27 protein-coding genes and 1 pseudogene are annotated in these 41,063 nt (G+C 70.6%); 14 read left to right on the top strand and 14 right to left on the bottom strand.

Annotated elements, in window-relative coordinates; translation table 11 throughout:
* Window positions 1-1,059 precede the first annotated feature (1,059 nt).
* The 3 genes from ACH4DX_RS32275 to eccE all read right to left on the bottom strand — a co-directional run bounded on the left by ACH4DX_RS32275 (window position 1,060) and on the right by eccE (window position 6,714).
* Entirely contained in the window at window positions 1,060-4,329 is a 3,270-nt protein-coding gene (locus ACH4DX_RS32275; protein WP_398157694.1) for an SCO5717 family growth-regulating ATPase, read from the bottom strand.
* Window positions 4,330-4,612: 283 nt separating this feature from the next.
* Window positions 4,613-5,392 carry a hypothetical protein gene (locus tag ACH4DX_RS32270; protein WP_398157693.1) on the bottom strand — a complete coding sequence of 260 codons (780 nt, stop codon included), beginning with the start codon at window positions 5,390-5,392 and terminating at the stop codon, window positions 4,613-4,615.
* Window positions 5,392-6,714, bottom strand: coding sequence for a type VII secretion protein EccE (gene eccE, locus ACH4DX_RS32265; RefSeq protein ID WP_398157692.1), 1,323 nt, complete (start codon window positions 6,712-6,714; stop codon window positions 5,392-5,394). Before eccE ends, ACH4DX_RS32270 begins: the two co-directional genes overlap by 1 nt.
* Window positions 6,715-6,890: 176 nt before the next feature.
* Here eccE and eccB point away from each other — a divergent pair, with 176 nt between their 5' ends.
* On the top strand, window positions 6,891-8,447 hold the full coding sequence (eccB, locus tag ACH4DX_RS32260) for a type VII secretion protein EccB (RefSeq protein ID WP_398157691.1): 1,557 nt from the start codon (window positions 6,891-6,893) through the stop codon (window positions 8,445-8,447).
* 22 nt (window positions 8,448-8,469) lie between these two features.
* Complete coding sequence (mycP, locus tag ACH4DX_RS32255) at window positions 8,470-9,723, top strand: type VII secretion-associated serine protease mycosin (protein ID WP_398157690.1); 1,254 nt, start codon at window positions 8,470-8,472, stop codon at window positions 9,721-9,723.
* A 22-nt stretch (window positions 9,724-9,745) separates the two neighbouring features.
* Here the strand turns inward: mycP and ACH4DX_RS32250 are convergent, their stop codons facing one another.
* The 3 genes and pseudogenes from ACH4DX_RS32250 to ACH4DX_RS32240 all read right to left on the bottom strand — a co-directional run bounded on the left by ACH4DX_RS32250 (window position 9,746) and on the right by ACH4DX_RS32240 (window position 13,127).
* Window positions 9,746-10,183 carry a hypothetical protein gene (locus ACH4DX_RS32250; protein WP_398157689.1) on the bottom strand — a complete coding sequence of 146 codons (438 nt, stop codon included), beginning with the start codon at window positions 10,181-10,183 and terminating at the stop codon, window positions 9,746-9,748.
* Between the two features lie 187 nt (window positions 10,184-10,370).
* Window positions 10,371-12,612, bottom strand: a pseudogene (locus tag ACH4DX_RS32245) (hypothetical protein).
* Window positions 12,612-13,127 carry a hypothetical protein gene (locus ACH4DX_RS32240; protein ID WP_398157688.1) on the bottom strand — a complete coding sequence of 172 codons (516 nt, stop codon included), beginning with the start codon at window positions 13,125-13,127 and terminating at the stop codon, window positions 12,612-12,614. Before ACH4DX_RS32240 ends, ACH4DX_RS32245 begins: the two are co-directional and overlap by 1 nt.
* Before the next feature lie 421 nt (window positions 13,128-13,548).
* On the opposite strand from ACH4DX_RS32240, the gene ACH4DX_RS32235 reads away from it, so the two are divergent.
* From ACH4DX_RS32235 to ACH4DX_RS32220, 4 genes are all read left to right on the top strand, one after another.
* Window positions 13,549-14,007 carry a hypothetical protein gene (locus ACH4DX_RS32235; RefSeq protein WP_398157687.1) on the top strand — a complete coding sequence of 153 codons (459 nt, stop codon included), beginning with the start codon at window positions 13,549-13,551 and terminating at the stop codon, window positions 14,005-14,007.
* A 1,690-nt stretch (window positions 14,008-15,697) separates the two neighbouring features.
* Window positions 15,698-16,915 (top strand): S8 family serine peptidase, encoded by a 1,218-nt coding sequence (locus ACH4DX_RS32230; protein ID WP_398157686.1) that lies wholly within the window; start codon window positions 15,698-15,700, stop codon window positions 16,913-16,915.
* 71 nt (window positions 16,916-16,986) lie between these two features.
* The gene (locus ACH4DX_RS32225) at window positions 16,987-17,325 is read left to right on the top strand and encodes a WXG100 family type VII secretion target (protein ID WP_016639142.1); all 339 of its coding nucleotides are present in this window, start codon (window positions 16,987-16,989) and stop codon (window positions 17,323-17,325) included.
* Window positions 17,326-17,414: 89 nt separating this feature from the next.
* Window positions 17,415-17,717, top strand: a complete 303-nt coding sequence (locus ACH4DX_RS32220; protein ID WP_398123104.1) for a WXG100 family type VII secretion target — start codon at window positions 17,415-17,417, stop codon at window positions 17,715-17,717.
* A 124-nt stretch (window positions 17,718-17,841) separates the two neighbouring features.
* Here ACH4DX_RS32220 and ACH4DX_RS32215 read toward each other — a convergent pair whose 3' ends face one another.
* The 6 genes from ACH4DX_RS32215 to eccCa all read right to left on the bottom strand — a co-directional run bounded on the left by ACH4DX_RS32215 (window position 17,842) and on the right by eccCa (window position 28,830).
* Window positions 17,842-18,252, bottom strand: a complete 411-nt coding sequence (locus tag ACH4DX_RS32215) for a hypothetical protein (RefSeq protein WP_398157685.1) — start codon at window positions 18,250-18,252, stop codon at window positions 17,842-17,844.
* 15 nt (window positions 18,253-18,267) lie between these two features.
* Window positions 18,268-23,082, bottom strand: a complete 4,815-nt coding sequence (locus ACH4DX_RS32210) for a putative T7SS-secreted protein (RefSeq protein ID WP_398157684.1) — start codon at window positions 23,080-23,082, stop codon at window positions 18,268-18,270.
* The gene (locus tag ACH4DX_RS32205; RefSeq protein WP_398157683.1) at window positions 23,082-23,744 is read right to left on the bottom strand and encodes a hypothetical protein; all 663 of its coding nucleotides are present in this window, start codon (window positions 23,742-23,744) and stop codon (window positions 23,082-23,084) included. Before ACH4DX_RS32205 ends, ACH4DX_RS32210 begins: the two co-directional genes overlap by 1 nt.
* Complete coding sequence (locus ACH4DX_RS32200; RefSeq protein ID WP_398157682.1) at window positions 23,741-24,337, bottom strand: hypothetical protein; 597 nt, start codon at window positions 24,335-24,337, stop codon at window positions 23,741-23,743. The genes ACH4DX_RS32205 and ACH4DX_RS32200 overlap by 4 nt, the downstream gene beginning before the upstream one ends.
* 36 nt (window positions 24,338-24,373) lie before the next feature.
* Window positions 24,374-24,700, bottom strand: a complete 327-nt coding sequence (locus tag ACH4DX_RS32195) for a DUF397 domain-containing protein (RefSeq protein ID WP_398123109.1) — start codon at window positions 24,698-24,700, stop codon at window positions 24,374-24,376.
* Between the two features lie 155 nt (window positions 24,701-24,855).
* Window positions 24,856-28,830, bottom strand: coding sequence for a type VII secretion protein EccCa (gene eccCa / locus ACH4DX_RS32190; protein ID WP_398157681.1), 3,975 nt, complete (start codon window positions 28,828-28,830; stop codon window positions 24,856-24,858).
* Window positions 28,831-29,041: 211 nt separating this feature from the next.
* Here eccCa and eccD point away from each other — a divergent pair, with 211 nt between their 5' ends.
* The 6 genes from eccD to ACH4DX_RS32160 all read left to right on the top strand — a co-directional run bounded on the left by eccD (window position 29,042) and on the right by ACH4DX_RS32160 (window position 36,467).
* The gene (eccD, locus tag ACH4DX_RS32185; protein WP_398157746.1) at window positions 29,042-30,589 is read left to right on the top strand and encodes a type VII secretion integral membrane protein EccD; all 1,548 of its coding nucleotides are present in this window, start codon (window positions 29,042-29,044) and stop codon (window positions 30,587-30,589) included.
* A 286-nt stretch (window positions 30,590-30,875) separates the two neighbouring features.
* Window positions 30,876-31,163, top strand: a complete 288-nt coding sequence (gene rpsO, locus ACH4DX_RS32180; RefSeq protein WP_030567128.1) for a 30S ribosomal protein S15 — start codon at window positions 30,876-30,878, stop codon at window positions 31,161-31,163.
* Window positions 31,164-31,583: 420 nt separating this feature from the next.
* Window positions 31,584-33,824: a polyribonucleotide nucleotidyltransferase gene (locus ACH4DX_RS32175; protein ID WP_398123112.1), complete on the top strand. Its 2,241-nt coding sequence runs from the start codon at window positions 31,584-31,586 to the stop codon at window positions 33,822-33,824.
* On the top strand, window positions 33,821-35,200 hold the full coding sequence (locus ACH4DX_RS32170; RefSeq protein WP_398123113.1) for a M16 family metallopeptidase: 1,380 nt from the start codon (window positions 33,821-33,823) through the stop codon (window positions 35,198-35,200). The genes ACH4DX_RS32175 and ACH4DX_RS32170 overlap by 4 nt, the downstream gene beginning before the upstream one ends.
* A 56-nt stretch (window positions 35,201-35,256) precedes the next feature.
* The gene (gene dapB / locus ACH4DX_RS32165) at window positions 35,257-36,009 is read left to right on the top strand and encodes a 4-hydroxy-tetrahydrodipicolinate reductase (RefSeq protein ID WP_398123114.1); all 753 of its coding nucleotides are present in this window, start codon (window positions 35,257-35,259) and stop codon (window positions 36,007-36,009) included.
* A 5-nt stretch (window positions 36,010-36,014) separates the two neighbouring features.
* Complete coding sequence (locus ACH4DX_RS32160; protein WP_398157680.1) at window positions 36,015-36,467, top strand: hypothetical protein; 453 nt, start codon at window positions 36,015-36,017, stop codon at window positions 36,465-36,467.
* Between the two features lie 33 nt (window positions 36,468-36,500).
* Here the strand turns inward: ACH4DX_RS32160 and ACH4DX_RS32155 are convergent, their stop codons facing one another.
* Both ACH4DX_RS32155 and ACH4DX_RS32150 read right to left on the bottom strand, forming a co-directional pair.
* On the bottom strand, window positions 36,501-37,061 hold the full coding sequence (locus ACH4DX_RS32155; protein WP_398123116.1) for a hypothetical protein: 561 nt from the start codon (window positions 37,059-37,061) through the stop codon (window positions 36,501-36,503).
* Window positions 37,062-37,151: 90 nt separating this feature from the next.
* Window positions 37,152-37,391, bottom strand: coding sequence for a hypothetical protein (locus tag ACH4DX_RS32150; RefSeq protein WP_398123117.1), 240 nt, complete (start codon window positions 37,389-37,391; stop codon window positions 37,152-37,154).
* Window positions 37,392-37,954: 563 nt separating this feature from the next.
* Between ACH4DX_RS32150 and dapA the strand changes: the two genes are divergently transcribed.
* A complete protein-coding gene (gene dapA / locus ACH4DX_RS32145; RefSeq protein WP_398123118.1) occupies window positions 37,955-38,854 on the top strand; it encodes a 4-hydroxy-tetrahydrodipicolinate synthase in 900 nt (299 codons plus the stop codon).
* A 129-nt stretch (window positions 38,855-38,983) separates the two neighbouring features.
* Complete coding sequence (locus ACH4DX_RS32140; protein WP_398123119.1) at window positions 38,984-40,669, top strand: ribonuclease J; 1,686 nt, start codon at window positions 38,984-38,986, stop codon at window positions 40,667-40,669.
* Window positions 40,670-41,063 lie beyond the last annotated feature (394 nt).

The following is a 41,063-nucleotide window of genomic DNA, read 5'->3' as shown; positions in this document are numbered from 1 at the left end:
CCGGCCCCCCGGCCCCCCCCCCGGGGGGGGGGCGGGGGGGGGGGGGGGGCCCGGGGGGGGGGGGGGGGGGGGGGGGGGGCCGGGGGGGGGGGGGGGGGGGCGGGGCCGCGGGGGGGGGGGGGGGGTGGGGCGTGTTCGTGTTCTGCCGTGCTGATCTTGTGTATCCATGGACGGTGACCTCGCGTCATCGCTTGCACAGAGATGGCTGGTTACGGCTACTTATGGCTACTTACCGGTACTTACGGGTACGCGATTACGGGTACGCGATCAAGGAACGTCAGGGGGTTTCGGTGGTTGTTGTGTGTGTATCAGCGCCGGTCATCGCGCGTCAACGGGACGTGAACCCCGTGTGGCCTGCGGAAATAACGACTTGACCAGTAATTCACTCGCATTGGTCAAGACCACTGACGCTGTGCTGGCCAGGGGGTGGCGTGAGAATTCGGTGGCGGTTTGGGGGAGCTGGGGGGTGATAGCGCCTCTGGCGCTGTTTGGGCGTTTTCGGCTTTCGGTTGGTGGGGACGGGAGAACGGTGTGGCCGTGTGGCCGTTTTCGCCTTTCCGTTGGTGGGGGTGGCGGGGTCGTGGCGGGATGGCCGTGCTCGCGTAGTGGACACTGCCTGGTTGCACCGCGCCGTAAGTGTGTTGCTTGGCACGCTGCGCTCGGTCATCCCGCCACGACCCCTCCCGTGCGTCCAGCGTCTGCGGCTCGCTGCCACTTGCGGCCCGTGCGCCTTGCGGCTCGGTGCCTCATTCCGTGCCTCATGCGGCCCGGCTCGGTGCCTCTTGCGGCCTGTGCGGCTTCCGCCGCCCGCCGCCCCGCCCCCTCCGGCTGCGGACCAGCGGCCCCGCCCCCCCGCTGTGGGCAGCTGGTCCGCCAGGGGCGAGGGGGGTACCTCCCTGCTCGAGCGGAGCCGAGAGCTTGGGGGAGGGTGGGCACAGCCCACACTGCCGGGTGCCTGTTCTGTGGGCGGAGGGGCACAACCTCGCCCCCGCGCCGGGGAGGGCGTGGCAACGCCGAGGGCCCGCACCAGCGCGGTGCGGGCCCTCGTGGCTGCGGTACCTACTGCGGCTGCGGCGGCCGCCCAGGCACCTCCGGTACCGAGTAACCGGGACCGGGTACGGACCCGGATGCCGGGCCGGCGCCAGGGCCAGGCGGCACAGGCCCAGCCGGCCCCCCCTGCCACCCCGGCGCCCCGCCAGGAACCCCGCCGTACCCCTGCCCAGGCATGGGCGGAGCCACCCGAGGCGGCGGATTGCCGTCCGACGTCCACAACCCCTGAGCCTGCTGCGCCCGCACAAAATCCTCGGCCACCAACGCCGAAAGATTGAAGAACGCCTCCCGCACCTTCGGCCGCATCATGTCCAGATTGACCTCGGCCCCCGCAGCCAGATGCTCGTCGAACGGAACGACGACCACCCCCCGGCACCGCGTCTCGAAGTGCGACACGATGTCCTCGACTTTGATCATCTTCCCGGTCTCCCGGACCCCGGAGATGACGGTCAGCGACCGCGACACCAGATCCGCGTACCCGTGCGCGGACAGCCAGTCCAACGTCGTCGACGCGCTGCTCGCCCCGTCCACGGACGGCGTGGAGATGATGATGAGCTGATCGGCGAGATCGAGCACCCCGCGCATCGCGCTGTACAGCAGACCGGTCCCGGAGTCCGTCAGAATGATCGGGTACTGCCTGCCGAGCACGTCGATCGCCCGCCGGTAGTCCTCGTCGTTGAACGTCGTGGACACGGCCGGGTCGACATCGTTCGCGATGATCTCCAGCCCCGACGGCGCCTGCGACGTGAACCGCCGGATGTCCATGTACGAGTTGAGGTACGGAATCGCCTGGACCAGGTCGCGGATCGTCGCCCCGGTCTCCCGCCGCACCCGTCGGCCGAGCGTGCCCGCGTCCGGGTTGGCGTCGATGGCGAGGATCTTGTCCTGCCGCTCACTGGCGAGCGTCGAACCGAGCGCCGTCGTCGTGGTCGTCTTGCCGACACCGCCCTTGAGCGAGATCACCGCGATGCGGTAGCAGGACAGCACCGGCGTGCGGATCAGCTCCAGCTTGCGCTGCCGCTCCGCCTCCTCCTTCTTGCCGCCGAATTTGAACCGCGATCCGCCGACCGGCCGGTTGCTCCTCGTCTTCTGCTTCTTGTTGTTCAGAAGCCGGTCGGAGGACAGCTCGACAGCGGCCGTGTACCCCAGCGGCGCTCCCGGATTGGTTCGCTCCCGCTGATCGTGCTGCACCGGCTGCGGCCAGGCCGCCCCCGTACGGGGGTCCACCGGAGCTTGATCGCTCTGCGGAACCTGCTGCCCCTGCGGAATCTGCTGCCCTTGCGGGAACGGTTGCGCGTGCTGTTGCGCGGGCGGCATGGGCTGCGCCTGCGCCTGCGCCTGCGGATACGGCTGCTGTTGCGGGAACTGGCTCTGTTGGGCGAGCTGTTGGGGCTGCGTCGGCTGCGGCTGGTATGGCCCCGGCTGGGGCTGGTACGGGCCCGGCTGCGCCGGGAAGTGTGGCTGGGGTTGGTGCTGCGGGTGTTGCGGGTGGTGCTGGGCGGTCTGCTGCGGTACGGGGGGCTCGGCAGGCTGCATGGTCTGCGGTTGCGGCTGCGCCTGCGGCTGTGGCTGGGGGGTCTGCGGGAAGCCGTAACTCGGCTGCGGGGCGGGGGAGTCGGGGGTCGGGTAGCCGTACCCGTTCTGCGGCCCGGGTACGGGCGCCTCCGCCGCCGGTGCCGGTGGCTGCGCTGCGGGTACGTACGGGCTCGTGGGCTCGGGCGGCTGCGCCGACGGCACCGACCAGGCCTGGGGGGCGGTTTGCTGCGGTACCTGGTGCTGCGGCGCCGGGGGCTGGTGCGCGGGGGCTTCGGGCTCGGCCGACCGCTCGTTCCGGGCGGTGGGCGCGGTGGCCGCCGGGGGGTGCGTCGGCGCGGGCCACTGCGGTGCGGGCGTGGGCGCCGCGGGCTGGAACGCGGGCGGCAGCGGCGGCAGCCCGCTCTCCGGCGCGGGCGGCGGGGCCCAGGCGGCGGCCGGGACGGAGTCCTGTGCGGAGTCCTGTGCGGAGTCCTGTGCGGAGTCCTGTGTTGGGGTAGATGCGGGTGCCGGGGCGGGCACGGCACCGGTGACGGCCACGCTCTCGGGCCCCGCGCCGGTCTCGTAGGCGGCCACGCTTGCGCGTGCCGCGTCGTTCTCGGAGGCGGGCGCGCTTGCAGGTGCCGCGTTGTTCTCGGAGGCAGCCGCGCTTTCGAGTGCTTCGTTGTTCTCGGGCTCGGCCTCGTTCTCCGAGGCGGTCTCGTTCTCGGGCCCGGCGTCGTTCCCGGCGGCAGTCTTGTCCCCGGAGGCAGCCTCGTTCCCGGAGGCAGCCTCGTTCTCGGAAGCGTCTTTGTTCTCGGAGGCCGCCGAAGCCTTGTGGTCGGCGGCCAGGTCCGACGCCTGCTCGTCCCCCACAGTCGTGGCCGTCGGAGAGGCGATGGCCCCGGCCTCCGGGGCATCACCCTCGCCCTCGGCCACGTCGTCCGTGCTGTCCCCCTCAGCGGTAGCGGTACCGGCGCCAGTACCGAAGGAAAGCGCGACAGGCGCCTCCCGCTCCTCCGCCCCGGAGGCGGCATCCGCATCGCCGGTTGCCTCGGAGCGGGCGTCGGACGCCTCCCGTTCGGCCATCTCGCGGCGCAGCGCGGCGGGCGAGAAACGCATGGTGGCCCCGCTCTCCACATCGCCCCCACCCAGGCTCTCGGCAACGGGGGCGGCGCTCTCCCGCTCGTCCGTGCGGGGGGCCGTGAACGGCGGGGCGGTCGGGGCCGGGTCCGCCTCGCCCACGCCGCGTACGGGTACGGAGGAGGCGCCCCCGGCGACGGCACCGCTCCAGTCCGCCACGCCCGCGGACGCCCGAGGAGTGGACGGCGGCGGGGTCGAAGGCGGCGTCGGCGGTACGGGCGGAGCGAGCGGCTCGCCCGTGGGCGGGGCGGGCTGGAACCCGCTGCCGACGGGGAGTTTGGGCACGACGGTCGCCGGGGCGGGGGGAGGGGTGCCCGGTCCCGCGAAGGGCGGCACGGGGGCGCCCGGTTCCGCAGGCGTGGACGTGGCCGCGGTGTCGGGCGTCGAAGTGGGTTCGAAAGTGGGTGCCGGTGGGGGCGTGTTGGCGGGAGGGGCGTCGGGCGTGGGTGCGGGGCAGGCGGACGGTGTCTCCCCGGCGGTGCCGGACGCGTTCTGCGTGTACCAGGCGGGCGGGGCGTAGTCGATGGTGAACTCGCCCGTGGTCTCGGCAGCGGACTCCGCGTCGGACTGATCGTCGACGGGTGTGTCCCAGCCGTCGCGGATCTTGTCTCGATCGCTGTTCACAATGCCTCCTGGTGTGGTCGAGCACGCTCGTGCCGTGGTGGGGGGCGACCGTTCCTGTCGTCCGATCCGCCTGGCTCTCCCCGTGTGCGGGACGCGCACACCTCCCTCGCGGGTTCTGGCTCGCGCCCTGCCCCAGCCTAATCACCAAAAGCAGGGGCACGGCAGGCCAGTCCACCTGCCGGTGAGCGACCGTTACGTCACGCCTCACTCGGGAGCGGTGGTCCTGCCGTCGATGTGCCGAACAAATCGGGCAGAGGGTAATGCACCGCGTGAAGTTGTGGGTTCAGTCCATCCTGCGCGCGGTGCCGAGCAGGCCGGTCTCGGTGTCGGTGCCCCGCGTCACGACGTACTGCCGGTCGCGCTCGGCACACCACAGCGTCACTCCGTCGGCGAGCGTCGGCAGCGACTCGACCTGCGCACGCGCAAGTCCGAGAACCCGCCCCACCTGCGCGGCCTCGTCCGGTGATATCCGCTGGAGCCCGACGATCCGCGCCTGCCGGATGAGCCGGGGCGCCACCGGACTCACATACGGAAGCAGCGTGAGCACCGACTGCCAGGGTCCCGACACCACCCGCCCCCTGGGGGGCCGCATCCCGCAGTCCCGCACGACGAGCACCGGGCCTCCGGCCGACGCCCCCTGCGGCGGCACCCGCCCCACGTCATGCACGGACATCCCGCTCGGACCGACGCCGAGGGCCCGCACGAGCGGCTCCCACGCCGCCGCACGCCCGGTCTCCACCGCCACCCGGGCCCCGGTGGCGGCGGCCCGCAGGGCGATGACCTGGGCGGTCCAGAGCCCGCCGATGAGCAGCATGTCGTACGGCGTGGGCCGGTTGCAGCCGAGCACCGCGGGGTGGCCTTGTGCGTCCGTACCGACGACCACACCGTCGTCGCCCATCGGCACGGCGAGCGTGTCCACTTGCCCGGCAGACAGGGCGTGATGTCCGTGGCGTGGCCCCAGCAGTCCGAACCCTCCGCGTACGAGGGAACGGAGCCCGGAGCCGCCCGGCGGCGGGGGCGTCGGGATCGGGCCGGAGCCGGGGGCGGGCGATGTCGTGGCCATCAGCGAGTTCCCCCGAGCGGCAGAGTGGCGAGCATTCCGGGGAGCTGTTCGTGGTCGAGCCGCACGAGACCGGCACCTGCCTGTCGGGCGCCCTGCTCCAACGCGTGCCGCGCGGCGTCCAGTTCGGGTTCGCTGCGACCGGTCACCCGCACATGGCCGCGTATCGCGACCTCCCGTTGTCCGGCACGGCTCATGGTGAGGCTGAAGGTCGTCGCCAGGGTCGGGACGGCGGTGAGGAAGGTGACGAGCTGGGGCATCGCCGGTCCGCCGGCACCTCCCAGCTGCGGCCAGCGGCGCACCCAGTAGGTCGTGTGCCTGCGGTTGTCGCAGCGCCAGGAGCGCGTGGACTCCTCCGTCCTGCGCTGCGGCACGTCGTCGCGGCCCGACTGTGCCGTCACCAGCGGGTTGGCGCAGGCCGAGGTCGCGAGGGCGGCGGTGAGTTCCCCCTCGCTCAGGGCCGTCGCCCGAAAGCCCTGTCCCGCCAGCCGGCTCGCTAGCTGGTCCACGGCCCGCAGCAGGCACTTCTGCGCGCCGACGAGTCCACCGCCGCGGGCCGCCACGGCCTCGGGGCACAGCTCGGGGTCCAGCTTCAGGGCGATCCAGGTGATGCGCACCGCGGGCGCGCCCGTCTCCGCCTGCAAAGGCGCGTAGTTGCTGACGGCCACGGACTGCTGGGGGAGGTGCAGTGCGGGCGCCGGCTGGGTGTGCAGCACGATCTGCGCCGACTCCAGGCGGATCCCGTCCACTTCGAGCGTGTCCCGCACAGGACCGAGCGGCAGGGCGCGGCGGCTGTGCTCGACGCGCAGAGCGGTGCCGTCCGACTCGACCTGGAGCACGGCGGACAGGAAGGTCCCGTCGCCCACCATTCCCACCTCGCGCCGGTCCCGGCCGCGATGGGTGCACGTCCGCAGGGAGGGGTCGCACTCCAGGGCCGGGGCGAACGCGGGATCCGTCCCCGGCGGTGGCGGCGTCTCGGCCGCGCGGCGCCGCCGCGCCCGCAACGCCAGCGCGGCACCGGCGAGTTCCGGCACGGAGCGCCCGTGGCGGCGTACGAGAGCCAGCAGCAGGAGGACTGCCGCGCCGCCGGACGCGAGCGCGAGAGCCGGGCCTCCCACGATCCAGCCGGTCACCAGGAGGGCAGCGGCGACCTCCACGAGAACCAGTCGTTGCCGGCGGAACGGTCCCCCTTGCGCCGACGGCGAGCGGAGACGCAGGACGAGCGGACTCCCGGGCTGCGCGGCATCCGGCGCGGCGCCCCCGGGAGATCCTTGAACTCCGGGTCCCGACCGCCCCCGTACGCGCGTCCGTGTGACGGAAGCCATGAGCCCACCCCCCTGACGAATCTCCCGAATTGCCTCGGTGTGCAAGGCGCTTGGGGCCCGAAAACTCACCCACCTCACACGCGCGATCACACAACAGGCATAGTAGGCGCTGGGTCTGACAACTGAGGGGCGGGGGCCGCGAACCCCCGGCGCCGCCAGGGGGGAAGCAGTCACACATGGCATCACGCCGCGACGAACTCAACGCCTACACCTTCGCGAAGCGCCGCGCACTCGCGGCCTTCATCCAGCCCTCGCCCTCGGGCTCGGAGGAGAGTGCTCCGCGCCCGCTGCGCGGGGTGGTGCCCGGCCTGGTCGTCGGTGTGGTCGTCCTCGCCGTCTTCGGCGCGTGGGGGATGCTGAAGCCCGCGGCCAAGCCGGGCTGGGACAAGCCGAAGGAACACGTGATCATCGCGAGCGAGTCCACCACCCGCTACGTCGTCCTCAGGACCGACGGCAAACGGCAGTTGCACCCCGTACTCAACATGGCGTCGGCGAAGCTGCTCCTCGACGCCGACAAGGGGGACGTCATCAAGGTCGACGAGTCCGTCCTCGACGACGGCAAGCTCCCGCACGGCGCCACCATCGGCATCCCCTACGCCCCCGACCGCCTGCCCTCCCCGTCCGAGGCGGGCTCCGCCAAGCGCTGGGCGGTGTGCGAGCGGCCCGTCCAGGGCGGCCGCGCCATCCAGAAGGCGGCGTTCGTGCTCGCGGAACGGGAGCAGGACAGGACCGAGGGCCCCGGACGGCTGCGTGGCGGGGAACTGCTGTACGTGGTGGGCCCCGACAAGTCCCGCTACGTGGTCGACGCGCGCGGGCGCGCGTACCGGATCTCCGCGGAGAACGAACTGCTCCTGCGTACGGTCGTGGGCTCCGACCGCGAGCCCCAGCGGGTGTCCAGGGAGTGGCTCGCCACGCTGCACCGGGGCGACCGGATCGTCTTCCCCGAGGTGGACGGCGTCCCGGGCGCCGATGCCGGGGTGGCGGGGCTCCAGGACCGGGCCGCGAACAAGGTGGGCATGGTGCTCCGGGCGCGGGACGGGGACACCTGGCGGTACTACGTCGTCCTGCCCCGCCGCGTGGCCCCTGTCTCCGACTTCACCGCGCGTCTGCTCCTCAGCAGCGACGAGCTGAAGGACGTGGGGCAGCAGGGCACGGCCCGCGACATGAGCGCCGCCGACATCAAGCCCGCCTCCGAGGACTTCGACGCCGAGTACACCTGGCCCACCCGGCGCCCGAGGACGCCCGGCGAGAGCACCGCGCGGACCGCCACCGCGCCCGGCGGCGGCAGCACCGTCTGCAACGTCCTGCGCGACGTCGACACCGGCAAGGGCTCCACCACGCTGAGCACGTGGACGGGCCCGGACTTCCCGGCACCCCTGCCCACCGGCTCCTCCAGCGCGTACGTCACGCCAGGATCGGGCCAGCTCTACCGCCAGTTCACCGGTACGGACACCGGGTCGGGCGGTGTCTTCCTGGTCACGGACACGGGCCTGCGGTACGCGATGCAGTCCAACAGCGACAGCGCGACGGACGACGCGGGCATCGGCACCTCGAAGAAGCAGCGAGAGCAGCGCGAGCAGCAGAAGCAGCAGGACCAGGAGGCACGGCAGGCCCAGACCCGCCTCGGCTACGGGGACGCGGAGGTGGGCCGGGTGCCCGCGGCCTGGTCCAAGTTCCTGCCCACGGGACCCCGTCTGTCGACGGCCGCGGCACGGCAGCCGCAGGGTTCCTGACCACGTGAGGGGCGCCGACGCGATGCCGCACACTTCCCCGGGCCGCTGTCCCCGGACACCGACGGCCGCGACGGTGGCCGCCGCCCTGCTCGCCGCCGTGACGACGGCGACTCCCGCGGCCGCGGCGCCGTCGTCCCTGGACCAGTGCGAGTTCCCGTCCAAGAAGTACGCGGGCCGACCGTGGTCGCTGCAACGGGTGCTCCTCGACGAACTGTGGCGGCAGTCCACGGGCGGAGACGTGCGGGTGGCGGTGATCGACACCGGCGTGGACATCAAGAACCCCCAGCTCGAACGAGCGGTGGACGCGTCCAGGGGCGGCAACTTCCTGGCCAGGAACCTCAAGGACGAGAACGGCGACAAGGTGGACCGGGGCAAGCCGGACGGCACCACGGACACGGTCGGCCACGGCACGCGCGTGGCGGGCATCATCGCGGCCCGCCCCGCCAAGGGCACGGGTTTCGTGGGCCTCGCCCCGGGGGCGACGATCATCCCTGTCAAACAGAACGACGCGGAGGGCCACGGAACGACGGAGACCCTCGCGCGGGCCATCGACCACGCCGTCGCCGAGGGCGCCGACATCATCAACATCTCGCAGGACACGGCCAACGCGGTGAAGCCCGCGCCGCAGCTCCGCGAGGCGGTCGAGAAGGCCCTCGGGAAAGACCGCGTGATCGTCGCCTCAGCGGGCAACGACGGTCTCGGCGGCAACGTCAAGCCGACCTATCCCGCCTCGTACGAGGGCGTCCTCGCGGTCGCGGCGTCCGACCGCAACAACGAACGCGCCCCCTTCTCCCAGTCCGGCGACTTCGTCGACGTGGCGGCCCCCGGAGTGGACATGATCTCGACCGTCCCGGGGGGCGGCCACTGCTCCGACAACGGCACCAGCTTCGCCGCCCCGTACGTCGCCGGCCTCGCCGCCCTCATCAAGGCCAAGCACCCCTCCTGGACGTACCGCCAGATCACCGCCCAGATCCAGCAGACCGCCGAGCGCTCCATCCCGGGCCACGACCGCCTGGTCGGCTGGGGCGTCGTCGACCCCGTCCGCGCCCTGACGGAGGACGACCACCCGATCGACCGCCCCACGTCCCGCGAGGGCGTCACCCGAGGCAAGGCCCCGAGCCCCGCGAAGCTCCACCTCGGCGAAACCGCCGAGGAACGAACGGCCCGCCTCGCCACGTACGTGGCGGTGGGGGCCGTGGTTGTGGTGGTGGGGCTCGGGGGGGTGGGGGTCACTCTGCGGGACGCGAGGCGCCGGAGGCACGGCGCGGGTGGTTGACGACGGCGGGCCCGGGCCCTTTCTACGCCCTGGAGGGCTCACGCGGCTCCGGACGGCAGGCCTTCGACTGTTCGACTTGATGGGTGTAGGCCTTGATCAGTTTCCCCATGGCGCGGGAATCCGCACGGTCGCGCGTGAACGATTGAATGCTGGTGAACAAGCGCTGGTCGGGATGGTCTGGATCAGCGCAACCATTGGTCTCCCCGGCTGCTCCCGCTCCCGTGTAGAGATACTTCCTGTGGTCCGTCACTCGGTCGGGGCTCCGCCGGACGGAAGAGGGAGCCGCGAGAAGAAGGTCCTCCTTCTCTGCTAGCCACTCCTGGTCGGCGAACAGCGCTACCTTGCTTTTGTCTACGATCACAGTGCATCGCTCGGTTCCTCCGTCGGGAAACGTGCGCCGTACGGAAACGTGGTCTCCCGGCGGCAGGAACGGAGCCAGCAGTTCGGAACGCACGGCCACGCCACACAAGGAATCCGGCGCTGCGTAGCCTCCTCCCTGTTCATCCCCGTCCTTGGAACACCCCGCCAGCCCTGCTCCCAGGGAGATCGCTGCCCCCCAGATGGCAACTCGTCGGCAGTGGTTCGCAAATCCAACCCGGTCGTGACGCAGGACCACGAGGGGAGCTCCTCTTCTTCCGCGGGAGATTCTAGATATCCGTCTTGAGGTCGGAAGCCATGGCGTTCACGCTCGACTCCGACAGCAGGAAACCGCGCCTCGCCGCCCCACGTGCCCACTCTCCGGCATCGGGGAGATCACTCCTGTGATGCTCCTTGGCTGCTCGTTCCGCAGCCGTCTCGATGTACCGGTTGTTTTCCTGCATTCCTGCGCTCCAGCTCTCGCCCATGACGAGCCCGGCATCCCCTTTCGCTCTCCCTTCCGCATCCTTGAACAAATCCTGAAGAACCGCACTGGTCACCGTCTCGGCCACTCCGCCGACCACAGCCCCGCCGACCGGGCTGGCGATGTAGGAGGTGCCAACGCCGATACCCGTTCCGATGCCGCCCGAGATTCCGTCCTTCCAACGGGCCACGGATTCCTCGTAGGCCCTGTCCTTCTCCGCAGCCTCGCCGGCGACCGCCTCCGCGCGCCCTTGCGCCAGTGTTCCGGCCACCTCGCCGGAGCCATTGGCTACGTTCTCGACAACGAACTGCGGATCCTGGGCGTAGCGCTGGTCCGCCGGAAGGGCGGGGTCGAGGTGATGGGACATCAGTTGGGCCATGTACGACTTCTGTCCGACCTCCACTGCCGCGTAACCCTCAGGGTGCTGGCCCACAGTGAAGAGGAAACGGGTCACGTCCCGGTGCTGAAAGTCTGCCGGTTCGCCGACGATCGGGAAGAGACGGTCCGCGTCCCCATCCGAATCGTTGGTCAACGCCCGATTCATGTCGTGCAGGTACTCGGAAGCCATCTGCCCGAAGCTGTCAGCCATGTGCGGATGCGTGGTGAGGAGCGTGTTGTCCTCGGAGACGGAAGAGACGACGCTCTCCATGAGCCTGGCCTGCTCCCCGGTGTGCGGTGGAGTGTCAGCCGTGGGGAGTTCACCCGCCGGGTGCCCGGTCGTGCCCGCCTCGAGCGCCAGTGCCAGGTTGTTCCGCCCGGTGGTGCTGGACTCGCCATCGGCGTCCATCTCGACAGGCCAGTCCTGCTTCTCGAAGAGGTACTGAAAGTTCGAGACCTCTGTGTCCTGCCCGTTTCCCCTCGACGTGAAAGTGTCGTTGAGAAAGGACGTCGCCGCGCCGGGGCTGTTCGACAAGCCCTTCAGGAAACCTGTCACAGGGTCCCAGCCCGTGTCACTGCCGGTTCGGTTGAGGTACGGCGAATTGGGGGTGCGCCGCCACGCCCCACCCTCCCCGTTGTCGGTCAGTCGCTTCTCGGTGTCCATGAGGGCGCTGCCGTAGCTGTGCAGGAAGCTGTCGTCGTAGTCACCCCAGCGTATGAGGTTGCTCATGACCTGGAAACCGAGGGGGCCGCTGTTGGTGCGGACAGGCTGGCCACCCTGGTCCACCATCTGCCGCGTCCAGTCCACCATCCCCGCTGAATCACTCTGCGTGGCCGTCGCCAGCGTAAGGCTCAGATACTTTTGCAGGTCGTCGAAGCTTCCCTGACGCCGGTCGCTCATGTCGGGGTTGACACCGGGTTCATTGACACCGGCCCAGAACTCCAGCGTCCCCTTCGCCCCGAGTTTCGTGGCGAAGCGCTCTGCGAAGAGCGGATCGTGCGCGTACGTCTTCAGTCCTGAACGGAGCTTGTCGAACTCCCTGACCGACAGGTCCTGCGGGTCCTTCCCGGCCAATTCCGACAACTCGTCCGCCGACTCCACGGCGGCGACCGCACTGTCCCGGTCCTTGTACGTCGCCTCGGAGAAGCCGTGCGTGCTCTGATCGGCGATCGCCTTGAGGACCTTGCCTGCGGAGGTGTCGCTCTCGGTGGCGTCGTCGAGGATCCGCTGGATCTCGTCCCGCAGAGCGGTCGCATCGCCCTCGCCGTGGTCCGCTTCCCTTGTCCGCCGGGTCGGGGGGCGTGTTCATGCGTACGGTGAAACTCCCGTCGCCCGCCGGGGTGACCGTCAGCTTCTTCCTCAGGCCCCGCTCGATGGCGTCGTCGAGCCGACGGTGACAGCGCTTCAACTCGTCCCGGGTGTCCGACAGGATCCGGTGAATGGACTTGGCCTGCGTGTGGGCGTCCTGGAACTCTCCGGCGGTCTTGCCGATGAACTCCTTCGAGACGGTGGCGTTGACACCCGCCCAGTTCGCCCTGGCGGCGGCGCGCCGAAGGCCGTTGTCGGCGTCCCTCCGCAACCCGTCCAGGCTGTCCACCAGGGTCGACCAGTCATCGACGGCGTCGTCCAGCGCCGTGAAGTCGGCGGACCGTAGCGCGTCGAGGTCCATCAGCCGTCCTTCTCCGGGCTCGGCGGCGGCAGGTGTACGGGGTTCTCCCCGCCGGGCCTGCCGACCCGCTCGTCGAAGCCTGCGTCAAGGACGTCGATGCGGCTCAACTGCCGCCGGATGTAGTGCTCGTCGCCCTGGTGCAGCTTCTTCGTGACGCGCATGTGGTTCGAGATGTGAGCGCACGCGTCCGTGAGCGACTTGAGTTGCTCCTCCCAGCGCTTCGCGACGTGCTGGAGCCCTGCCCCGAGCGCGAAGCCCTGCCGCGTCAGGTCTCCCGCGGCCGTGCGGCTGCTGGGGACCGAGACACGCGCCTTGACACTCAACCGGTCGAAGAGCCCGAAGGCGTGCTCGCCGATCCTCGCCAGATCGGCCTGGGAAACCGCCAGGTCCCCGTACGCCGACGGCGTGGTTCCGGGGCCGCCCCCCATGCCGGGCTCGACCTGGTCGAGTTGCATGCGCGTGGACTGCCGCTCCGCCGCCTGCTCCTTGAGCTGCTCCCACTCTTCCCACGCCACTCTCGTATACCCCTCCCGTACGTACCGGCCGCTCCGGACGGCTGACAGCTTTGCTGCTCAACGTGACAACACGCCTGTGGTCACGCCGAGTTGTCTCAATTACGACGCTTTCACGGACGCGTTCCACTTCTCGGTCCTGGCTCGACACGGGTGTGCCATGGGAGCGTCATCATCCGATTCCGGCTGATGGCTGCTTTGCAACTGCTGTGACGCAAAGCTTGGTTGGATGTCACTCTGGGTGTGGCTAGAGTGACGAACGCGCGACACGCGGCGGTGCGCGCGGCGCGCGACGGTGCGATGGACGGTGCAATCGCGGGCGGTCACAGCCCGGGGTGGTCGCGAGTCGGGGACAGTCGAGGACAGCCGAGAGCAGTCGAGGGCAACGGGGAACGGTGGGGGCATCGTGCGTGAGGACGGGTACATGAGTTCCGCGCCGCCGTCGGCGGGCGCGGATCTCAAGCGCGGGTTGGAGGCGCTGAAGACGTTCCGGCGGCGCATCGACACCCTCCTCACCGAGTTCGAGGGATCGGACGGCGGCACGTCCAAGGTCCGCGACCAGAAGATCGCCCGCGCCTCCTTCAGCGGCGAGGCGGCCCCTTTCCCCGAGGCCGACGGCCTCTACTCCCAGTACGACCAGGTGCACGAGCGGCTCACCTCCCTGTCGAAGATGCTCGGGGACCAGATCGAAGCCATGGGCATCGCCGTGCACGGCGCGGACGTCGGCTTCGACAACCTCGAAGACGACCTGCGGCAGCGCTTCTGGGCGATCCAGACACGGATCGGCCGCGCGGAGGCCCCCGAGGGGCGGGGGCCCGGAGGGAAGACCGACGGGCGTGGCGGTCAGGGCAGCGACAAGTCCGACTCGGGGTGGAAGCTGTGAGCTTCGAAGGGCACCGGCTCAACGACATGATCGACCTGGTCGAGCAGGCGAATCCGGCCGAGCTGGAGAGCGCGGGGGCCGCGCTCCAGCGGGCGCGCGACGCGATCGCGGTGGCGGCCCGGGAGCTGGGCGACCACATCGACCGGGTGGACTGGGAGGGCGAGGCCGGGCAGGCCTTTCGCAAGTGGGGCAAGAACCTCGTCAAGGACACGCACAAACTGTCCGACTTCGCCGACGCCGCCGGCGTCCAGATCGCCTCGGCCGGCGCGGGGTTGGCCTCCGTACGGGGTTCGATGCCGCCCCGGGACACCCGCACCGACCCCAAGTCGGTGACGGACATCCCCTCTCCGAAGAGGGTGGACGGCAACGCGGACTACGAGGCCGCCGTCGAGTCGGAGAAGCACCGCCAAGAGGCGATCAACCAGATGAACCGGTTGGCGTCGTTCTACAGGGTCTCGCAGCATGCGATGGCGGGGCAGGAGGTGCCTTCGTTTTCGGTTATGCCGGATGTGGGGGTGCCGGCGCCGCACAGTGAGGTCGGCCCCAAAGTCGAGCCGAAGCGGGCAATTCCCTCCGGCACCGCTGTTGATGGGGTACCGCCGACGCCGCAGCGTCCAGACGAGTCCGTGATTCCGGTATCTCCAGGACTGGACGATGCACTGTCATCGCGTAATGAGGTACGCGAACCGGCGCCATCTCCAAGTCGACCCGCCGGTTCGAACCCTGTCGGTACGGAGATCGACAGCGTTTCCCCGCCACACCCGCAGCTCATCGGTCCGTCGCCTGCTCCGTCGGCCCCTGTTCCCGGTCCAATGGGCATCGACGCAGGACCTCCACCTCTATCCGGAGGCAGCTCTGTGCAGATGCCGCGTGGTGGCCCTGATGCACAGGCGCCCCGTCGCGGTGGTGGCGGGAGGTTGCCCATCCCCGATCAGGGGCGGGCAGGAGGTGGGCGCCCCAAAGACGCGGTTGGAATTCCTGGGCGCGGTCCATCAGGCCCAAGCCCGACAGGGCGTACCGGTCCGGTGGCACAGGGCCAGGGCAACGCTGGCCCGACGACGCCAGTGCAGCCGCCGGTGGGGCGCAGCATCACCGGCGGCACGCCACAGCCTCATGGTGTACAGGGCCCTCGTCCCGGAGTTCCGGGCATCGTCGGTACGCCGCGTGCTGACGGTGTCGTAAGCGGTCGGCCCGCTCCTTCGCCCGTGACAGCTCCGGCAGGCCCAAGGACGCCCCGGAGCCCCGCCTTCGGCGCGGGAGGGCCCGGGATCACACCACCCGGGCCTAGCGGCGTCGGGCAGCGCGGCGTTGTGGGAGCTACGCCTCAGGTCCCACCCAGTAGAGGTCAGATGGCACGCCGTCCCGTCGGAAATCCTGACGGTGTGCTTGGCACACCGAAGGAGCGTGCGTCTACCAGCGGAAGCGGCAGGAGCGGATTCACTGCCGGTGGTACTGGCTTGGTACGTGGCCCGGCTGGCACCGGGCGACGCTCTGCGCGCGAAGAAGACGGGACCGCGCAGCGGCCCGACTACTCGGTTGAGGACGAAGAGACACATCTGCCTGGCGAACGGCGGCACGTGCCGCCAGTAATCGGTTAGTGGTGAGTGAGGGCGTGCAGGGCGTGAAGTCAGGAATGGGCGGGCACGGCGGTGGAACTGCGCTGTTCGCAAGGCGCGGGAGGCGATGGATCGTGTCCACGGGCTCGGCGGTCAGCGTTCTCGCCCTGATGTCTGTGGGGCTGGCACCCAGCGCGGCTGCCGATGACGTTCAGTCGAAGCAGTGGTACCTGGACGCTATGGGTGCCGAGGAACTGTGGGACGTCAGCACCGGTGAGGGAATCAAGGTCGCGGTTGTCGACAGCGGTGTTTCGGAGACGCCTTCGCTCAAGGGCCGCGTGCTCGCTGGTCAGGACGTGACAGACCTGAAGGGGGGAGCTCTGGACGACTACCTCGGCCACGGAACCACGATGGCAGAGCTGATCGTGGGGTCCGGGCGAGGTGGTGGCCTCAAAGGCCTGGCGCCCGGCGCCGAGGTCATCTCCGTTCGCGCTACTTTGAAGGGTGCCCCGGGCAAGGACGGGAAGGACAGGGGCGACATCGCCGAAGCAATCAGGGCCGCTGCGGACAGTGATGCACAGATCATCAGCATGTCCTACGGCTCCGACATCATGTATGCGGCTGAGCAAGAGGCCGTGCAGTATGCCGCCTCAAAGGGAAAGCTCATGTTCGCTGCCGTCGGAAACGATGCGCAGAAGAAGAGCTTCATCGGCTATCCGGCGGCCTACCCCTACGTAACGGGCGTCTCCTCCGCAGACAAATCCGGCAAGGTCGCCAAGTACTCGGAATTCGGCAAGTACGTGGATCTGGCCGCACCGGGGCGGAATCTTCCGCACTGGTGTGATGCGACGTTCCGTTCGTACTGTGACGGTGAGGGCGGTACAAGCGCATCCACCGCCATCGCCTCCGCCTCCGCCGCCCTAATCTGGTCCAAGCACCCCAACTGGACCGCCAACCAGGTCCTCCGCGTCCTCATCGACACCGCAGGCCGCAGCTGGCCGAAGGACAAGCCCAGTGACTACCTCGGTTACGGCCTGGTGCGGCCGGCTCCGAATCTGCTGAAGAACAGGGGTAACCCCGGTCCGCCGGACATCGACCCCCTCACCAACAAGAAGACCCCCGGCGTGGGAGCTTCGCCCTCCGCTGCGTCGGAGGAGTCCCCGGCGCCCGCCTCGAACCCCCCGAAGAGCGCGTCCGACAACAAGCGGGCAGCAGCCGCGGCGAAGTCGAAGTCAGGTGGCGGCTCCGATGACGACAACGACCAGGTGTGGATCGGTGTCGGCACCGCAGCCGCAGCGGCGGTCATCGGCGCCGCGGCCTTCGTGCTCGTACGCAATCGGCGCAACGCCTGAGCAGAGCAGAGGCGAGCAGCACGGACGAGCCTCAATGACAGCCTGAACGTCTACGTAAGGAGAGCCCGCTCATGGCCGACGGCCGGAAACTCAATGACCAGGAAGTCGCGCTCCTCGAGAAGGAGATCGTCGACAAGTACGACTCGGTCCAGAAGCAGCTCCGGCGCTTGCAGGGGACGCTTGACACCATGGAGGCCAACTGGCGCGGTATCGGTGCGCACGCCTTCGACAAGAAGCAGACCGAGATCAACCAGCACATGCAGGCGATCGGCCGCATCCTCGTGGACTTCCTGGACGGCATCAGCGCCAACCGCAAGGACAAGGACCGGCTCGAGGACGAGGTCCGCGCGACCATGAACAGCATCGACGTGGACTACGGCGGCAAGAACTCGGCCATCAGCAGCTACTGAGCTGAACTGAGTCGAACCTGGCTGAACCGAACTGAGCTGTTCTCCGGGCCGTCGTGGTCCGGCCGATACCACCAGGGGATGGGACAAGCATGGCAAGCGGCAACTTCGACGAACTCGCGGTCAAGTACGGCGGGCTCGACGCCATCACCACCGAACTCGGCATCCAGGCGAAGCAACTTGAGTCCGACCTCGCCGACATCAAGCGGGCCGTGGCCAGGGTGGCCGAGGGCTGGGAGGGCGAGGCCCACCGGGCGTACGTCCTGAAGCAGAAGGAGTGGGACCAGCACGCGTCGGCGATCCACACGGCCCTCACGCAGATCGGCCAGAAGGTCGGTCAGGCGGGTGGTGACTACCGGGGTGGTGACCTGAAGGGGGCCAGCTACTTCCAGTGAGGGGCGGCAGGGAATGACGGGGTGGGCATACGCGGGAGGTGCCCACCCCGTTCTGGTGCCTTGGAGGGAGCGTGGCTGGGTGCTGCGTCAGCGAACCCACTGGTTCGCCAACCCGAACTCTGGGTCACGCATCCTGGACGCGTGCAAACTGGTCGATGGCTTCGCGGACTTCCTCCTGCTGGTAACCGGTTCGGAGGAAAATTTCACGAGGACTCATGGTGGAGAGTAGGTGTTGCAGCAAGTTGAGCCACACAGTTCCTGCATGGTTTGACAGTCTGATGGAGACGTCGTTGCCTGATTCACTCGTGGCGACGACTGCGGCATCGGTGCCCACGAGCTTGTCATCCACCGTGAAGTTTACCGTGGATGACTGACTGAGCAGCGGCCTAGCCGCGCTCAGTGTCTCGATGAGGCGAGACACGTCTTGGGAAGTACAGCCGAGCGCGGGTAGGTGTGTGTCTGGAAGCTCGAACGTTTGGTGCGCTGCTTGAAACAGGGCCTTGAACGCGGCGGAATTTAGAGAAGTGCTGCTCACTCTTCCCCCCTCTCCTCACTCCAGGACGTTGTCAAACCAATCCCTTCCACCTCTCGGCGTGAAAGTCGTACCGCCGTCTCCGTCCTCGATGACGACTGCTTGCTTTTCCGGGTCCCAGTACCCAACTCGTCCGTCCCTAAGGTCATATCGGATATCAATATTCGGCGTGTCACCGTTTATGACGCCATCGACGTAGTACGCCAGGGAGTCCGGGTGAACACCCCTGACGTAATGCGTCCCGTTTCCGTCCGGGCGGATTGCCTCCTCGTTAGCATGCCTCGCTATCTCACTGGCCAAGGGATCGGGCTGTGGGTACCCGGGAGCGAGGCCTAGGATATCGACCCGCGTATGAGGGTTATGAACGTAGGCCGCGGGGTTGGGTGCCGGGGCGAGTCCCAACGGGTCGAGCGTTAGGTACCGAGCTGTCTCCGGATCGTAATGCCGAAAGTAGTTGTAATGCAGCCCCGTCTCCGGGTCGAAGTACTGCCCCGGAAACCGCAGCGGCGTATACGCCGTGCTCCCCGCCGCCCAAGCCGTAGCCCCCCACAGCGTGCCCCGCGTGTGCCACGCGATCTCGCCCTGTTCGTCGACGAGTTCGCTCGGCGTGCCCACCAGGTCCGTGACGATGGCGAAGAACCGGGAGTCGATCTCGGTCCGGGAAGCCGTGGACGCGTCGGACGCGGCGGGAGCGTCAGGCGCGTTGAATGCACCGGGCGCACCGGGCGCACCGGCCGCACCGGGCGCGTCAAACGCACCGGACGCACCGGACGCCTCGGCCCAGTCGACCGCCGCGGCCGACACAACGCGTTCCCTCTGGGCGACAGGCCGCACCCCCCGGTGGTCCCACGTGAGCGTCACCGGGTTCGGCAGGTCGGCCGACGTCGTCGTCTGTTCGCACAGCGTCGCCCCGTCCCACGCGAAGTCCACCCTCTCGACGACCGTCGAACCGTCCGCGGCCATACGCATCTTGGCGGTGCGCCGCCCCAGCGCGTCGTACCGGTACCGCCACACCGTCCCGTCCGGCGTGACCGTCGACGTCAGTCGATCCTCCGCGTCCCAGGTGTACCGCCAGGTGTCCGGTTTCCGGGAGAGGCGGGGCTTCTGGCGGAGGGTGACGCGGCCGAGGGCGTCGTGTTCGTAGCGGACCGACCCGGCCCGGGTGATCCTCGTGCCGGAGTAGGCGCGGGCGCCGGTGGCCTCGTGCCCCGGGTGCGACGCGGGCCAGGACGCCTCCGTCTGGTTGCCCGCCTCGTCGTACGCGTACGTCTCCGTCCAGTTCGCCGCGCGCACGGCGGTGACACGCCCCGCCGTGTCCAGGTCGAAGCGGCGGGTGCCGCGGAGACGGTCGTCGACGCCGATGAGGTTGCCGTCCGCGCGGTAGGAGTACGTACGGTCCTGCACCGCGTGGCCGTCGGCCGCGGTGACCGACTGCGTGGTGAGGCGGCCCAGGGCGTCGAAGGTGTGCGAGAAGGTGGCGAAGTCGCCCAGGTGGCGCGTGAGTTCACGACCCGTCGCGTCGTACGTGAAGTCGATGGCCCGGCCCGACGCCCGCAGCCGGGCGTGGCGGCCGGCCGCGTCGTACGTCCACGTGCTCGTCGCCCCGGAGGGGGTGGTGCGACCCGTACGGCGCCCCGAGCCGTCGTACGCGTAGGTGACCTCGCGGCCGTCCGCCTTCTCCGACCTCAGCCTGCCGAAGCGGTCGCGGAGCAGGCTCAGCGAGGCGTCGCCCGGCCCCGCGGCCTCGGCCAACTGGTCCGTCATGTCGTACGCGAAGGTCGTGACCCGGCCGTCGACGTCCTTGCGGACGACCTGGCCGAGGGCGTTGCGCACGAAGGACACCCTCTGGCCGAGCGCGTTCGTGCGGGAGCGCAACCGCCCGGCCGCGTCGTGCTCGTACGTCAGCGTGCGGCCGTCGAAGTCCGTCTCCGACAGCGGGCGGCCCGCGGCGTCGACGGCGTAGCTCCAGGTCAGACCCTGCGGGTTCCGTACCTCGGTGAGGCGGAGTTCCGAGTCGTGCGTGAACTCGTAGCGCGCACCGTCCGGACCCGTGCGGGCCGAGAGCAGGTCGAAGTGCGTGTACTCGTACGAGGAGACCGCGCCCATCGCGTCCACGTACGTGGTGCGGTTGCCCTCGCCGTCGTACGTCCAGGACTCCGCCGTTCCGTCCGGGGCCACCCGCCGGGCGATGTGCCCCTCCACCGTCCACTCCAGACGGGTCGTGGCACCCAGGGCGTCCACGACGGCGGTGGGCCTGCCGAAGGCGTCGCGCTCGAAGCGGGTCACCGCGCCGAGCGGGTCGACGGTCTCCAGCGGGAGTCCCGCCCGGTCGCAGCGGACCGTGGTCGTGTTGCCGAGGGGGTCGGTGACGGACGACAGGCCGCCCGCCCCGTCGTACGTGAAGCGGGTGGTCGCACCCGCCGGGTCCGTCACCGATGTGCGGTTGCCGCGCTCGTCGTACGTGTGGCGCCAGACCTGCCCGTCGGGGGTCACCACGCGCGTCGGCAGCCCGAACTCGTCGTACTCCGCCCTCGCCTCCCGGCCGTCGGGGCGTACGAGACGGATCACGTTGCCCGCCTCGTCGTAGGTGTAGGACGTGGTGTGGCCCAGCGGATCCGTGCGGGACAGCAGGCGGTTGCGGTGGTCGCGCTCATGGCGCGTGACCGCGCCCAGCGGGTCGACGTCGGCGACGACCCGCCAGGCCCCGTCGACCAGGAAGCGGCGGGTGTGGCCCGCGTCCGTGGTGGTGGTCGTCGCCCGCAGGCCGGTCACCGGGTCCGGCTCCTCGTAGGTGAGGCGCAGGCTCATGTGCCCCGCGGAGCCGCCCTCCGCCACGCACCGGTCCTGGTCGTCGTAGGCGTAGGTGTAGCCGCGGTCGTTGGTGTCCGTCCACGACGTGACGCGGCCCGCTTCGTCGTAGGTGAAGCGCAGCGGCCGCCCCGAGGAGTTGGTGACCTCCGTCAGGTCTCCGTCGGTGTAGCCGTAGCGGACCAGTTCCTGGTCCGTGCCGTCGGGGGCCGCGCCCGCCAGGTGCAGGGCGGTGACACGGCCGGACCCGGTGGTGACGCGGACGTGGTAGCCGCCGCTGTGCACGACCGACAGGGGGGCGCCGTCGGCGTCGTACTCGAAGGTGATCCGGTTGCCGTTGCGGTCGTCGATCTGCTCGATGACCGCCAGGGCGTCCCCGCGGTCGGCGAAGTGCCACACCCGCGACGTGGCCGGATCGGTGATCGTGTAGCCACCGTCCACGCGGTCGAGGGGGCGGGGCGGACCGTGGGTCGGCAGGGTGGGCAGGCCCGAAGCGGGGTGCGGGTAGGGGAGCAGCAGGCCGTCCTCCGTGACGAGGACGACGCCCTCGGAGTCGATCTCCAGGTGCTGGTCGATCGTCGACGACCAGGACGGGCCGAACCAGCGCCCCAGCGCGTAGCCGGACTCGACCCGCCGCCTGAAGGCGAAGGGGAGCGTGCCGGGCAGGCTGAGGTCGGTCTGCGGGAGGTACATCCTGCCGGTGGCGAGGTCGATCGGGTCCGTGCCCCGGCTCTCCACGCCCTCCTGGCGCGACCCCCTCCCGGGGTCGTCGCCGACGGCACCGCGCGCCCCGCGCCCGCCGCCGGTCCCCGCCGTGTCACCCGCACCGCGCCGCGCGGCGGCCCTGACACCGCCGCGCGCGAGCCCCGCCCCCTTGGTCCCGATCGCCTCCGGCAACAACCTCCCCCCGAACTCGGAGGGGTCCTTCTTGAACGACTCGTACATGTCCTTCGCGGCGCGGTCCGGCTGCACCGCCGTCGAGACGAGGCCGGCCAGCGTCGTGTGCACGTTCTGGAGGTGCTCGGCGGGATGGGTGATGTTGTACGGGTCGAGCGGGTTGAGGCCGCGCGCGGTGTTGGCGAGGCCCGCGGCTCCCTTCAGGACGCCGCCCCCGACATGGGTGAGCTCCAGGCCCGTCCCCTTGAGGACGTCGACGCCGTTGGACTTCAGCCGGGCCAGCGGCGGCGGCTCCGCCGGGGCGTGCGCCAGCGCGGCCCTGACCACGGCCGCCGCGGCGCGACCCGCGTCGTCGCGCTGGCGGCGCGCCTCGGCGAGCATCTCCTGGGCGCGCTCCATGTCGGCCCTGCCCGGGTCCTCGAAGGGCTCCGGGCGCGGCCCCGGGTCCTTGTCCAGCGCGATTGCCGCGTTGTACGTGTGGACGCGCTTGTCGTAGGCCTCCACCGCCCTGTCGGAGGTCTGCTTGCCCTTCTTGTACAGGTCGACGGCGTCCTGCGCCTGCCCCTGTGCCCACCCGACCGTGTCCGCGTACGTCGACAGGGCCTGTCCCGCCTGTTCGCAGGCGTCCGCCGCGTGCAGCCACTTGGCGGGGTGCACGGCGAACTTCTCACGGAAGGCGGTGGCCGCCTCGCCCCGCCAGTGGGAGGAGTCGAGGCTGCACATGCCGCCGCCGACCTTGTCGAAGGCCTTGGCGAAGTCCTTCAGGTGCCCGGCGCTCCTGCGGATCGCCCCCGGGTTGCCGTGGACCAGCTCATCGGCCTCCTCGGTCTGCCCGAGCTGCTGCTCGGCGACGTCCGCGCCGAGACGGGAGGCGAGGCCGTCGGTGTAGTCCTCGACCGAGTCCGCGGCGCCGTGCGCTCCGACGTGGTCGAGGCCGTCCCCGAGCCGCCTCCCACCCCACTCGATGCCCTCGCCCGCGTACCTCTTCGCCGAGTCCCAGCCGTCCTCCAACTGCCCGAGCCCGGAGTCGAGGCCTTCGCCGACGGCGTCCTTCGCGTCGCCCAGACCGTCCTTCGCGACGTCGACGCCTTTGCCGAAGGCGTCTCCGATGCTGTCGCCGATGCCCATCAGTGCGTACCGCCGCCCTGCCGCCCGGTCTGTTCCGGCCGGCCCGCGGCGTCCGCGGCCCGGTCGTCGGGCGAGGGGCCAAACGTTTCGTCGAACTGGGCCGCGTACTCCTCGTCGCTCATGCCGGTCACCTGCCGCGGCACGGGCCCGAGCAGCGGTGAGGTCGCCGCGTCCCGGGACGCGTCCTTCCAGCCCTGTACGGCGTTGTCCTTGGCGTCCATGACGGAGCCCAGGCTGTAGTCCGCGCCCGAGAACGGGTACTCGGTCAGCTCGCCCCAGTTCTTCCGCGTGACGTCGTCCTCGCTCGCGTACGGGCTGCCCCCGGGATTCGCGGCGTTCATGGCGATCTTGAGCGAGCCCTCCACGTACTTCTCCGTCTCGTGGAACGTTCCTGCGGAGAGCCCCACCCCGCGCGCGAAGCCGTTCCCCTCGTTGACGAGGGAGCGCACCCCCCACTCCCAGCGCTCACAGAACGTCCTGAAGTCGGCGGTCAGACCGCCGTGCCCCAGCTGGAGTCCCGTCAGGGCGATGTCGTCGAAGCCGCGCCCGGCACCGGCCGCGCCCGCCATGCCGAGTTCCTTGAGCTCGTCGAGCACCAGATCGATGCCCTCGGCTATGCGACGCAGGCCGCCTGCCTGCAAGTCCGGTACACCCTGGCTCACTGCCGTTCCCCCTCGTCCACGTCCACCGCCACTGCATCCGGCACGATGCCGAGGACCGGCGGGAACAGCACCTCGTGCCCCTCGCTGCCCACGTCGAGCGCCACCCCGCACGGCACGCCGACCCCCGGAACCACGGCGTCCAGCAGCCGGGCGCCCAGGACGCGCCGGTAGTCCCAGGCGCGTGCCGTCTCGCCCCGCGCCCGCGCGAAACGGGCCAGGGCCGCCTCGTCCGAGAACGCGTACAACCACCGCAGACCGTCGAGGTCCGCCACGAGGGGGGACTCGTCCGCGCCGAGGGGCAACAGCACCGCCGTACGCCGGAACTCGCCGAGCAGGACGGCGAACTCACGGCGCTGCCGGGCGGTGGGGGTGTCGATGGCGGCGGGGGTGGCGGCGACGGCGGGGGCGGGTGGCCCGGGGGCTTGGGGCGCTTCCGCCGGTTCCTCCCGCACGGCCGGTTCCTCCCGCACGGCCGGTCCTTGCACCGGTCCCGCCGGTCCCTGCACCGGCCCCGGCACCGTCATGTCCGCCAGCTCCGCGAGCCGCGACCGCCGCACCGGCCGCGCGGCCACGCCCTCCTCGTCACCGCTCATGAGCTGCCCCCCGGCCCGGCGGGGCGACCGCAGGGCCTACTCCGCGGCCGTACCGCCGTTCCGCGGTGACGGCTCCAGGTCGAACTCCCCGTCCCGCGCCCCGAGTACGAAGGCCGTCCACTCCGCCTCGGTGTAGCGCAGGACGGTCTCCGGTTCGAGGGAGGACCGCATGGCGACGGCGCCGCCGGGCAGGTACGCGATCTCGACGCGCTCCTCGTGCGTCTCGGTGCCCGGCGCGCTGTGCCACTCGACGCCGGAGATGTCGAGCCCGTAGAGCTCGTTCTTCTCCCGCTCCTTGCGCGCCTTGATCTCCTGCTCCGACTCCCGGCCCTGCTCCTGCGCCTCGTTCTGTGCCTCGGCCATGGTGAAGCGGCCCCTTCCCGACGTACGGCGTACGGACGAACTGTGCGCACACCCTACTTCGCACTCTGTTACTCACGGCTGCCTCTCGCCAACTCGGGTCACCCTCCAGCCGACTTGGTGCTGCCTCCCGCCAACCGAGGGCCGACCCCGGCCACTCACGGCTGCCCCGCCACCAACCCCGTCTGCACCAAAGGCTTCCCGCGCTTGCGCGAGACGAAGACGCCCCGCCCGACCGGCATCGGCCGGGGCCGCACCCCGCCGAGGACGTCGCCCTCGCTCGGATCACCGGCCATGACGACACCCTGCGCCCCCAGTTCCAGCATGCGCTGCATGAAGGGCTCGTACGCCGCCCGGCTCGCGCCCGCGGTCGAGCGCGCGATGATGAAGCGGACCCCCACGTCACGGGCGAAGGGAAGCGCGTCGGCGAGCTTGGCGAGCGGGTTGCCGCTGGACGTCGAGACGAGGTCGTAGTCGTCCACGACCACGAACACCGTCGGCCCCGACCACCAGGAGCGCTCGCGCAGCTGCCGCGCGGTGACATCGGGGCTCGGCGTGCGGCGCCGCATCAGGTCGGCGAGGGCGTCGACGTGGTGGTCCATGGCGTTCGACATCGGGACGTACTCCGCCAGGTGCGAGGCCGGGGTGACGTCGAGGAGCGAGCGGCGGTTGTCGACGACGAAGAGTTTGCACGCGTCGCCGCTGTAGCGCTCCGTCAGGCGCTGGACGAGCAGGCGCAGCAGGTTCGACTTGCCCGCCTCGCTCTCACCGAGGACCAGGAAGAACGGGTCCTGCTCGAAGTCCACGAAGACGGGTTCGAGACGGGACTCGTCGAGGCCGAAGGCCACACCGCGGTCGGGGAACGCATTTCCCGGAGGCAGCTGCTCCGCGGGCAGTTCACGGGGGAGCAGCCGCACCTCGGGCGCCGCGGGCAGCGTCCAGTGCCGGGCGACCTCGGCGGCGAGCGCGGCGGTGGCCCCGGCGAGGTCGGCGTCCGACGTGACGCCGTCGATACGCGGGACGGCCGCCATGAAGTGCTGCTTGTGCGGTGACTGGCCGCGGCCGGGCACCCCCGCGGGCACGTTGGCGGCGACCCTGCGGTCGAACTCGGAGTCCATCGTGTCACCGAGCCGCAGCTCCAGACGGTTGACCAGGTGGTCCTTGAGGTTCGCGCGGACCTCCATCGACCGGGACGCGGCGAGGACCAGGTGGATGCCGTAGCCGAGGCCGCGGGCCGCGATGTCGAGGACGTGCTCCTCGAGGGCCTCGTACTCGGAACGGAAGTTGCCCCACCCGTCGATCACCAGAAAGACATCGCCCCACGGCTGGTCGGGGACGGCGATGTCACCGCTGGCCCGGCGGGCCCGGAAGTCGGCGATCGACGCGATGCCCGCCGTACGGAAGTACTCCTCGCGGCGCGCGAGGACGCCGTACACCTCGGCGACCGTTCGCCGCACCCGCTCCGGGTCGAGCCGGGACGCCACCCCGCCGACATGCGGCAGGCCCGCCACCGCGGAGAGACCGCCACCGCCGAAGTCGAGGCCGTAGAACTGCACCTCGTGCGGGGTGTGGGTGAGCGCGAAGGACGCGATCAGGGAGCGCAGCAGCGTCGACTTCCCGGACTGCGGGCCGCCCAGGATCTGCAAGTGGCCGGCCGCGCCCGCGAAGTCGCACCAGAGCGGGTCACGGCGCTGTTCGTACGGCTTGTCGACCAGGCCGAGCGGTACGACGAGGCGCCCCGCGCCCTCGTAACCGGGCTGTGTGAGACCGCGGCCGGGCACGGCCGTGAGACCGGGAAGCAGCGCGTCGAGCGGCGGCGGACTGTCGAGCGGCGGCAGCCACACCTGGTGCGCGGCCGGGCCGCGGGCCTCGACGCGGCCCACGATCACATCGAGCACCGTGTCGGCGAGCGCGTCATCGGGGTCGGGGCCCGTGGCGGCCCGCGGCTCCGGCACCGTGGCACGCGCATAGCGCACCGGTACCTCGGCCGCTGTGAACAGCACCGGACGCCGGTCCACCGGCAGAGGCCCGCCGAGCGCGGCGGCCCGCGCCGAACCGGACCGATACGCTCCGGAGACGTACGCGGCCTTGAAGCGCACCATCTCGTCCGTGCCGAACTTGAGGTAGCCGGAGCCGGGAACGTTCGGCAGGTGGTAGGCGTCGGCGACGCCGAGCGCCGCGCGGGACTCCGCCACGGAGAACGTGCGCAGGCCCACGCGGTAGGAGAGGTAGGTCTCCAGGCCCCGGAGGCGCCCCTCCTCCAGTCGCTGCGACGCGAGCAGCAGATGCACGCCGAGCGAGCGGCCGATGCGCCCGATCTGCACGAACATGTCGATGAAATCGGGCTTGGCGGTGAGCAGCTCGCTGAACTCGTCGATCACGAGCACCAGAGAGGGAATGGGCTGTAAGGGCGCGCCCGCCGCCCGCGCCTTCTCGTAGTCGTGGATGTTCGCGAAGTTGCCCGCGTCGCGCAGGAGTTCCTGGCGGCGGTTCAGCTCACCGCGGATGGAGTCGCCCATGCGGTCCACGAGCGCCAGGTCGTCCGCGAGGTTGGTGATCATCGCGGCGACGTGCGGCAGCTGCGCCATGCCCGCGAAGGTCGCGCCGCCCTTGAAGTCGGCGAGGACGAAGTTCAGCGTCTCCGAGGAGTGCGTGACGGCGAGGCCGAGGACGAGGGTGCGCAGCAGTTCCGACTTGCCGGAACCCGTCGCTCCCACGCACAGGCCGTGCGGCCCCATGCCCTCCTGGGCGGCCTCCTTGAGGTCGAGCATCACCGGGCGGCCGTCCTCGCCCACCCCGATCGGGACGCGCAGCCGCTCGGCGAGGGAGCGCGGCCGCCAGGTGCGGGCGGTGTCCACCGACGCGGCGTCGCCGAGGCCGAGCAGGTCGGTGAAGTCCAGGTTGGCGAGCAGCGGCTGGTCGTCGTCACCGCCCGACGCGACGCGCAGCGGGGCGAGCTGCCGCGCGAGCGCCTCGGCGGCTTCGTACGAGAGCACGTCGGGAGTGCCCTCGTACACCAGACCGTGGCCGGATTCCATACGCAGCACATCCGGCCGTACGACGACCGACAGGCCGCCGCGACCGCCCGCGGGCTCGCCCGGCACGACCTCGACGACCGTGACGCCCTGGAGTCCCTCCGCCGTCGCGAGGGGGGAGTCCGGCGAGAGCGTGACGCCGTCGAGGACGACGACGAGGTGCGGCTCGTCGGGCACGGGCGTCCCGGACGCCTGGAAGCGCGGGCGGCCGGCGAGGCGGGCGGCGAGGAGCTGTTCGAGCTCGCGCGGATCGGTGCTGATCAGACGGCGCGAGCCCGCGCCGTCGGCCGCGTCGGGCGCCTGGCAGTGCGGAAGCCACTTCGTCCACTCCCAGTGGGCCCTCGCGTCCTGCCCCGCCGCGACGGCGACGACCACGTCCTGGGGCGAGTGCAGCGAGACGAGAGAGGCCGTCAGGGCGCGTGCCGCGGCGCGGACCGACTCCGGCTCACCGCTCAGGGTCAGGTGGTAGAAGGCCCGCAGGGACACGGCCATCGGCAGGTCGGCCACGGTGGTGTGCGCGGCGATGAAGCGCTGCATCGCGCCGGCGGTCAGCGGTTCGAGGTCGTCGACCGGTGCCGTCTCCGGGGCGCGCAGCGGTGTGGCGAGCGCCTGCGGGCCGAGGCCCACGCGCACCTGCCCGAAGTCCGCGTCGCCGGGCCGCCGCTCCCACACCCGGCTGCCCTCGGCGACGAGCGCCCACAGCTGCTCGGGCGAGGGGTGGAGGTAGTACTGCGCGTCCCGCTGCGCCCGCTCCGCTGCGACGGCGGCGCGTCGTGTTTGCGCCAGATACCGAAGATAATCGCGGCGCATATCGGCCAACTGACCCTGGGTCCCGCGACGGTGCCGGACGAGCATCGCCACCGCCATGGCGACGGTCGACGCGATCATCACCATGCCCATGATCCTCATGAACGGATGCGCCGTGGGCATGAAGAAGAACACCACGGAGCCACCCATGCCCAGCATGGGCAGCAACTGCATCAGCGCGCCCTCCTGCTGGCCGCGCGGCAGCTCAGGAGGGGGTTGCAGGACGACCTCGGCCGTGGGCACCTCGGACGGCAGAGCGCGCGGCGGTCGCTTGACGACGATGTGGCTCACTGCCCACCAAATCCCTTGCCGGAGTGCGGAACCGCCCCGCACGACCCTGCGGGGGCGGATGTCGGCCGACTCGCGATCCTACTGACACGCCCCGTCGCACGGGGCGATAGGGTTTCCCCGGTTCGCGTGAGCATCTGCGAACTCAGCGAAGCAAGCGGGCCGTTCGGGGTGGTCGGCAGCGGGAGCGCCGAGGGGGGAACGACGGGTGAGCGTGACGACTTCTGCCGCCGCCGGCGCCAACGGGCCGGGACAGGCACCCGGGAGCGGCGTTCCTGCCGCCGCCGGACCGGACGCCGCGCTCCCCGGGACCGTCGCCGGACTCGGTTTCTGCCGCGTCACGATCGTCGCCCCCGACAGCCGCGTCGACGTGGCGCTGCCCGACGACGTCGCGGTCGCCGACCTCTACCCGGAGGTCCTGCGCCTGTCGCGGCAGCGCCCCGCCGAAGGCGCCCCCGTCGGCTACCACCTCGTACGCCGGGACGGCGCGGTCCTCGACAGCGCGCGCTCCTTCGCGGCCCAGCGCATCCTCGACGGGGAACTCCTCACGCTGCGGCCCTTCTCCGCGTCACTGCCCCCTGCCGTCTTCGACGACGTGTCCGACGCCATCGCCTCCGCCGTCACGCGCGACCGCTCCCTGTGGAACGCCGAGCTGACCCGCCTCGCGGGCCTGACCGGTGGCGCCGTCCTCCCGGTCCTCCTCGCCCTCGCGGCCTGGTCCGCAGCCCCCCGGCACGACACGCACGGCCTGACCGGCATCCTCGCCGCCGTCGCCGGCCTGCTGCTGCTCACCCTCGCCGGTGTCCGGGCCCGGATCTACGACGACCGGGCCGGGGCCGTCGCGCTCGGCCTCGGGGCGCTGCCGAACGTGGCGGTCGCGGGCTCGGGGCTGCTCGCGCCCGTGGAGGGGCAGGGGATCGGCAAGCTCCAGTTCCTGCTCGGCTGCGCGGCCGTGCTGATCGCCTCGGTGGTGCTCGTCCTGGTGTCGCCGCGCGCGGACGGCCCGTTCGTGGCCTGGGCCTTCGCCGCCGCCGTGGGGCTCGCCGCCTCGTTCACGGCGAGCCTGTGCGAGCTGACACCCACCGAGACCGCGGCGCTCTGCGCCCCGTTCGCCGTCGGCGCGCTCGCCTTCCTGCCGGGCCTCTCGATGCGCTTCGCCCGGCTGCCCATCGGCTACGACCCGCCGCACGCCTCCCGCCGGGCCTACGACCCCGACCCGGACCCCGCGCCCCACGACCCCGTCGACGCCGAGCGCATCGCCGCCCAGGCCCGCCGCGGCCACGAACTGCTCGTCGGCCTCGTCGGCGGCTGCGCACTGGTGTCCGTCGGCGCCGCGGCGGTCCTCGGCTCCGCGGACGACGCGTGGGCCCAGCTGCTCGCCTTCGCCACCGGTGTCGCCATGCTCATGCGCGCCCAGCTCTTCCGCTACACGGCCCAGGTCGCCGCCACGCTGGCCGCCGGGCTCGCCTGCCTGGTCCTGCTCGGCGTCGGGCTGTGCCTGAACCCGCCGCAGCACCTGGTCCGAGACGCCCTCGCGGGCGACTCCGGCGCGCTCGACCTGCGCACCATCTGGCTCGTGGCCGCCATCGCCGCCGCGGCCGCGCTGACCACCGCCATCGGCCTGATCACCGCCCGTAGCGGGGTGACCCCCTTCTGGGGCCGCTTCCTGGAGATCGCGGAGGTCTTCGTCCTGCTCACCCTGCTCCCGCTCACCCTGGCCGTGTTCGACGTGTACGCGTCGGCCCGCGCGATGACGAGCTGACGCGAGCGGTTCCGGCAGGGCGGTGGGGGGTCCGGGGGAGCCCGGGACGGCCCGGGCAGGTCCCCGCTCCCGGCCTGGTACTCTGTGTAACGCCCGCATGTCTGCGCACCCCCCGAGGCCCCCAGGCCAGGGAGAAGCGCCGCGGCACCCCGCCTCCCGAGGCGGAACCCCACCCCCCAAGGTGGACCCGCCCCAGGGCGGACCCCGGCCTCCCGAGTCACGGAAGCTCCCCTGAGTAGAAGACCAGGGGCACTCGAAGGCACTGAAGACATCTCAAGGAGTACGCGTGTCGCTCGACGCCGCTACGAAGAAGCAGATCATGTCCGAGTTCGGCCAGAAGGAGGGCGACACCGGCTCCCCCGAGGTCCAGGTGGCGCTGCTCTCCCGCCGCATCTCGGACCTGACCGAGCACCTCAAGACGCACAAGCACGACCACCACTCCCGTCGTGGTCTGCTGATCCTCGTCGGTCAGCGCCGCCGTCTGCTGCAGTACCTGGCCAAGAAGGACATCCAGCGCTTCCGTGCCCTGGTCGACCGGCTCGGCATCCGCCGCGGCGCGGCGGGCGCCAAGTAAGACGCCGTGAAGGGAGCGGTTCCCACTCGAAGCACTCGAAGGGGGCCGCTCCCTTTGCCGTACGTGCGCGTTGTCGGCGTGGCTTTGTAGTCTGGTGACGTCCGGCACACCGCAGGACACCGGCACACACGCCGGACGCGGGCGCGAGCCCGTGCCCACAACCCCATAGGAGAAGCGCATCCAGCCGCCGCCGGTCCTCGGTAGTGGCCCCCGGGATACGAGAAGGACGAACCCCGGGTGCTTCGATCGAAGACCGGCCCGCACGCACGGCGCGCTTCTCCCACCACCGCAGGGCCACACGGGCCCGCGGTGGAAAACCCCGGGCCACACGGGCCCGGGGCACTTCCGGGCCACACGGGCCCGGGGGAGCTCCAGGGCCACACGGGCCCGGGAGTGCAGACGAACGTAGGAGATTCGCTGGTGGAGAACGAGACCCACTACGCCGAGGCCGTCATCGACAACGGCACCTTCGGCACCCGCACCATCCGCTTCGAGACGGGCCGCCTGGCCCGTCAGGCCGCCGGCTCCGCCGTGGCCTACCTGGACGACGACACGATGGTCCTCTCGGCCACCAGCGCGTCCAAGAAGCCCAAGGACCAGCTCGACTTCTTCCCCCTCACGGTGGACGTCGAGGAGCGGCAGTACGCGGCCGGCAAGATCCCCGGCTCCTTCTTCCGCCGTGAGGGCCGTCCCTCCGAGGACGCGGTCCTGACCTGCCGCCTGATCGACCGCCCGCTGCGTCCTTCCTTCAAGAAGGGCCTGCGCAACGAGATCCAGATCGTCGAGACGATCATGGCGCTCAACCCCGACCACCTGTACGACGTGGTCGCGATCAACGCCGCCTCCTGCTCCACGCAGCTGGCGGGACTGCCCTTCTCGGGCCCGATCGGCGGCACGCGTGTGGCGCTCATCAAGGGCCAGTGGGTCGCCTTCCCGACGCACACCGAGCTCGAGGACGCCGTCTTCGACATGGTCGTCGCCGGTCGCGTCCTCGAGGACGGCGACGTCGCGATCATGATGGTCGAGGCCGAGGCCACCGAGAAGACCGTCCAGCTCGTCAAGGACGGCGCGGAGGCCCCCACGGAGGAGGTCGTCGCCGCCGGTCTCGAGGCCGCGAAGCCCTTCATCAAGGTCCTCTGCAAGGCCCAGGCCGACCTCGCCGCCAAGGCCGCCAAGCCCACCGGCGACTTCCCGGTCTTCCTGGACTACGAGGACGACGTCCTGGAGGCCCTCACCGCCGCCGTGAAGTCGGAGCTCTCCCAGGCCCTGACCATCCCCGGCAAGCAGGAGCGCGAGGCCGAGCTCGACCGCGTCAAGGAGATCGCCTCCGAGAAGCTGCTCCCGCAGTTCGAGGGCCGCGAGAAGGAGATCTCGGGCGCCTACCGCGCGCTGACCAAGAAGCTGGTCCGCGAGCGCGTCATCAAGGACAAGGTCCGCATCGACGGCCGCGGCGTCACGGACATCCGTACGCTCGCCGCCGAGGTCGAGGCCATCCCGCGCGTGCACGGCTCGGCGCTCTTCGAGCGCGGCGAGACCCAGATCCTCGGCGTGACGACGCTGAACATGCTCCGGATGGAGCAGCAGCTCGACACGCTGTCCCCGGTGACGCGCAAGCGCTACATGCACAACTACAACTTCCCGCCGTACTCCGTCGGTGAGACGGGCCGCGTCGGTTCGCCCAAGCGCCGCGAGATCGGCCACGGCGCGCTCGCCGAGCGCGCCATCGTGCCGGTGCTCCCCTCGCGCGAGGAGTTCCCGTACGCGATCCGTCAGGTCTCCGAGGCCCTCGGTTCCAACGGCTCGACGTCCATGGGCTCGGTCTGCGCCTCCACGATGTCGCTCCTGAACGCCGGTGTGCCGCTGAAGGCCGCCGTCGCCGGTATCGCCATGGGTCTGATCTCCCAGGAGATCGACGGCCAGACGCACTACGTCGCCCTCACCGACATCCTCGGTGCGGAGGACGCCTTCGGCGACATGGACTTCAAGGTCGCGGGCACGAAGCAGTTCGTGACCGCCCTCCAGCTCGACACCAAGCTCGACGGCATCCCCGCCTCGGTCCTGGCCGCCGCGCTGAAGCAGGCTCGTGACGCCCGCCTCCACATCCTCGACGTGATGATGGAAGCGATCGACGTCCCGGACGAGATGTCCCCGAACGCCCCGCGGATCATCACCGTCAAGATCCCGGTGGACAAGATCGGTGAGGTCATCGGCCCGAAGGGCAAGATGATCAACCAGATCCAGGAGGACACGGGCGCCGACATCACGATCGAGGACGACGGCACCATCTACATCGGTGCCGCCGACGGCCCGGCCGCCGAGGCCGCCCGCGCCACGATCAACGGCATCGCCAACCCGACCATGCCGGAGGTCGGCGAGCGCTACCTGGGCACGGTCGTCAAGACCACCACCTTCGGTGCGTTCGTGTCGCTGCTCCCGGGCAAGGACGGTCTGCTGCACATCTCGCAGATCCGCAAGCTCGCCGGCGGCAAGCGCGTGGAGAACGTCGAGGACGTCCTCGGCGTGGGCCAGAAGGTCCAGGTCGAGATCGCCGAGATCGACTCCCGCGGCAAGCTCTCCCTGATCCCCGTCGTCGAGGGCGAGGACGGCGAGGAGAACGCCGACGAGAAGGCCTCCGAGACGAAGGACGACGCCGCCAAGTGACGTCCCGTAGCTCCAAGGCGACGGCCCGCACCTCTTCGGAGGCGCGGGCCGTCGCCCGTACCCAAACCCTCATCAAGGGCCGCGACGGCATCGGCACGGTCCGCAAGACCACCCTCCCCGGCGGCCTGCGCGTCGTCACCGAGACCCTGCCGTCCGTCCGCTCGGCCACCTTCGGCATCTGGGCCCACGTCGGCTCCCGCGACGAGACCCCCGCCCTGAACGGCGCCACGCACTACCTGGAGCACCTGCTCTTCAAGGGCACCGCCCGCCGCAGCGCCCTGGACATCTCCTCGGCGATCGACGCGGTCGGCGGCGAGATGAACGCGTTCACGGCCAAGGAGTACACGTGCTACTACGCACGCGTGCTCGACACCGACCTGCCTTTGGCGATCGACGTCGTCTGCGACATGCTCACCGGCTCGCTCATCGAGCAGGAGGACGTGGACGCCGAGCGCGGCGTCATCCTCGAAGAGATCGCGATGACGGAGGACGACCCGGGCGACTGCGTGCACGACCTGTTCGCGCACACGATGCTCGGCGACACCCCCCTCGGCCGCCCGGTCCTCGGCACCGTCGACACGATCAACGCCCTGACGGCCGACCGCATCCGCCGCTTCTACAAGAAGCACTACGACCCGACCCACCTGGTCGTCGCCGCGGCCGGCAACGTGGACCACCAGAAGGTCGTCCGCCAGGTCCGCGCGGCCTTCGAGAAGGCCGGCGCGCTGCACCGCACGGACGCCACCCCGGTGGCCCCGCGCTCCGGCTCGCGCCGCCTGACCACCTCGGGCCGGGTGGAGATCGTCGATCGCAGGACCGAGCAGGCCCACGTCATCCTCGGCATGCCGGGCCTCGCCCGCACCGACGAGCGCCGCTGGGCCCTCGGGGTCCTGAACGCCGCGCTCGGCGGCGGCATGTCCTCGCGGCTGTTCCAGGAGGTCAGGGAGAAGCGCGGCCTGGCGTACAGCGTGTACTCGTACACCTCGGGCTTCGCCGACACCGGTCTCTTCGGCGTGTACGCGGGCTGCCGCCCGAGCCAGGTGCACGACGTCCTGAAGATCTGCCGCGACCAGCTGGACCAGGTCGCCAGGGACGGTCTCACGGACGACGAGGTCGCCCGCGCCATCGGCCAGCTCGCGGGCTCCACCGTCCTCGGTCTCGAGGACACCGGCGCGCTGATGAACCGTATCGGCAAGAGTGAGCTGTGCTGGGGCGAGCAGATGTCCGTCGACGACATGCTCGCGAAGATCACGGCGGTCACCCCCGACGAGGTGCGCGCGGTGGCCGGTGACGTCCTCGGTCGGCGCCCCTCGCTCTCGGCGATCGGCCCGCTCAAGGACAAGCAGGTCACGCGCCTGCACGACGCGGTCGCCTAGACCGTCCGCAGGACCCAGTCCTCCCGAGGACCGACTCCCGTTTAAGGATGAAGGACATGAGCAAGCTGCGCGTGGCGGTCATCGGCGCCAGGGGCCGGATCGGCTCCGAAGCCGTCCGGGCCGTCGAGGCCGCCGACGACATGGAACTGGTCGCCGGACTGAGCCGCGGCGACAAGCTGGAGACGCTGGTGGAAGCCGGCGCCCAGGTCGCGGTCGAACTGACCGACCCGGGTTCGGTGATGGACAACCTCGACTTCTGCGTACGAAACGGAATCCACGCCGTCGTCGGTACGACGGGATGGACCGACGAGCGCCTCGCGCGGCTGCGGGCCGCACTGGAAGCGTCCCCGGGGACGGGCGTCCTCATCGCCCCCAACTTCTCCATCGGCGCGGTTCTGACCATGAGGTTCGCGCAGCTCGCGGCGCCGTACTTCGAGTCGGTCGAGGTCGTCGAGCTGCACCACCCGAACAAGGTGGACGCACCGAGCGGTACCGCCACGCGCACCGCCCAGCTGATCGCCGAGGCGCGCCGGGAAGCGGGCAGCGCCCCGCAGCCCGACGCCACGAGCACCGCCCTCGACGGCGCCCGCGGCGCGGACGTCGAGGGGGTACCGGTCCACTCGGTGCGGCTGCGCGGCCTCCTCGCCCACCAGGAGGTCCTGCTCGGCGGCGAGGGCGAGACCCTCACGGTCCGCCACGACTCGCTGCACCACAGCAGCTTCATGCCGGGCATCCTGCTCGGCGCCCGCCGGGTGGTGTCCACACCGGGCCTGACGTTCGGCCTCGAACACTTCCTGGACCTGAACTGACCGTCATGCGCGCAAAGATCACCTACGCCGTCACGGCTGCCGTCCTGGTCGTCTACTTCGTCCTGGTCGGCAGCCGTGGCGTGCTCCTGATACAGCACGGCACCCTGCTCACCGTCACCTTCGGTGTCGCGGTGCTCATCCTGCCGGTCATCGGCGTCTGGTTCCTGTGGCAGAACACCCGGTTCGTGCAGCGCGCGAACCGGCTCGCCGCCGAGCTGGAGGCCGAAGGCGGGCTGCCCGTCGACGAGTTGAAGCGGACGCCAAGCGGCCGTATCGACCGGGACTCGGCGGACGAGGTCTTCGCCCGGCGCAAGGCGGAGACGGAGGACACCCCCGACGACTGGCGCTGCTGGTTCCGGCTCGCCATCGCCTACCACGACGCGCGGGACACCCCCCGCGCGCGCAAGGCCATGCAGCGGGCGATCACCCTCCATGAGGGCGGGGCGCTCGGCGCGTAGGGGGCAGGGTGCTCCGCCCGGCTCGGCGTGCTGTCAGGCGGTGGGCCGGTACTCCTCGGCCCACACCTCGACCGTGTCGGCCGCCCGGTCGAAGGCCGCGCGACGTGCCAGGAAGTCCGCGTTCCTGTCGGTCAGGAGCAGCCACGGATCGGCGGCGGCCCGGTCCTGCCGTACGAGGAGCAGCGCCTGCCCCTGCACCGTGCGGGGCAGTCCGAGCCACCGCACGGGCTGCTGCGTCGTGCGCACCGAGCCCACCTGCGTCCACGGCACCGTCCGGGTGGCCAGGAACGAGACCCTGCGCAGCCCCTGCGCGCTCACCCAGGTGCCCATGCGCAGCAGCCGCAGGGCGGCGGCGATGATGAGGGCGGCGAGCCCCGCGCAGACCGCGGCGCCCGGCAGCGACTCGGCGACGGCGATGATCACGGCGGCCGCGAGCACGTACGAGGCCAGGAGCAGCAGCACGGCGGCGGCTCCCACCCGCCAGGGGCCGGGGCGGTACGGCCGGCGCCAGCGGTCGCGGTCGTCGAAGGGCAGCGCGACATCGTGCGCCGCGTCGTCGAAGGCGCGATCCGCGGTCAGGAAGGGCAGGGGCACGGCTGATCCTCACTCGATCCACGCATGGGCTGTGCCCGGTGAGGCTATCGAGCCGTGCTCCCTGCTACCACCCTTGGGGGGCCAAGGGGGTCAGCGTCCGTCGAAGGCTTCGGACTGCTGGGTCTTGGCGGGCGTCTGGTCGGCGGACATCGCGGGCATCCCGAAGAGCAGGGAGCCCACCAGGCCGGCCACCACGGTGAGGCCGATGAGCGTGCGGCCCATGATCTGGCCGGCCGTGGCGCGCTCACGAGGCGGGGGAGTGACGTTGCTGCGGAACTTGTCGGCTTCGGCGACGAAGGCGAAGGGTACGGGCTCTCGCCGACGGAACATGGGTAGCGCGTCTCCTCACGGGACTCGAACTGAACTGTGTCAACAAGACAGACGCTCGAATCGCCCAAAAGGTGCCCGGATTCCGCAAATTCGCCGAAGATTGCCGTGACGCGGCACTGGGCGGCGAGCACCGGGCGGCCAGCACCGGAGGGCCGCTCGCCGCTCGCCGCTTGCCGATGCCGATGCCGGTACCGATGCAGGTGGGGGTGCTGGTGCCGCTTCCGGTCCTGCTGCCTGTGCCTATGGCCGAGTCGTGCCGTCGAGCGGCCGCCCCGGTGTGCGCGTCGTGCACCGCACGCTCCCCGACCGGGGGCGCACGACCGCGTGCGACGCTCCTCGTGGCGCCGCGCACGGCGTGGACGCGCGGTTCGCTGCGGCACTGATGTGCGGATGGGCGAGTGAAGTGTCCGTATTGCGGCATTTCTAGAAGTTCATCTAGCCTGATCAAACGGACCCGGCACTGCTTGAACCCCCGAGCAGGCAGTGCCGGGCTCCTCCTCTGTCAGGCCCTGTGCGTCACCCGAGGGGCGACCCCGCGCTGAGCAGCGAGTAGCGTGTTACCCATGGCTCCGACCTCCACTCCGCAGACCCCCTTCGGGCGGGTCCTCACCGCCATGGTCACGCCGTTCACGGCGGACGGCGCACTCGACCTCGACGGCGCGCGCCAGCTCGCCGCGCATCTGGTGGACGCAGGCAACGACGGCCTGATCGTCAATGGCACCACCGGCGAGTCCCCGACCACCAGCGACGCGGAGAAAGCAGAACTCGTACGAGCCGTAGCGGACGCCGTCGGAGACCGCGCCCACATCGTGGCCGGCGTCGGCACGAACGACACCCGCCACAGCATCGAACTCGCCCGCGCCGCCGAGCGAGCCGGCGCGCACGGACTGCTCACCGTCACGCCGTACTACAACAAGCCGCCGCAGGAGGGCCTTCTCCGGCACTTCACCGCGATCGCCGACGCCACCGAGCTGCCGGTGATGCTGTACGACATCCCGGGGCGCAGCGGGGTGCCGATCAACACCGAGACGATCGTCCGCCTCGCCGAGCACCCCCGGATCGTCGCCAACAAGGACGCCAAGGGCGACCTCGGCCGCGCCAGCTGGGCCATCGCCCGCTCCGGCCTCGCCTGGTACTCCGGCGACGACATGCTGAACCTGCCGCTGCTCTCGGTGGGCGCCTGTGGTTTCGTCTCCGTGGTCAGCCACGTCGTCACGCCCGAGCTGCGCGCGATGCTGGAGGCGTACGGCAACGGCGACGTCCAGAAGGCGACCGAGATCCACCAGCGACTGCTCCCGGTGTTCACGGGCATGTTCCGTACGCAGGGTGTGATCACGAGCAAGGCGGCGCTCGCCCTGCAAGGCCGCCCCGCCGGGCCGCTGCGCCTTCCCCTCGTCGAACTGTCACCCGAGGAGACGGCCCAGCTCAAGATCGACCTCGCCGCAGGCGGGGTACAGCTGTAGCCACAGACTTCATAACTGAATATGCAACACCGCAGGCCAGGAGCCTGCGACCACACAACTGCTACTGCACGAACGTCATGCGCGCCACGTGCCCCTCAGGTACGTGGCGTGCGTGGTGAGGAGAGTCTTTTGAGTCATCCGCATCCTGAACTCGGCGCCCCGCCCAAGCTCCCGAAGGGCGGCCTCCGGGTCACCCCGCTCGGCGGCCTCGGCGAGATCGGCCGCAACATGACCGTCTTCGAGTACGGCGGGCGTCTTCTGATCGTCGACTGCGGCGTGCTCTTCCCCGAGGAGGAGCAGCCCGGCATCGATCTGATCCTGCCGGACTTCACGTCCATCCGGGACCGCCTCGACGACATCGAGGGCATCGTCCTCACGCACGGCCACGAGGACCACATCGGCGGTGTCCCCTATCTCCTGCGCGAGAAGCCGGACATCCCGCTGATCGGCTCCAAGCTGACCCTCGCCCTGATCGAGGCCAAGCTCCAGGAGCACCGCATCCGGCCGTACACGCTGGAGGTGGCCGAGGGCCACCGTGAGCGCGTCGGTCCTTTCGACTGCGAGTTCGTCGCGGTCAACCACTCCATCCCGGACGCCCTGGCCGTGGCCATCCGCACCCCCGCGGGCATGGTCGTGCACACCGGCGACTTCAAGATGGACCAGCTGCCGCTGGACCACCGCCTGACCGACCTGCACGCCTTCGCGCGGCTGAGCGAGGAGGGCATCGACCTCCTCCTCTCCGACTCGACGAACGCCGAGGTCCCGGGCTTCGTGCCGCCGGAGCGCGACATCTCGAACGTGCTCCGCCAGGTGTTCGCGGGCGCCCGCAAGCGGATCATCGTGGCGAGCTTCGCCAGCCACGTGCACCGCATCCAGCAGATCCTCGACGCTGCCCACGAGTACGGCCGCCGGGTCGCCTTCGTCGGCCGCTCCATGGTCCGCAACATGGGCATCGCCCGTGACCTCGGCTATCTGAAGGTTCCGCCGGGCCTCGTCGTCGACGTCAAGACCCTCGACGACCTGCCCGACCACGAGGTCGTCCTGGTCTGCACGGGCTCCCAGGGCGAGCCGATGGCCGCGCTGTCGCGCATGGCCAACCGCGACCACCAGATCCGCATCGTCTCCGGCGACACGGTGATCCTGGCGTCGTCCCTCATCCCGGGCAACGAGAACGCGGTCTACCGCGTCATCAACGGCCTCACCCGCTGGGGCGCCAACGTCGTGCACAAGGGCAACGCCAAGGTGCACGTCTCGGGCCACGCGTCGGCCGGCGAGCTGCTGTACTTCTACAACATCTGCCGGCCGAAGAACCTGATGCCGGTCCACGGCGAATGGCGGCACTTGCGTGCCAACGCCGAACTGGGCGCCCTCACCGGCGTCCCGCACGACCGGATCGTCATCGCCGAGGACGGCGTCGTCGTCGACCTCGTCGAGGGCAAGGCCAAGATCGTGGGCAAGGTCCAGGCCGGGTACGTGTACGTCGACGGTCTCTCCGTAGGCGACGTGGGCGAGCCCGCGCTGAAGGACCGCAAGATCCTCGGGGACGAGGGCATCATCTCGGTCTTCGTCGTGGTCGACTCGACCACCGGCAAGATCACCGGGGGCCCGCACGTCCAGGCCCGTGGGTCCGGCATCGAGGACTCCGCCTTCAACGCGGTCCTGCCGAAGGTCCAGGAAGTCCTGGAGAAGTCGGCCCAGGACGGCGTGGTCGAGCCCCACCAGCTACAGCAGCTCATCCGCCGCACGCTGGGCAAGTGGGTCTCGGACAACTACCGCCGCCGCCCGATGATCCTGCCCGTCGTCGTGGAGGTCTGACGGTCCACCGGCCCGTCCGACCCATCTGACTAGCGGTCTTCCGGAGCGGGGCGCCTCGATTTGCATCGGGGCGCCCCGCTCCAGTACGTTTACGGCTCCGCCATACGGGGAACCGCCGCGCACAGTGTGCCGGGGGCGCCCCGAACGGGACGGAAATTCCGACTCAGAATCTCTGATAAAGTCGGAGCCGCCGGAAAGGGAAACGCGAAAGCGAAGACCTGGAAAGCACCGAGGAAATCGGATCGGAACGGGAAGCCGGAAAGATCTGATAGAGTCGGAAACGCAAGAACAGAAGAAAAACCGAAGGGAAGCGCCCGGAGGAAAGCCTGAGAGAGTCTCTCGGGTGAGTACAAAGGAAGCGTCCGTTCCTTGAGAACTCAACAGCGTGCCAAAA

Source organism: Streptomyces sp. NPDC017940 (assembly GCF_044328435.1).
GTDB lineage: Bacteria > Actinomycetota > Actinomycetes > Streptomycetales > Streptomycetaceae > Streptomyces.
Note: the sequence above shows the minus strand (reverse complement) of the source record. Positions and strands in the feature narration are given on the sequence as shown.

Coding starts and splice junctions, on each gene's coding strand:
- ACH4DX_RS32270 (WP_398157693.1), bottom strand. CDS start 5,392: ATGGCCACGACATCGCCCGCCCCCGGCTCCGGCCCGATCCCGACGCCC.
- eccE (WP_398157692.1), bottom strand. CDS start 6,714: ATGGCTTCCGTCACACGGACGCGCGTACGGGGGCGGTCGGGACCCGGA.
- eccB (WP_398157691.1), top strand. CDS start 6,891: ATGGCATCACGCCGCGACGAACTCAACGCCTACACCTTCGCGAAGCGC.
- mycP (WP_398157690.1), top strand. CDS start 8,470: ATGCCGCACACTTCCCCGGGCCGCTGTCCCCGGACACCGACGGCCGCG.
- ACH4DX_RS32235 (WP_398157687.1), top strand. CDS start 13,549: ATGAGTTCCGCGCCGCCGTCGGCGGGCGCGGATCTCAAGCGCGGGTTG.
- ACH4DX_RS32225 (WP_016639142.1), top strand. CDS start 16,987: ATGGCCGACGGCCGGAAACTCAATGACCAGGAAGTCGCGCTCCTCGAG.
- ACH4DX_RS32220 (WP_398123104.1), top strand. CDS start 17,415: ATGGCAAGCGGCAACTTCGACGAACTCGCGGTCAAGTACGGCGGGCTC.
- ACH4DX_RS32210 (WP_398157684.1), bottom strand. CDS start 23,082: ATGGGCATCGGCGACAGCATCGGAGACGCCTTCGGCAAAGGCGTCGAC.
- ACH4DX_RS32200 (WP_398157682.1), bottom strand. CDS start 24,337: ATGAGCGGTGACGAGGAGGGCGTGGCCGCGCGGCCGGTGCGGCGGTCG.
- ACH4DX_RS32195 (WP_398123109.1), bottom strand. CDS start 24,700: ATGGCCGAGGCACAGAACGAGGCGCAGGAGCAGGGCCGGGAGTCGGAG.
- dapB (WP_398123114.1), top strand. CDS start 35,257: ATGAGCAAGCTGCGCGTGGCGGTCATCGGCGCCAGGGGCCGGATCGGC.
- ACH4DX_RS32160 (WP_398157680.1), top strand. CDS start 36,015: ATGCGCGCAAAGATCACCTACGCCGTCACGGCTGCCGTCCTGGTCGTC.
- ACH4DX_RS32150 (WP_398123117.1), bottom strand. CDS start 37,391: ATGTTCCGTCGGCGAGAGCCCGTACCCTTCGCCTTCGTCGCCGAAGCC.
- dapA (WP_398123118.1), top strand. CDS start 37,955: ATGGCTCCGACCTCCACTCCGCAGACCCCCTTCGGGCGGGTCCTCACC.